We start from the raw sequence: 57,671 nt of genomic DNA, 5'->3' as shown, positions 1-57,671 counted from the left end.
AATATAGTGTAGTTAATAATATGGTATTTATAGTAGCTTAACTTATATTCCTGTATATAAAAATAACTATAAGTAACAAATATATAGTTTGAATAATTATAGTACTTATAGCAAACCCTATATTAGAAATAATAATTATAAGAGAGAAATATAGGGGTGTAAATTGAATGGAAGTTGTAAAGGTTAAAACAGAAGAAAAAGAGAGATATTATGTAGCAGATAATGATGGATTACCAATAGAACCTATATTGAAGTTTATTAGGTTTAAGGATAATACCAATTATGCAAGAAATACACTTAGAATGTATTGTCAGCACTTAAAGTTGTACTTTGAGTATTTAGAGCAAAGAGGATTAGATTTTCAAAAGGTAACTATTGATGACTTATCATTGTTTGTGAATTGGTTACAGAATCCATATAAGAGTTTAAAAGTAATACCTGCAACACCTGTAGATACTGCAAGAAGTCCAAGAACAGTAAACATTATAGTTGATACTGTATTGCTGTTCTATGACTACATTTTAAGACATGAAGAATACAGCAATGATGTTTCAGAAAGACTTAAAAAATTTGTTACAAGTTCAAGCAGAAACTTTAAAGGATTTTTGTATGAGATAGCTTATGATAAGAAAAAAGTAACAAGTAATATCCTTAAATTAAAAGTGCCTAAGAGCAAGCCAAAAACTCTTTCTAAAGATGAAATAGAAATGCTCGTTAGAGCTTGTAGCAATCTAAGAGATAAGTTTTTGTTATCGTTGCTTTATGAAACTGGAATGAGAATAGGCGAAACCTTGTCATTGTGGATCGAAGATATTGATATAAGCGATATGGTTATTGATTTAAAAGACAGAGGACAACTTGAAAATAATGCTGAGATTAAAACGGTATCAAGTCCTAGAAGAATAGATATATCACAAAATTTGGCTGACATGTTTATGGAATATATAGCTGAATACCATAATGAAGAAGTTGAAACTAATCATATTTTCATAAAGATAAGTGGTAATAACAAAAACAAAGCTATGCACTATGTTGATGTAGATAATTTATTTAGAAGTCTTAAAAAGAAAACAGGAATATATGTTACACCACATATGTTCAGACATAGCTCATTAACAGTACTTAGAATGGCAGGATGGCAACCAGAACTTCTTAGAGTGAGAGCAGGTCATAAAAATATTTATACCACTATGAACACTTATATTCACCCCTCAGATGAAGATATAACAAGGGAGTTTGAGAAAACTCAACCTAATTTGGACTTGGATATTTATAACGAGGGGGAAGAATAAAGTGGATAATTTACAACTGATAAAAAGTAATCAACAAAGCAAGTATGAAGAAATAATTGAGTATCTTAGTCAGGATAATGGATATTGGTTAGAGAATGATATATGGGATGCTATAGAAACATTCTTTATAGGAGAAAAAATATCTAATATGCGATATATAGATTTTTCAAATATTAAAAATGATAATTTAAAAAATGAAATTAAATATTTTTTTCTTTACAAACATAAAGAAAAATTACTGACTAACAAAGGTATTCTTAGATTAAATGTGTCGCTAAAACATTTCTCTGAATTTTATACTGGAAAGTCTTTATTAGAATTAGATAGAGAAAAGACATTTATAAAATGGAAAATATTTTTAATAGATAGAGGTATTAAATTTGATATAAATGAAAAAAGTTATTTTTGGTTTTCAAATTACTTGTTAGATTTTATTAAAGATTTATATGATGATAGAGAAGAAACTGAAAAAGATATATGGTATTCAAAGAATATTAAAGGTGCTAAAAAGAGTGCTACATCAGATAGATTAGCTACATCTATAAATTTTTCAGATATCCCTATTTATTATAAAGATATGGTTAAAAGATATTTTAAAACTATTATAACTAAAAAAAGTTGGGGGCATTGTTTTAATATACTAAAACATTTAAAAGTGTTTTTTAACTATTTTTATAATAACGGATATAAAGACGGTTTTATTGAAAATTTAAACAGAGAAGATATTGAAAATTATTTGTTTTTTATAGGTAATGAAAGAAAAGATAAAAACCTTACAGAAACAAGTAAATATATATCTTATGTAAGAACATTCTTAGAGTATATTCAAATAGCTCAATATGATAAAGCTCCTAAAAAGGAAGTGTCATTTTTAATTTTCCAAGATGATATTCCGAGAAGAGAATTTGTGCAAGACGAAATGAGAAGGGTTAAATTTGTTCCAGAGCCTATATTGAAACAATTAGATAACAATATTATGGATTTAGATAGACCACAGTATATACCTATCTATATTCTCCTAAGAGAAACAGGATGGCGTGGTACTGATATATTAAATCTTAGATATGATAATTGCCTAGATCAGATATGGAATAGTAAAGAGGAAAGATATAATTATTACCTTTGTGGTGAAATAACTAAGACTGGCATTGCAGAACTTAAAATCCCGATTAGGGATAAGGCTGCTGAAATGGTTCAGAAAGCTATTGATAAAGCTAAAGAGTTAAGTACAGAGGAAAACAACCCTAAAAAGTATTTATTTAATACTTATGAAGGTAAATTAAAAGGAAGACCATTGAATAAAGCATCTTTATTATATACAATTCAAAGACTTATTGAACAAAAAGATATTAGAGATGTTAATAGTGAGTTATATCATTTTAGGCTTCATTCACTAAGGCATACAAGAGCTAAAGAATATGTAGAACAAGGTATGGGTATTAGCATTATACAACAGATATTAGGTCATCAGAGCCTTCAAATGACAGTCCATTATGCAACAGTAACAGAAAACACTCTCTACGAGAAATGGAAGAATACTGAGGATTTAGACTTATTTAGAGTTAATACTGAAACCAATAAACTTGAACAAATAGATCTAAATTCTGATGATGGTGAAAATCTTATACGATACGAATATGTTAAAAAGAATTTAGATGCTGTAAGAGTACCTTTCGGTGTATGTTTTAAACCTTCAAAACTACCATGTAAGCAACAAATGAACCATTGTTTAACTTGTGCAAGTTTCTGTACTACAGTTGAAAATATTCCTGAATATGAAGATGAAATTGAACATACTAAAAAACAAATTGATATTGCTGAAAGATGTGGAAGAGAATTGTGGGCAGAGAAGAATAAAACATACTTAAAATTGCTGGAAGATACGCTCGAAAGAGTTAGGGAACAAAAGATACTACATAAAAATGGAGCTTCAAGGGAGGATATTCAATAATGGCTGGAAGTACAAAGGGATTAAAGAAATATGCAGAGGAAAAAACAAAGATTACTTTAGAAAAGGTTGATAAAGCTATTAGAGAACTTTCTCTTAGTGAAGAAAAGATTAATTTCAATAGCGTGGCGATAGCCAGTGGAGTATCTAAAACTTTTCTTTATAATAATGAAGAAGTTAAAAATAGAATTGAAGAATTAAGACAGCAACAAGTAAGTATGGAAATGAATCAAAGAGCCAAATATGATAAGACAGCTAAATCTAAAGATATTATCATAATGGCTAAAGATAAAAAGATTAAAGAATTAGAAGAAGAAAATAAGAAACTAAAAGAGCAATTAGAAATTTTAAGGGGTAAATTATATGAGAAATTATAATTAATTTATCCACAATGATAACAAATCATAGACTACATTAATTATATGTAGTCTATGTGTAAAGTGAGTAAAATTAATCAGTGTATAGAGATATACACTAGATATTGAAAGGATTTGTATAAATGGAAAAATAAACAAAACAAGTTTTTAAAAGTCTAATGTTAACAGAAGGGGTGAAGAAAATTGGAAAAAATGAAGCAGGTATGGTTTGCAGATGAAAATGAGGTAGAAGTCCGTAATGTGGAAATCCCAAAAGTAGCTGAGAATCAGGTAAAGGTCAAAATTGCATATGCTGCTCTTTGTGCAACAGATGTGCATATGGTAACCATGGGAGTATTAGGAGCAAAGCCACCAATGCGTCTTGGTCATGAAGCATCTGGTACCATTGAAGAGTTAGGCGAGGGAGCAGACAAGTTTGGATTTAAAATTGGTGATAAGGTTTCTCTTTTTCCGGTAACAAGTTGTGGAAATTGTCCAGCCTGTAAAAAGGGACAGCCACAATACTGTCATAATTCTCAAGACACAGGTGCTTTTGCAGAATATGTGGTGACTGATGTCAGTGCTGTTTTCAAGATTCCAGATGATGCTGATTTACAATGGTATAGTTTAGTAGAACCGGCAAATTGTACTGTCCGTGCTATGGATTTAGCGCAAATAAAGCATGGTGATACGGTCGCAATCTCAGGCGTAGGTGGTATTGGTTCTATTCTTTTAAATATGATTTTACTTGCAGGCGGTGTAAAGGTAACTGCTATTGATCCTGTAGAATCCAAACGTCAAATGGCACTTGATATGGGAGCGCAGTATGTGATCGACCCATTTAATGAAGATATAGAAAAGCGTGCAATGGAAATTACAGATGGTAATGGTTTTGATTATGTATTTGAGGCATCTGGTTCTCCTAAAGCATCAGAACCAGCACTGAAAATTATGGGCAAATGTGGTACAGTAGTTTACTTTGCAGTATTTCCGCCTAAATATGAAATGCCACTGAATCTGTATCAACTATATATGAAGGAAGGTAGAATTCAAACAGTATTTACTACAACTTCAATTATGCCTCGTACCATCAATCTTATTCCAAGATTACAGCTTGATAAGGTGATTGGCAAGGTAATGCCACTGAGTGATGCAGTGGAAGGGTTTGAACTGTTTAATAAATCAATTTATCCTAAGATATTGTTTGATTGCTCCAAATAATATAGAAATATGTGAAGAAAAGTATTTCAATAGAACAGGGGTATGCGCTTGCAGCTAGAATTGACAAAGACATACCCAATTATTTTGGAGCTCTGTCGGGAACTAAAATAAAAAGAGCGACAGTTATGATCAAGTCTAAAGATCCATAAGAAAAAGGGGGATTTTCAAAATGTCTGTTACTGGAACTGAAAAGATCAATTTAGAAAATACTAAACTTTCTAGGTTTCAAAAGATAGGTTATGCTTCAGGCGATTTTGCAAATAACTTTAGCTGGTCACTAGTTTCTGCCTATCTGATGTATTTCTGGACAGATGTTGCACTTATACCTGCTATACTTTGTGGTACTTTTATGCTGGTTTCTAAGCTATGTGATGCAGTGTTTGACCCTGTTCTAGGTGCAATAGCTGATAGAACTAAAACAAAATGGGGCCGATACAGACCATGGATTCTATTTGCATGTGTTCCTATGTTGTTGTTAAATATTATGTGCTTTACGGTATTACCCTCACAATCTGCAAATGCAAGAGCATTTTATTGTTTTGCGTGTTACTTACTGTTAGTACTTGTTTATTCATGTGTAAATATTCCTTATTCTGCAATGCCAGCAACCTTAACCCGAGATGGAGATACAAGATCTAGCCTTTCTAGTTATCGTATGACCGGTGCATTTATTGCAACATTGATTCTCTCACAACTTGTACTACGTGTGGTGCAGTGGGTTGGTGGAGGAAATGAAGGAAAAGGATTTTTCTGGGCAGCAATCATTTTCTCATGTGTAGCATTACCGTTGTATATCTTCTGTTTTAAAACAACTAAAGAGGTTGTAGAGGTGCCAATAGAAAAGGTAAATTACAAAGGCGTACTTAAGGTGTTAAAAGGCAATACCCCTGTAATGATTTTAGTGATTTCATTTATCTGTTGGGGTTTTTATGAGGCAGCAGGTGGAGCAGTAAGAATGTACTATTTTAAATATTATGTAGGCAATGATCAATTGTTTATCGTGAACTCTGGGCTAATGTTCTTGGGACGTGTTATAGGAACATTCTCACTATCATATCTAGTAACTAGAGTAACGAATAAGAGAACGCTTCCAATGATTAGCTTTATTATTTGCGGTATTCTCATGATTATTATGAATTATTTACCAATACACACTGCTATGGGACTTAATCTATATCATGGTTTTACCTTCCTAACAGGCATTGGGGGCGGCCTAGGGATTGCATCCCTATTTGGTATGGTGCCAGATACAACAGAATACACACAGTACAAGTATCATCAACATGCAGCTGGTTTCGTATCTGCATTTATCACCTTTGCATTTAAATTTGGCATGGCAATTTGTACAGCAATCATCGGTTGGGTGTTAGGATCTTTGGGATATATAGCGAATTATGGTCAGAACTTAAATGTTATGACTGCTATTAATGTTTGTATGAATTTAGTTTGCGGCATTGCGTTACTAGGATCAGGCGTTATATTGTATTTCTATACTATAGATAAGAAAACACATGTACACATGATTGAAGAAATAAATAAGATACAATAAAAAACTTCCTTTATTGCATATAATGATGTTCCTGTAAGGATTATTGGAGCAAACTCTGGTGTTACAGCAGGGGGGGACCTACTATAATGATATTGCAGACTTAGCTTCATACAGAGCTATTCCAAATCTTACAATCATTGTTCCTGCAGATGCAGGACAGTGTATAAAGGCTGTAAGAGCATCAATGACATATCTAAAAATACTTGTATAAAAATTAACAAATTGAAAGGAGATAGCAAAATGCCAAACTTTAACAAGTTTCCTCACATTTTTCAACCTTTAAAAGTAGGAAATATGACTATTAAAAATCGTATTGAATTTACTCCAATGGTTTCCTGCCATGCGAATTCTAGAACAGGAGAAGTAACACCTGAGCTAATTGAATTTTTGGGCGGACAGGCTAGAACTGGTGCAGCTATTGTAACAATTGGTGCAACAACAGTTGATGAAGAAACAGGTGCAGATTTCTACGGTGAGCTTTCTATTACAAGAGACAGTGATATCGCAGGCCTAAGCCTGTTAGCAGATGAGGTACATCGCTATGGAGCGAAAATATCTGTAGAAATACTCCATGCCGGAAGGGGCGTTGCTCCTTATTTACTAAAAGAAGGATGTAATGCAGTTGGTCCATCTTCTTTCCCAACACCTACTGGTGTACGTTATGTAGAAGAGTTAAAGCAGCCGCAAATAGATAAGATTATCTGGAGGTTTGCAGATTGTGCAGAACGTTTGATGAAATCTGGATTTGATATGGTTATGCTTCACGGAGCTCACGGAAACTTAATCGGCCAGTTCTTATCCCCACTTGTAAACAAAAGAACTGACTGGTATGGTGGAAGCTCAGAAAACAGAATGCGTTTTCCTTTGGAAATCATAAAAGCAATACGTGAAAGATGTGGTAGAAATATTAACATAGAATACCGTATCAGTGGTGATGAAATCATAGAGGGAGGTCAGCGTTTAGATGAGGTACTTGAATTCTTAAAAATAGCTCAAAAGGATATTGACCTTGCACATATTTCAGCAGGTCTAATAGTTGATACTAGATATCAACAATTTACGATTCCACCTTACTATATGCCACATTGCCATAATGTGCAATATGCAGAAGTAGCAAAAAAAGTTTTGGATATTCCTGTTACAACTGTTGGATCAATTACAACAATTGCTGAGGCTGAAGAGATTCTAGCAGCAGGAAAAGCAGATGTTGTTGGTATGGCACGCCCTTGCATGGCAGATAGTGATATTGTTACAAAAGCATATAGAGGTAAAGAAGATACTATTCGTCCATGCCTAAGATGTCTTGAAGGATGTGGTGAAATTTTCTTTGGAAGGCAGATTCGTTGTAGTGTAAATCCAGTAATTGGACGAGAGTCTCGCTACAAGAAAATACAGAAAGCAGATGTAAAGAAAAAAGTTATGGTAGTAGGCGGTGGTCCTGCAGGTATGATGGCAACTCAAACCCTAATCCAAAGAGGACATGATGTAGTATTATTCGAAAAGAGCGGACAACTTGGTGGACTTCTCCATGAAGCATCTGCCTTACCTTTTAAAGGCGATTTGAGAAGATATTTGGATTGGGATATTAGAACAACTATGAATTGTGGTGCAGACATCCGTTTGAATACAGAGGTTACACCTAAAGTTATAGAGGAAGTAAATCCAGATGCATTAGTAGTAGCTTTAGGTTCCAGTGTGTTAGTACCGAAGATTCCAGGAGTTGATGGAAGTAATGTTGTAACTGTTACAGATGTAGATACTAAGAAAGTGAAAACTGGTCAGAAGGTAGTTGTATGCGGTGGTGGACTTAGTGGTATGGAATGTGCATTAGGTCTTGCTATGGAAGGAAAAGATGTTACAGTTGTCGATATGGTATCAGAAGAAGAATTAGGTGGCAAAATGTTTTTTATCACAAAATCTCAATTAATGGATAAATGTAAAGAGAATAATGTTAAAACAGTTTGTAATGTAAAAGTAGAAAAAATTACAGAAAAGGGTGTGGAAGTAATCGACAGGCAGTGGAAACGTTTTGGGTTAGAATGCGATTCAGTTGTTATTGCTTTAGGTGTAAAACCTCATGTGGAAGAAGCACAGAAGTTAGTTTCTATGGTTCTAGAATCGTATTTGGCTGGTGATGTAAGTGGACATGGAATGACGATTCATACAGCAAATCATACAGCATTTGATATAGCTGTGGAGATCTAAACACACAAAAAATACTAATGATTCTACTTGGATTTGTAAAAGGGCTTATTTTTTATAAATTTAATAAGCTCTTTAAAAATATATAGATTCATTAATAAAAACACAAGTTGATTCTTCAGAAATTCATTTAGGGAAGGGAGTATCTTTATGAAAATAAAAGCGGCAGTAGTTCATGAAAAAGGACAAGATTTTAAAATTGAAGAGGTAGAATTAGCACCACCAAAGGCTGATGAAATACTTGTAAAAATAGTAGCAAGTGGTGTGTGTCATACTGATGAAGTCGCAAAAATGCAAGCAATTCCAGTACCGTTACCAGCAGTATTTGGACATGAAGGCTGCGGTATTGTAGAAGAGGTTGGTAGTGCTGTTACTGAGTTTAAGAAAGGTGATCCTGTTGGATTCTCATTTGGATATTGTGGACATTGTGAAAATTGTCTAAGCGCACACCAACATGGATGTGAAAATTTTAACGATATCAATTTTGGTGGTGTTATGAGTGATGGTACAAAACGTCTTTCTCAAAAAGGACAAGAAATATCTTCTTTCTTTGGTCAATCCTCATTTGCAACTTATGCGGTAGTAAATCAAAACAGTGCAGTAAAAGTTGAATATGATATAGAGCTTGCATTGGTAGGACCTTTAGGTTGTGGTATCCAAACAGGAGCTGGTGCTGTATTAAATAGATTAAGGCCAAGCTTTGGGTCCACTATTGCTGTATTTGGATGTGGAACTGTAGGAATGAGTGCTATTATGGCAGCTAAAATTGCGAGTTGTTCAAAAATTATTGCAGTAGGAGGAAATCCAACTAGCTTAGAACTTGCAAAGGAACTAGGAGCAACTCATACTATAAACAGAAAAGAAACTGACGATATAGTTGGTGAAATTAAAAAAATAACAAATGGTGGATGTCACTATGCAATTGACACTACTGGTGTTGGTGATTTTGTAAAGAAAGCCCTTGGTTGTGTTCGTTTTTTAGGTACTGTAGTAGTGTTAGGGGCAACTGGTGATATGACTATTAATGTACAAGAAGAACTAATGGGTGAAGCAAAATCCCTAATTGGTGTTGTAGAAGGGGATGCCGTTCCAAAGTTATTTATTCCTAAATTAATTCAGTATTATAAAGAAGGTAAATTCCCATTTGATAAATTAATTAAATTCTATGATTTTGAAGACATTAATAAAGCTTTTGAGGATTCTCACAATGGAAAGGTAATTAAAGCTGTACTAAAAATAAATTAAGATTTAAGAAATTACTTATCCAAAAGGATATAAAACAACTTGGCATACACACGATTGTTCTCATGTAATAGTTGGATAAATGGAAGTAAGTTAAGTTTTTGGAAAATATACCAAATTATCATAAGGGTTATATTTGTTATAGGATTGATGATAGATGCAGTAGGATATTTACCTTTAATCTATGGAAATAGTTTAATAATTTTTACTGTTGCATCAACTATTGTTGGAATAGGATTTGGATTTATAATGACAGCTATATTAGTTATGTATAAACTATGGTAAAAATTTAATCACCATGTAAACTGATTTGCTAAAGTATATATGATATTCTATTTTAAATAAAAATAGTTACTATTTTCTTGAATTATATTATATTAAAAAAATAAAGAAAACACTCCCACAGGATAGTAATAATATTAATTGTAGGAAGAGTAAATGTTAACACCCATCTCAATAAAGGATAAAATTATAGCCCTTGTGCAAATTTTATCCTTTTATATTATATAAAAAATTTAAAAGTAATGGTTGCTGCTGCTGGAGGATAGTAATAGGTGTAAATATATATGCAAAGAAAAGCGTATGATGTCTAAATTAATCTCCTGTGCTAGTTAATCATTAGTTTCCGCCTGTCAAACTCGAAGAGCACTTTTTAAAGTTATAGAGATTATTACAACAAACAATGATTGGGAATATAATTTCAATATCGTGCATCGTAATCATTCCTACAACCATAATAATAGATAAGTTTATGGAAAAAATTTAAAATAAAAATGTTGTTATGGCAGATATACAAAAGCCTAACATCTAAAACATTAGGAAAATCAGTACTTATAAAATTACGTAAGGGATTAAAAATAAAGTATTTTAGGAGGATAAAAAATGAAAATTGAAGCAGCAGTTGTTTTTGAAAAAGGACAACCATTTCAAATTAAAGAACTAGAATTAGATGCCCCAAAATTTAATGAAGTATTAGTTAAAGTAACAGCTTGCGGCGTTTGCCATACTGATGAAGTTGTACGTCAACAAATTATACCAGTACCTCTTCCAGCAGTATTTGGACATGAAGGTTGTGGCATTATTGAAGAAGTAGGTCCAGGCATTACTAATTTAAAAAAGGGAGATCCTGTTGGTTTTTCTTATGGATATTGTGGTACATGTGAAGCGTGTCGTTCTGGTCATCCTTATGGTTGCGAAGAAAATCGTAAATTAAATTTCTTTGGAACGCAATTTGATGGAACTAAACGTCTTCATTATAATGGTGAAAAAGTATCCTCATTCTTTGGACAAGGTGCATTTGCAACACATGCAGTTGTTCATAGTAATAACATAATTCCTGTACCAGATGGTGTGGATTTAGCTATGGTTGGTCCTATTGGATGTGGTATCCAAACTGGTGCAGGAGCGGTTTTAAATTATTTGAAACCAGATCCAGCAAGTTCTATTGTCGTTACAGGAATTGGTGCAGTAGGATTAAGTGCTATCATGGCAGCTAAAATTGCGGGATGTACAACTATTATTGCTGTGGGAGGCTCATCTAAAGCAAAATCATCTGATATTATCGATGCTAAATTAGAAATGGCTAAAGGGTTTGGTGCAACACATACAATCAATAGTAATAGAGTTGAAAGTGTAGTTGATGAAGTGAAAAAAATAACCCGTATTGGTGCAAATTATGCAATTGACTGTACAGGTAGTGGCGCATGTGTCCGACAATCCTTAAATTGTACCCGCTCTTTAGGTACATGTGTTGTACTAGGTGCGACACAAGGTCTTACAATTAATGTAGAAAATGAATTAATGGGAGCAGGAAAGAAATTGGTAGGAATTGTTGAAGGATGTTCTATTCCACAAATCTTTATTCCTGAATTATTAGAATACTATAAAAAAGGAATGTTCCCCTTTGATAAATTAATTACTTATTATAATTTCAAAGATATTAATCAAGCCTTTGAAGATGTGAATAAAGGTAAAGTTGTTAAAGCTATATTAAAAATGGAAAACTAGGAGGAGTAAAAATGAATCAATATTATCCAAATTTGGGTAGTACAATTAAGATTGCTGGATTAACATTAAAAAATCGTATGATAGGTTCTCCAATTTCAACTCCAGAAATTGGACCAGATGAAAATTTGACAAGAGATAACATTGCTTTTTATGGTTTAAGAGCAAAAGGTGGAGCAGCTGTTATCACAGTAAGTGAAGGAATTGTGCATAGTTCTACAGGAAAATCCCATACAAAACATATTCTGTTAGACAATCGTATGAGTTTGCCATCATTAACAGAACTAGCTAGTATGATTCATCGTCATAACTGTTTTGCTTCTATAGAATTATCACACGGTGGTAAATTTGCTGGTAAACGTAGTCAATCAAAGGGACAGGATAAACGTTTTGGTCCTATTGATGAAATTTGGCCAGATGGTACACATGTTTATGAAATGCCAGAAGAATTAATTCTTGAAATTGCTGATAGTTTTGGAAAAGCAGCAGCCATGGTTAAAGAAGCTGGTTTTGATATAGTATTAGTTCATGGCGGTCATGGATGGTTACTATGTCAATTTATGTCTCCTAACACTAATAAGAGAACTGATAAATGGGGCGGAAGCTTCGAAAACAGAATGCGTTTCCCATTGTTATGTGTTGAAAAAATTCGTGAAGCAGTTGGACCTAATTTCCCAATTGAATTCCGTATGAGTGGAGAAGAATATACTGAAGGTGGTTATGATATTAACTATGGTGTTGAAATTGCCAAGGCCTTAGATGGCAAAGTAGACATAATTCATGTATCTGCAGGTGTTCATGAAAATAGGGACGCATTTATTATCACACATCCATCCATTTTTATTGAACATGGATGTAACGTTCATTTAGCAGCAGAGATTAAGAAACATGTTAAGACTCCAGTTGCTACATTAGGTGGATTAAATGATCCTGATATGATGGAGGACATCATTTCTAGCGGTAAAGCAGACATTGTTGAAATGGGGCGTCAATTAATGGCAGATCCATTCTTCCCTGAAAAAGCTTTAACTGGAAGAAAAGATGATATCACTAAATGCTGCCGTTGTTTCAGCTGTTTTGGTGCTTATTTAACAACACGTACAACCGTCTGCGCATTAAACCCTATGATTGGTAGAGAAAGAGAACATGAAGCTGCTTTTGCGATATCAACACCTAAAAAAGTATTGATTGCGGGTGGTGGTCCTGCTGGCATGTCAGCTGCTTTACAAGCATCAGCTCGTGGACATGAAGTTATTTTATTTGAAAAAAATAGTCGTCTAGGTGGTGCATTACTTTGCGAAGAATATATTCCATTTAAACAAGACCTATACAACTATTCTCAATTATTAGCAAAAAGATTAGCTGAAACAAATGTAGAAGTACGTTTAAATACAGAATTAACTCCAGAATTAGGAAAAGAGCTAAATGCAGATATAATTATGTGTGCAGTAGGAACAGTACCTGTTGTACCACCAATCTCAGGAATTGATACTAGCGATAAAATTGTAGGATTAGATGCTATTCATCAGCCACGACCAGCTGTTGGAGATAAAGTTGTAATTTTAGGTGGAGGATTAATAGGTACAGAAACAGCTATCTATCTTGATAATCTAGGGAAAGATGTAACTGTTGTAGAAATGAGAAACGCATATGCTCCAGATACATCAGAAATGCATAAGATTGCTTTAGAAGTGACATTAAGGAAAGGTAATGTTGAAATGCATTTAAATACAAGAGCTAGAGAAGTTACTGATGAAGGCTTATTGTGTATAGATGAAAATGGAAATGAAGTATTATATCCTGCAGATACTATTTTGGTTGCTGCTGGTATGAAACCAAATTCAGCATCTGTTGAAGCGTTACGTTATGCAGCACCTAGGTTCTTCCAAATTGGAGATTGTGTTAAAGTGGGTAAAATATTAGAAGCAGTTCATGGTGGTTACTACGGCGCTTTAGATATTTAATATTTTTATAATGTTATTTATTAAATAGAAAGTATACTATTTACAATAGTAATTACAAAATTAGATGAGGTTTGTTTGAAATTTTTTATCTTTAGTAATTAAAGAGGATTACATGATGTTTAAATTAATAGCAAAATTTAAACATCATGTAAGGTGATTTACCAAAATATATATGATATGATATTTTTAAGTAAAAGATTTAACATTCTTAATTTTCTAATAAAAATTTCACGGTTTTATTGGAAAATTAAACATTAAGATATTAATAAATATCTAATTTTGTGGATATGTTTAAGGAGGGGTAAATATAATGTTAATTATTGGAGAACTAATAAATACAAGTAGAAAAGCAATACGTGAGGCTGTTCTGAAAAAAGATGGACAATATATACAGCAGATTGCAAAAGCACAAGAAGAAGCAGGAGCTACATATATTGATGTTAATTGTGGTACCTTTATGGAGACTGAAGTTGAAACTATGGAATGGTTGGTTGAAAATGTGCTTCAGGCAACAAGTTTGCCATTATGTATAGATAGCCCTAATCCACTAGCTTTAGAGGCGGGATTAAAAAAAGCGATTAATGGTAAATCAATGATTAATTCTATAACTGATGAAACACCAAGATGGAATGCCGTACTGCCTTTAGTAAAGGAATACAATACAAAAATTGTAGCATTATGCATTGATGATGGTGGAATGCCTAAGACAAATGAGGACAGAATTAGAATTGCTGATTCAATAATTACTAAGTTAACTGCAGAAGGAGTTAACTTAGATGATATATATATAGACCCTCTTATAAAGCCAATAAGTGCAGGAGAAAAAAATGGAATAGAGGTATTACAAGCAATACAACACATAATGGAAAGTCATCCAGGAGTACACACTACTTGCGGATTAAGTAATATATCTTATGCCTTACCTGCAAGAAAGGTATTAAACAGATTATTCATGGTACAAACAATGGCTCGTGGGATGGATTCCTATATAATGGATCCAACAAACAAAGAAATGAGGGCTGCTTTACTTGCATCTCAAACACTACTTGGACAAGATAGATTCTCAAGAAAATTCATTAAAGGATTCCGTGAAGGACTTTATGAGTAAGATGAACAGGGTAATTATAGCATGCCGAACTATTGCAGAGGAGTTAAATGCAGCTGTTAATGAAACCGGTTGTAAGTATCCTATACTATGGATAGAGTCAAGTCTTCATATAGAGCCTGAATCATTAAAAAAACGTATGCAGCAAGAGCTAGATCATATATCAAATGTAGATCAGGTACTCTTAGCCTTTGGATATTGTGGCAATGCAATATTAGGGCTAAAATCAGCAGACTATCAAATTATTTTTCCCCGAGTAGATGATTGTATTACTTTATTATTAGGTTCCTGTGAAAAACGGAAAAAGATATCAAGTGAAATGGGAACTTATTTTTTGACTAAAGGTTGGCTAGATTATGAAAAGAATATATGGGTTGAGTATCAGGATACAGTAAAACGATATGGAAAAGTTAAAGCTGATAGAATATATAAAATAATGCTTCAGCATTATAAAAGACTAGGTGTTATTGAAACGAATGCTTTTAATACAAAGGAATTTTTAGAAAAAACTGAAAAAATTGCAGAAGATTTAAAGTTAAAACAAGAAGTTCTTCCAGGAACTCTAACATATATTAAAAAATTGTTGACCGGTCCCTGGGATGAGGATTTTGTACTGATTAATCCAAATGAGACAATTACAGTGGAACATATTTATGGTAATGCGGCAGAGGAAGTTTGTAGTGATTGTAATTGTAACTTGGACTTTAACTCAAAGTAAAAGGAAGGTGTGATAAAATGAATTTGATTATTTTTGGGGGATTCCTTGGCTCAGGAAAAACAAGCGTGATACTCTCGTTAGCACATTTCCTTGTTGAAAGTGACGATTCGATAAAGTCAAATTTAGTAATCATTGAGAATGAGGTTGGAGAAATAGGAATCGATGATAAAGTACTTAAATCAGATGGCTACAGCGTAAGAGAATTATTTGCAGGATGCATTTGTTGTCAACTTACTTCTGATTTAATAACTACACTAAATGATATTAATGAGAAAATTAATCCTAAGTGGGTAATTATTGAAACTACTGGACTTGCTTATCCGAGTAAAATATTGGGTAATATAAATAAATATGGCAGGGGAATAGAAAGTATAAGAACTGTAACTGTAGTTGATGCAGAGCGATGGGAGGAACTTTCTACTATAACACCGGTACTTGTGGAAAACCAGGTATCACAAGGAGATACAATACTTATTAATAAAGTAGACTTGGTAACTGATACAGAGTTAAACCAGGTAGAAAATCGAGTAAAAGAACTTAATTCAAAAGCTAATATACACAAAGTATCTGCAAATATAGAAGTAAAGGATTGTATTTGGGAAGAGGTGACGAAAATCTGTGAATAAAATTCAGAAACCTTCAGTTAATAAAGTTAATAAAGTGCATAAACCTACTAAGTATAATAAGCATCAGCATAATTGTGGATGCAATCATGATCATTCCCATGAAGCTTTATATGGAGAGCTGAAGGAAGTTCCAGCGGTTTTCTCATACTCAACTTCCTTTGAACTTGATAAAGAAGTAACAGCAGATGAGTTGAAAAGCTGCCTAGTGGATTGGGTGGAAAGTCTTAAACTTTGGGTATCAGATAACAAGTATTTTATTGGACATATTAAAATTTTTGCTGAAAATGAAAAAGGTTTTAATCTTTGGCTTTCTACTACTGGTAAAAACATTAACATTAAATCCTCAGAGAAGTATCAGGACAATAATATAAAAAATATTACTATAAATATGACTGCAATAATTTTTGGAACTGATGAACAGACTTTGCGATCAATAACCTTAGAAAACTTGGATAGAAGGTTACCACATCGCAGTTAATATATAAAAGAATTATTTAGGAGGAGATATTATGAGTAAAAAATTAGTAGAAGCAATGGCAGATCTTGATGAGGATATAGTAATTTCAGAGGTAAAAGCATTAAAGGATCAGGGAGTAGATCCACTAGAAATTATAGAAAGTTTACAGGAAGGTATGGGGATTGTAGGAAAGAGATTTGAAGAAAAAGAATACTTCTTATCAGAGCTTATTATGTCAGCAGAAGTATTTAATGAGGCTTCACAATTACTTGGCGGAATGGAACAATCAGGATCATCTAAATATGGAGTTTTTGTTTTAGGGACAATCTATGACGATATCCATGATATAGGAAAAAATATCGTAACAACAGTAATGAGAAGTAATGGCTTTGAAGTAATCGATTTAGGTGTTGATGTACCTACAGCTAAATTTATTGAAGCTATAAAGCAGTACAAGCCAAAAGTAGTTGGTATTTCATGTCTTTTGACTACATGTTTTGATAATGTTAAGGAATGTATACAGGCAATAGAAGATGCAGGACTTAAAAATGATACAAAGGTTCTTATCGGAGGAGGCCCAGTTGATGAGGCTACAGGCAAATATGTAAAGGCAGATATTGTAGCTAAGAATGCACAAAACACTGTTGATTATTGCAAACAATTTGTGGAGGTGTAATAATATGAAAACAACAGAACAATTATATAATGAGCGTTTTACCAGATTTAAAAAGGCATTAAACTTAGAAAAACCTGATAGAACGCCTGTTGTTATGATGGGGGATTCCTTTTGTGCTGTACAACAAGGTGTAAAATTGTCGGAATTTTGCAAGAGTATTGAATATTCAAATAAAGTTATTGTGGATTCATTGAAATATTTTGAAGATTTTGATGGAGCAACTGCGACTTTTAATGTTGCTAGAATATTTCCTTTGATATTTATGTCAAGAATTAAACTTCCTGGTCGTGAACTTCCTGATAATATGCTTTGGCAATTAGACGAAAGGGAACTGATGACAGTAGAAGACTATGATACAATTATTAATAAAGGCTGGAATAGCTTTATGCCAGGCTTTGTAGAAGATAAATTAAAAGTTAATTTGGGTGCACTTACGGAAGAGATGGCTTATATTCCTCAAGCTATGAAAAATGTTGAAGACGCTGGATTTTTAGTATATAGTCCAGTTGTGACTACAACTGTTAATGAGTATTTAGGCGGCGGACGTTCAATGACAAAATTCATGAGAGACCTATTTAGGATGCCAGATAAAGTTGAGGCAGTATTAGAAGTTATTCAAAAAGAGAATCTTGAAAGCTTAAGACAACAAATCAGACAACTAAAACCTACAGTTGTTTTCGTTTCTCCAGCACGAGGGGCTAGTGAGTTCTATTCACCAAAGTTATGGGAACGTTTTGTATGGAAGTATATAAAGGAAACAGCAGACATGATTATAGAAGAGGGTGCCATATGCGATATTCATTGTGATTCAAATTGGGAACGTGATTTGGATTACTTTAAGGCTTTCCCTAAAGGAAAATGCGTATTTGAAACTGATGGAACAACAGACATTTATAAGATAAAAGAAAAACTTGGAGACCGTATGTGTATTAAAGGAGATGTTCCATCACAAAAGCTTGTTCTTGGCACTCCAGATGAAGTATATGATTACTGTACAAGAATTATTAAAGATGTTGGCCCAGGACTTATTCTTTCTAGCGGATGCTCAATACCTCCAAATGCTAAAGTTGAAAACATAAAAGCAATGCTTGCAGCGGCTACTGGTAAGTAAAAAAACTCCAAAATATATGAGGCGTAGTCAAATTAAGCAATATTTAATTCACAACTTGTAATTTGAACTACGCTTTTTATTGTGTTACAAATTTAAATATTAAAATAATAACTGTAAAAAAGGCATAATGTATAAATTTATACATAAATTTTAAGCATTATGTAAGATGTTTTGTTAAAACATGTATGATAATATATGTATATAGATAAATGTACAAAAATATATTTTTAGGAAAAGGTTTTATAACAATTAATAGAGTGTTTTAAGGAGGGAGATATTATAAGTAAAAAGTTGGTAGAAGCAATGGCTTTGAAGTAATCGATTTAGGGGTTGATGTACCAACAGCTAAATTTATTGAAGCTATAAAACAGTACAAGCCTAAAGTAGTTGGTATTTCATGTCTTCTTACTACATGTTTTGATAATGTTAAGAAATGTGTACAAGCTATAGAAGATGCAGGACTTGGAAATGATGTAAAGGTTTTGATTGGCGGAGGACCAGTTGATGAGGCTACTGGTAAGTATGTAAAAGCAGATGTAGTAGCTAAGAATGCACAGAGTACTGTAGATTATTGTAAAAAATTTGTGGAGGTGTAGCAGTATGAAAACAACACAAGAATTATACAATGAGCGTTTAGAGAGATTAAATAAGACTTTAGCATTAGAAAAAACTGATAGACCACCAGTTATATTACAAATGGACGGTTTCTGTGCTACTCATATGGGATATACATTAGCTGACATTTGCAAAGGTGTAAAAGAATCAAATAAAATTATATTAGAATCATTAAAAGATTTAGGAGATGTAGATGGAAGTGAATCAGCCTTTTCTGCAGGTCCTATATTCCCATTGACATTTTTGGCAAGAGTTAAACTCCCAGGACGTGACTTAGCTGATAATATGCTATGGCAGCTTGATGAAGCAGAAATGTTGTTTTCAGAAGATTACGATACAATTATAAGCAAAGGCTGGAGTAGTTTTGCACCAGGGTATTTGAGAGATAGATTAAAAATAAATGTTGATGAGATTATGGAAAGTTTAGCTTATGCACCACAAGCATCTAAAAACATCACTGATGCTGGATATGTGCTATATAAACAATCTACATGTTTAACAGTAAATGAATACTTAGGCGGCGGTCGCTCAATGGTTAAGTTTATGAGAGACTTATTTAAGATTCCTGATAAGGTTGAAGCAACACTAGAAGTTATGCAAAAAGAAGTAATTGAAGGAATTAGAAAACAAATCAGAGATACTAAAGCTTCAGTAGTATTCCTTTCACCAGCCCGTGGAGCTAGTGAATTCTTCTCACCTAAATTATGGGAGCGCTTTGTATGGAAATATATTAAGGAGACAGCAGATGCGGTTATAGAAGAAGGTGCTGTATGTAATATACACATTGATGGGAACTGGGAGCGTGACCTTAATTATTTTAAGGATTTCCCAAAAGGAAAAATTGTATTTGAAACAGATGGAGGAACAGATATCTATAAGATAAAAGAAATTCTTGGAAGTAATGCATGTATTAAAGGAGATGTTCCAGTAGCGAAACTTGCTCTTGGTACTCCTGATGAAGTATACAATTATTCCGCTCAACTTATAAAGGATATGGGAACAGGATTTATTCTATCAAGTGGATGTTCAATACCTCCGAATGCTAAGGTTGAAAATGTAAGAGCTATGATTTCAGCCGCAACTGGTAAATAACCTATATGAAGTGGAAACTTGAATCAGATAGGGTTTCAAACCCAACCTGACTCTTAGTTAAACTTACCTAACATTCAAAAGTCAATAAGTACTAGTCTTTATTTATGGAATATTATGATTAATATAATTAAATTATTATAAAATATTGGAGGGGATAGTATTATGGAGAAAAGTTTAAAAAAGTCCATTATTAATCTTTATGGATTACCATCCTTTGGATTTCAGTTATTTGTAAACATGGAGGTATTCTACTTTGCAGCATTCTTAACGGACTATGCTAAGATACCTGCAGCATTAGCAGGTACTGTATTGATGATTACAAGTATATTTGATATTGTGTGGGTTCCTACTGCAGGTATCATATTGGAAAAGAGTAACATGAAATGGGGTAAATATCGTTCATGGTTATTGGTAGGACCTCCTTTTGCAGTGCTATTTTTCATATTACAGTTTTCTAAGATAGGCTCTGCATCAACTAATGCGGTTATAATTTCAATAGGATTTATAGTCAGCCATTTAATCTGGAACATTTTTTACGCAGGACATATAGCAATGAACTCTTCAATGACACAGGTAAGGGAAGAGAGAATTGCTATGGCATCAAATAGAGGAATGTTTAATTCCTTAGGATCTATTGCTTTTTCTTTGATAGGTATGCCATTAATATTGGTTATTGGTAAAGCTAGTGGTAATCCTGCGATGGGATATACTTTAACTGTTATACTTTCAGGTATTTTCCTAACTATTTGTTATTATATATTATTCTTTATGACAAAAGATTATGCACATAGTGGAGAATCTACTCAAGCAGGTAAAGAAGAAAAAATGTCTGTAGGTGAGATGTTAAAACAAATAGTAGTAAATCCACCTCTTATAGGATTGATGTTAGGTGAACTTGGTAGATATCTAGGAAGATTTGTTATCTTTGGATTAGCATTTTATTATTTCAAATATGTTGTAAATAATCTAGCAGTAATCACCATATTTTTTACAGGTCTTAATGTAGTATGTTTCTTTGGAGCTGCGTTTACTAATCCAATTGCCAAAAAAATTGGAGAAAGAAACACTTACATTTTATCTATTTCAACATTTATAGTTGGATTGCTTGTTGTATGGGCACTTCCAATGAATTATGTTTCCTTTATGGTAGTAATGTTTGTAGCATATTTAGGATATGGAATTCCTGATGCATTAGGTGTTGCTATGTATTCCTCTACTGTAGAATATGGTGAATGGAAAACAGGAAAGAATGCGAGAGGTTTTATCATGTCATTAATAAGTTTTCCAATTAAAACTGCTATATTTTTAAGAAGTGTTATTATAACTGCTATTCTTGTAGGATCAGGATATGTCGCAAATATGAAGCCTACAGCACAATTGATAAGTGGTATAAAAAATGGAATAGCATTAATTCCAGCAGTTATTATGGTAGTAGGTTTAATTTTCATTGTATTGCTTTATAAAATTACACCTACTAGTCTTCAAAAGATGCAAAAAGAAATTGCAGTAAGAAAATCAGAGAGCACAAGTATATAGATAAACAAGAAAGTAGACTTATACTTCAGGAACATTTTCCGGAGTGTAAGTCTACTTTTGGTTGTATGCGCCTATAAGTGAAAACTTAGCTTAAAATTGCATTCCTTTTGCAAATTCTTTATTGAAGTGTTTTTGGGCAGCTAATTCAATGTATTTTACGGTAGTGGCAATGATATCAGAACGGTTGTATTCGCTGCGTGATATCAAAGCAAGCTTCGAACCAGTGCCTGCAGCATTTCCTACCATTCTTATTCTACTCTCAAGCTCTTTTGGTATTAGACCAATTATACAGGCGCTGTGTGGGTCCATATAATTTCCAAAAGCGCCAGCTAAGAGGACTTCTTTTATATCGTTAATGGTTATTTTGCATTCTTCAATAAGTATCTTAATACCTGCTGAGATAGCACCTTTAGCTAATTGTAGTGAGGTTATATCATTTTGGGTAATCATGATAGGCCTGCCGTGGGCTGTTTCAGATTCAGGTACCATTAAAAAAGCATTTGCATCTTTATAGTTAATAATATGTTTTTCAAAGGCTTTTGCAATAGGATTAGTAAACTGATCTGGAGAGAGTAGTTTACCTCTTTTATTAATGATCCCAAGCTCTACAAGTCCAGCAATTGTATCCAGCAGACCAGACCCACAAATTCCTTGAGGTTTTTCATTACCAATAACCGTATAAGTCATTGTTTCACTAAATTGTACATGATCGATAGCCCCTGCAGCACCTCTCATTCCGCTGCTTATTTGAGCTCCTTCAAAGGCAGGACCTGCTGCTGTGGAACAAGAAAAAAGTTTTTCAGAGGAACCTAGTACCATCTCACCATTTGTACCAATATCTATGGCCAATTTTATATCTTTACTCTTGTCCATTTCAGTAGCTAAAACTACTGCCACTGTGTCTGCGCCTACAAATCCAGCAATGTTTGGAAGCACGAAAACCCTACCTGCAGGATTAATGTGAAACTGAAAATCTGAAGCTTTTAAATCTAAAGGCTCGCTTACTACGGGAACATAAGGTACAGCTGCAATGTATTTAGGGCTTAAACCTAAGAAAAGATGGTGCATGCAGGTGTTTCCAACGACGGTTATGGCATAAACTTCATCTCTTGACATGCCTGACTTTTCTAAGGTGTCTCCAATTAATTTATCAAGTACTTTTAAAAGGGCAGACTGCATCATTTTTACACCATCTATATTCTGGTTGGCATAGGTAGTACGGGAGATTACGTCTGCACCAAATTTAACCTGTGGATTTAGTGAAGAAGCAACAGCTAGTTCCTTTCCAGTATGCAAATCTAATAGATATCCTACAATAGTTGTAGTACCAATATCAAAGGCAACACCTAGCATTATTCCAGTGGTATCATCTTTTTCTATCCCTAATATTTCATTTTCGTCAATAATTACAGTAACATGATGTTGTGCTTCACGAAGACTAAAAGGTAAGTCCTGTAGAACAGGAATACTTATTTTTAAATCTTCATAGTCATGATTTTGCAATGTGAGTGTTTCTTTTAAACGTTTTAAATCAGATTTTTGGTCATGTAAAGAAGGTAACTCTACCTCCGAATAATTCTTTTTTAGAAGAGGTTCAATAATAAAAGATCTTTCAACGGAAGATTGTAGTATATTATGCACCTGTTCTTTTCCTGTATTCAGTTGCACAGTTATATCATCAAAAACTTGTATTTCACAGGCAAGATGTATACCCTCTGAAAGTTCTTCTTCTTCCAGATATTTAATCTCTTTTTCTGTGGGACTTAAATGTTTTCCTAAAACTTTAATTCGGCATTTTCCACAGGTTCCTCTGCCCCCACAAGGAAAATCAAAATCTAAACCTGCTTTTGCAATTGATTCTTTTAGTGAACTTCCTTCAGGGACAACTATTTCCTCTCCAACTGGTTCAAAAGTAACTTTATAATTATTCATTGCTAGTGCCTCCATAAATATGTAGTTTTCTCTTGTTGTGGAGATTGTCCACGAATTTAGTACCATCAGCATACTCAAGTATTATGAAAGTTAGAATAAGTCTAAAGGTTGTAATGGCATCATTTAGATTGATATTCATAATACGTTGAATTTTTTCAATACGATGTGCTAAAGTGCTTCGACAAATGCTTAAAACTTCTGCTGTTTCTAACTGGCTTTTTTCATTTATCAGATAAGTATAAAGACACTTCATGTAATCTGTATTATTTTTTTTGTCATATTCCATTAAATCATATATTGAGGCATGGCAAAAGTTTTCTAAATCATTTTGCTTAGAACAAGTTTCTAAAAGATGGTATACTGCAAAGTCCTCGTATAAAAAAAGAAATTTATTTGTTTTCAAGGCTACTCCAAGTTCAATAGACTTTAAAGCCTGATGGTAATATTCTTGTATGTCAATGAGGCTGTGAAAACAACGACTTAATCCACCATGAATTTTATTTTTTTTCAAAAACTCTGTTAATTTTGCAAAGCTGTTTTCGTGAGTGGATATTTTATTATTACGACTTATTACTACAACTATAGTATCGTTATATATAATAGATTTACTATCCACAAGCATATAATCAATAGTATCTCTAATTCGATATAGAGAAACATTTCCAAAATTATTTTGGGATACTTTTACAGTAAGTACATAAATATTATTTTTAAAATGTAAGTCAAGAAAATTTAATCTTTCTTCAATGGTGCTTGTATCCATTTTTTCACCACACAGCAAATCAATGATAAAATTTTCATATCTTAAGCCTTTGGTATTCTGAAGAAACTTATTTTTTTGCATTTCTGAAGATAATACTTTACATAGGAGAAAAATTAATTCCAAATCATCTTCATTAAAGGATTTTTCACATTCCAATGCTACAACATATCCTACCACTTTGTTATTAACCTTAATATTTGATACTATACGAGGAATTCTAAATTTATCCTTGCTCATAAAAACTGGAGAATTGCTTGTATGAACTAGTTCAATAAACTTTTCTGCATTTGACATAGAGACAAAATCAAAGGAGCAATATCCCTTTGTGAGGAGTTCAATCCATATAGGATCATCTACTTGGATTTTTTTTGAAGCAGCTAGAAGCTTGAAGCTAAGATCTATGATGCATATAGGATTATTAAGAAGATCAGACCCTATGTTTACTATATGTTCAATACCTTTTTCGCTGACTAGGCAATCTAATAGCTTTGCTGAGTTAAGGGCAAGCTGTTGTTGCTTTGTCAACATATCTTGTACTTCGTTAAAAATTGTAATGATATCCATATTATTATTTAATGCTATTAAGTTTAGCATAGGGCTTTTTTTATACTTAGAAGGTAAATTGTTATTTGTAATACAAAGTATGTTTATATAATGGTCTTGTGGCAGCACTTTTGGAAGATTTGAAGTTTTTCCTATATACAAATAATTAGACTCAAATAGAGTTTGATCTTTATCAAGAAGTTTAACTGCTTTAATTAAAATGCCTTCTTTTTGCGAAATATATAATTCAGGATTGTAAGTCCTTATTTTATTTAAGAAATTACTTAGTTTCATTTCCATTTAACCACCCCTTATATAAAATAATATATCATCTTTTATTTAAATTAAAGAGTTAATTTGAAAATATGTTATAATGTAGAAAAATACATCTTTATAGTAAGATAATACAACATTAGGTAGGAAATTATATTAATCATAGTGTCTGTTTTTATACATTTAATTTATACATTATGTAAGATGTTTTAGAAGGTTATTTATGATAGTTTATATATAAGTATATAATTGCAGGAGGGCATTTTATGAGTAAGAAACTTGTAGAAGCAATGGCAGAACTTAATGAAGATCTTGTGATTGCAGAAGTAAAGAATCTTATAAGCAGGAATATACCTGTATTAAAAATTATTGGATATCTTCAAGAAGGTATTGGAATAGTGGGAAAAAGGTTTGAGGAAAAAAAATATTTCATGTCTGAACTCATTATATCCGGGGAAATATTTAAAGAAGCTTCAAAGATATTAGGGGAAACCATACCTTCTGGAACATCCAAGTACGGAATTTTTGTTATAGGAACTATTTATGGTGATATTCATGATGTTGGTAAAAATATTGTTAACACCTTTATGAGTAGTAATGATTTTGAGGTAGTGGACTTGGGAGTTGATGTACCACCAGAAAGATTTATTGAAGCTATAAAGCAATATAAGGCTAAAGTAGTGGGGATTTCATGTCTTCTTACAAATTGCTTTGATAATGTAAAGGAGTGTATACAGGCAATTGAAGATGCAGGTCTTAGAAAAGAGGTTAAGATATTGATTGGAGGAGGACCTGTTGATGAGGGTACTTGTAAGTATGTAGGAGCTGATGCTGTGTGCAAGACTGCTCAGCAAACTGTGGAATATTGCAAAGAATGTGCTTATTTAAGTATTAGTTTCATATAGATTAATTATGAAGTGAAAATTGAATCAGATGGAGTTTGTCTACGACCACGGGGCTTTGCCCGTTAAATGCCATTTAGGCATTTAACCTCCACCTGATTCTTAGTTGAACGAATCCAGGGACGTAGCCGCTCTTTACGCCCACTTTGGAGAAGATGGGAGTATTAGAGCGGATAGTCATCGGATAAAAGCTCTGTACAATCTAAGGACTTTAGCAAAATTGCTAAAGTCCTTAGATTATCTGTAAACCTCGACCTTTAAAAAGTTCGAGGTTTATTTTTTTAATATCTACTTTTACACCGGTATGATTATAGTAATATTTTCCTAAGTTGCTCATATAATTAGGGTAGAGATTTTACAATAAAATGAGGTGGGGGTTTGCAGGAAAAATTAGTATGCCCTTTAACAATGGAAAAAGAAATTACTTCAAAGGCACTTTTACAGCAGTGCGAAGAATTAATTAAAAATAGACATGTGAAAAAATTAAATGCTATATGCCTTGAGGTAACAGGTTGCTCTGGCAATATTATTTCTTTTTTAAATAGCGAGAATCCTGGATTAGACTATATATTAACGGAAGTAATAAACTTAAAATATAATAATACGCTAATGACTTCAGAGGGAGACTTTGCTTTTAAAGAGTTTTTAGATACTCTTAATACCGAATTTATATTATTAGTAGATGGTGCTGTTTCCACAAAAGAAAATGGTTTTTATAATATTATTGCTAATTATGAAGGTAAGCCTGTTACTGCCTTAGAGGCTATAAAAATGGCTGGTGAAAAAGCAAAATATGTTGTAGCTGTGGGAACTTGCGCATCCTATGGCGGGATCTCAGCAGCAAGACCTAATCCTTCGGGAAGTAAAAGTGTTGATAAGTTAATAAATTCTGAGGTTATAAAATTGCCAGGCTGTCCTTGTCATCCGGATTGGGTAGTGGGAACTTTAGCTCACTTAGTTTCTTTTGGAAAGCCTGAGCTAGATAACGAAGGAAGGCCTCTTCTTTTCTATGGAGTAACCATTCATGATACCTGCACAAGAAGAGGATTTTTTGATAAAGGTATTTTTGCTGGAAAATTTGGAGAAGAGGGTTGTATGTTTAAATTGGGCTGTAGAGGTCCAGTGACAAAAACAGATTGTCCAAGTAGAAAGTGGAATGGGTACGTTAACTGGCCAATTGGAGACAATACTAACTGTATTGGCTGTGCACAACCTAGGTTTCCTGATGGAATGGAACCGTTTGTAAGATATTAGGAGGGCGCTATGGGAAAAACTATAAAGATTGATCCTATCACAAGAATTAGCGGTTTTTTAGAAACTAAAGTAGAGGTAGAGGAGAATACTATTGTCAATGCAGAAACTAGTGGATTATTATTTAGAGGCTTCGAAAAAATGCTAAGAAACAGGAAACCTTTAGATGCCATATATTTCACGGAAAGGATATGTGGTATATGTTCTACAGCACATGCATTAGCTTCCACAGCAGCATTAGAGAATGCTTTAAAGGTGGAGATAAGTGTAAATGATTCATATATACGGGACTTGATGCATGGTTTTGAACTTATGCAAAATCATTTAAGACATTTTTATAATTTGACTATACCAAGTTATGTGAAAATGCCAGATATAGGGCCATTACATTCTGAACAATATAGTGATTATAGATTGCCAGAAGAAATAAATAAAAAAATAAGTGATCATTACATTAGAAGTATACAGTATAGTAGATTAGCACATGAAGGATTGTCTGTATTAGGAGGAAAGACTCCTCACGCTCATGGTATTTTTGTTGGTGGAGTTACTGTTAATATAGATGCATATAAATTATCAAAGGTTTCAGCAATTATCTACATTATAAAGCAGTTTATTAATGAATATATGATAGAAGATGTGTATACAATAGCTAAATATTATTCTGATTACTTTGAAAAAGGAAAGGCTTATGGTAACTTCATGAGTTATGGACTCTTTGATAAATATCTTGATCCACAAATAACTTATGTAAAACCTTCAGTGCTAATAAATGGACAGCAATCTAGCCTAGATAGTAACAGAATTACTGAGAATATAACTAATAGTTGGTATACAAATAATAAAGAAATAGAAAAGCCTACTGATGACACTGAGGAGTTTATCAATTTATCTAAGCAGGAAGCTTATAGTTTTATAAAATCCCCTCACTATGATGGATACTCTATGGAAGTAGGTCCTTTGGCTAGATTAATACTGGCTAGGGAATATAGCGGAGGCAGTTCCTGTATGGATAGAAATATTGCTAGGGTACTAGAAACTAAGAAAGTTATAGATATAATGGAAAAGTTAGTAGAACGTATTCAGTTAGTACCTAATAATCAAAAAATATATGATGTTCCAGACCAAGCTTTTGGCATAGGTTTAGTAGATACCACTCGAGGAGCCCTAGGACATTGGGTCAAAATAGAGAATAAACTTATAAAATACTACAACATCATTACTCCTACAGTTTGGAATATGGGATCTAAAGATGGTTCAGGTAGAGCTGGAGTAGGTGAAAAATCCTTAATAGGAACAAAAATAAATAATATAAAGGAACCGGTGGAGGTTGGAAGAATTATTAGATCTTTTGATCCTTGTGTTTCCTGTGCAACCCATCTAATAAGTGACAATTATGAGCCAATTGACATTGAAATTCTTATATGAAGATTAAAGCTATTGCTATAGGAAATACTTTGATGGAGGACGATGGTATTGCTATTATAGTGGTAGAAAAAATAAGAGAGAGACTTATAAATAATAATATTGAAGTTCTAATTGGAGAAACGGATTTTAAGTATTGTATAGCTTCGATAGAAGAAGGAGACATTTTGTTTATAATAGATGCTTCTTATTATGGTAAAAATCCTGGAGAAATAACAATTTCAAACTTAGAAGATTATAAACACAGGAAAAAGATCTATACTCAGCATAGTTGCAGTGTAATAGATTTAATAAAACTATACTATAAGTATGTAAAGGGATATATTGTTGCAATTGAAGTAAGTAACGTCAGCTTTAAATTAGGGCTGAGTAAAGAGTTAGAAAGGAAAGTTCCGATAATTTCAGAAGAGGTTTGTAGATATATTGAAGCAAAAGTTTTAGAAGTTAGATCTAAGTACTAGCATCTAGAGTAAGGAGTGAAAATAAGTTGGATTTTCATTTGATTCAAAAGCTTTACAGTATTAATCATAAAATAAGTTACTATAGTGAAAGAATGATGGCTAACATTTGTCCATATGCTAAAAACTATTATGGATATTTAATAAAAAAGAAAACAGAAGAAGCAAAAACATTAATAAATATACTATCCAAGGAAAAAGTGCGAAATAATATGGCAGTGGAAACACAAAAGATATTTACTATAGAGGAATTAGGGAAATATGATGGAGCCAATGGGAGACCCGCCTACGTAGCTATTTATAGCATAGTATATGATATAAGTTTATCACCACCTTGGGGTGGAGGAACACATTTTGGTCTATATGCGGGAAAGGATTTAACAAAGGGATTTAAGACATGCCATGACGGAAATGTAAAAATATTAGAAGATCTACCTAAAGTAGGACAACTAAAGGCTCAATGTAAAAATTTCCTGAGAAATATTTTAAGATCTGAAAATTAAATATAAGGGGGTATTAGCATATGCATGATACTATATTGTTAAATAAAATATCACAGGGATTAGAGGGATGCTGTAAGAGTAATAAAATTTTAAGGATAAATAGGCTGACTGTAATTGTAAATGAGAACAGCCATGTTAATTCAGATAATCTTCATGAGTATCTTAGAAGTTATAATGGAAATTTAGTAGGGGACTGGACGGAGATTAAGACTGAGATTGGGGATTTACCAGATCAAACTGCAATTATTAGAAATATAGAAGGAGATACAGCTGAAAAATAGTTATAGAATAGGAACTGCCTCAAAATTAGAAAGTTATTTCTAGAGTGAGGCAGTCTATTTAAATTATAAGTTTTTCTTTATAGAAGCGATTATTTCAGCATATTCTTCATCAGTTAACAATACTTTTCCAGGATTCATTTCAAAAGTACCGCCCCAAGTATGTCCATTTTCATACTTAGGAACTATGTGGAAATGAAGATGGGGAAGCTTATCTGAATATGCTCCATAGTTTATCTTATTAGGTGAAAAAGCTTTTTTTATTGCAGCTGCAACCTTTTTTGCATCTTTCATATATAATTCAAGATCTGCATCTTCTAATTCAAATAATTCGTTTACATGATCTTTGTAAGCAACAACACATCTTCCTTTGTAGCTTTGTTCTTTAAATAAATAAACAGTAGATGCGTTAAGCTGGCATACTTCAATCATTAAATCTTTTAGTCTCTGATCCTTTTCGCAGTAGAAACAAGTATTTTCCTTACTCATAATAAACTATCCTTAATTTATGCATATTTTAAGTAAATACACATGCATTAAAAAAATACATTTGCCAATGTATTTTTATAAAATGCTCTATCCGATGACTACCCGCTCTAATACTCCCATACGCACTCTGTGAATCGCTTTTCTTCAAAGTGAAAGTAAAGAGCGGGTACGTCCTTGGATTCGTTCAACTAAGAATCAGGTGGAGTTTGAAACTCCATCTGATTCAAGCTTTCACTTCATGTACACGTGTTCTGTAATTTTTATTATACTACTAAAACTAATACGTTTCAACTATGCACATGATAACAAAGTTGCAAGCGTTATAGAAGATTGGAAAATGGACATTTAATTCACATACTAGCATATGTTAAACTTAAAGTAAGGAACTTTAAATTCATGTAAATGTTTTGCTGAAAAATAGTAACTTATTCTATTATTATCGAGTAAAATTTGGTATTATAGTATATTAAATGATAGTATATTAATGGTATTACTATTTTATGTTATACTATGAAAACAAATATTTGATTGGAGATGTATTTAATGAAAAGACCAAGTAGAAATGATTTATGTTGGTGTGGCAGCGGTAAGAAATATAAAAAATGTCACATGGAAGAAGATAAAAAACTATATGTATATGAAGAGCAAGGATTTATAATTCCGAATCTAAATATTATAAAAACACCAGAGCAGATTGAAGGTATCAGAAAAAGTGGTAAAATTACTAATGAAATATTAGATATGGTAGGAGAGCGAATTAAAGTAGGAGTGACTACTAATGAGATAGATGATTGGGTTAGTGAGTATACTATTAAAAGCGGAGCAATTGCAGCCCCATTGAATTATGGTGGTTTTCCTAAAAGTGTGTGTACATCTATAAATGATGTTATATGTCACGGTATACCAGAAGATAGACCATTGAAAAATGGTGATATCATTAATGTAGATGTAAGCACAATATTAAATGGTTACTATTCTGATGCAAGTAGAATGTTTGTAGTAGGTGAAGCTAGTGAAAATGCAGTAAAACTTGTTGAAGCAGCTAAAGAAGCTTTATATATAGGAATTAATGAAGTAAAGCCTTATGGAGATCTTAATTCGGTAGGTATAGCTATCGAGAATTACTGTAATAAATTAGGATATTCTGTGGTAAGAGATTTAGGGGGACATGGAATTGGTTTAAAGTTCCACGAAGAACCACATGTAGACCATTTTGCTAGATCTGGTAAAGGTGTGCTTTTATTACCTGGTATGGTATTCACTATAGAACCTATGATAAATGAGGGCAGTTATAAGTGTGTTACCCTTGAGGATGATTGGACAGTTGTTACTAAGGATGGTTCATTATCAGCTCAATGGGAGCATACTATACTTGTTACAGAAAGCGGAGTAGAGATATTGGTATAATCCGATGGACTTGAAAAGTTCATATGGAACTTTGACAATGTGAGCAATAAACCTATATGGACAGTTGCTACTAATGGAGGGAATACTAATGATAAAATATACAAAAGAATTTTTAGCTAATGCTAAAAAACAGGGGATAGAAGATGTAATAATTAGCAAGTTTCCCAATTGTGTAGATGTAATGGAGCCTACTTTTGTGCAGTATATGTCCGATGAACTATTTGAGATACGATTCCCAGTGCTAGAATGGTATCTCAATCCTTTTAATGCAATGCAGGGCGGCTTTATTTCTGCAGCCTTTGATAACGCTTACGGGTTACTAAATAAAATGGCTACAAGAAAAGAAGCTGTTTCTTTAGACTTAAACACCAACTATCACAAACCTATATACAAGAATGACACTCTTACAGTTAAAGTTTATATGAAACATAAAGGCAATACTATAGTAAATATGTACGCCGAAGCCTTCAATAATGATAGTCAACTTATTGCAACATCAGATAGTAAAATGATGATTATGAAGTAAAATGTAAACTGCAATTTGTACTGGTTTATGCTAATATATAATTAAGAGATTTGTTATGCAAAAGGGGGGAGTTACTTTGGCAAATAGGATAGAAAAAGATCTAATAGGGAAAAAGTTGATTGAAGATTCAAGTTATATCGGGATAAATACAATAAGAGCATTGGAAAATTTTAATTTACATAGTAAAACAGTAAATCATAATTTAATTAAGGATATTGCATTAATCAAAAAGGCAGCTGCTATAGTAAACAAGAATTTAAATAATCTCCAAGCAGAAAAAGCAGAAGCGATAATTCAGGCTAGTAATGAAGTAATAGAGGGGAAACTTAATGATGAATTTACTATAAGTGCCTTTCAAGGAGGTGCAGGCACCTCCACTAACATGAATGTTAATGAAGTAATAGCAAACCGAGCCATAGAACTTCTTGATGAGAAAAAAGGAAACTATGATGTTATTCATCCTTTAAATGATGTTAATATGTCTCAGTCTACTAATGATGTATACCCTACTGGTTTAAGAATTGCGGCAATTCGTCTTATAAGAAAACTAAGCAACTCTTTAGCTGATCTTCAAGAAGCTTTGCAGGTAAAGGAAAATGAGTTTTCAGATGTAATAAAGTTAGGGAGAACACAGCTTATGGATGCTCTGCCTATGATGGTTGGACAGGGTTTCGGTGCCTATGCAAAGGCAATTGAAAGAGATAGGTGGAGAATATATAAGGTAGAAGAAAGATTGAGGCAAGTAAATCTTGGAGGCACTGCCATTGGAACTGGTTTAAATGCTACAAATAAATTCATATACATGATAACTGATGTTATTCAAGATTTAACAAAGCTTGGCATTGCCAGGTCTGATTTTCCTATGGATATAACTCAAAATTGTGATGTTTATGTGGAAGTTTCGGGTCTATTAAAATCTTGTAGCGTAAATTTGTTGAAAATTTCAAATGATTTTCGACTATTGAGTTCAGGACCAAAAGGAGGGCTTGGAGAACTAAAGCTACCTGAAGTTCAGGCTGGATCAACAATTATGCCTGGAAAGGTAAATCCTGTTATTCCAGAGATGGTAGCGCAGGTGAGCATGAGAGTAATTGCTAACGATAGTGCTATTACAATGGCAAGTTCTATGGGACAGCTTGAGCTAAACGCCTTTACTCCACTAATAGCTGAAAGTCTTTTAGAATCCCTTGAACTTTTAAACAATGCAGTTATTATATTTAGAGAGAGATGCATAGAAGAAATAAAAGTAGATGAAGAAAAATGTAGAGAAAATCTTGAAAAGTCAACTGCTATGGTAACAGCCCTTATTCATCATATTGGATATGATAAATCCAGTGAAATATCCAAGCAAGCTTTAAGGGAAGGAAAAACTATAAGGGAGATTCTTTATGAAGAAAATATACTTTCAAAGGATAAAATAGATCAAGTACTAAATCCCTTTGAGGTGACAAGACCAGGGATTCCAGGTAAATAATAGGGGGTATACAAATGAGTTTAAATGAAACACCACGTTCTGAAAGAGTACATATTGCACTTTTTGGTATGAGAAATGCAGGTAAATCCAGTATAATAAATGCAGTTACGGATCAGGAAATAGCTATTGTATCTGATGTTAAGGGTACAACAACAGACCCTGTTTATAAATCTATGGAGATACTACCTATTGGACCTTGTGTCATCATAGATACCGCAGGACTTGATGATATAGGAGAATTAGGGGAGCTCAGAAAGAAAAAAACCTTAGAAGTTTTAGACAAGACTGATATTGCATTAGTAGTAATTGATTCTTCTGTTGGCGTTAACGATTATGATAAATTTATAATAGATCAGATTAAAGAAAAGAAAATTCCTGTTGTTGCAGTGTTAAATAAGATTGATAAAACTGATGTAAAAGAGGAGCAATCGGATTTTCTAAAAAAGGAACTAAATATACCTGTAGTTCTTGTATCCGCAGCTACAAAGCAGGGAATAAAAGAATTGAAAAATAAGATTATTAGTATTCTTCCAGAGGATGAAGATAAGTTTAAAATTGTAGGGGATTTAATAAATCCAGGAGACTTTGTTGTATTAGTTACGCCAATAGATAAGGCAGCACCAAAAGGAAGACTTATACTGCCTCAGCAGCAAACAATAAGAGATATTTTAGAAAGTGATGCTATATCTATAGTAACAAAAGAATATGAACTTAAGGAAACCTTAGAAAACTTAGCTAAGAAGCCAAAGCTAGTAATTACAGATTCTCAGGTGTTCTTAAAGGTAGCAGCAGATACTCCTAAAGACATTCTAATGACATCCTTTTCAATATTATTTGCAAGATATAAGGGCGATTTAGTAGAACTTATAAAGGGTGTTAAAGAGATAAAAAAATTAAAGGATGGAGATAAAATACTTATTTCAGAAGGGTGTACTCATCATAGACAGGCTGATGATATAGGAAGAGTAAAAATTCCAAGATGGATAAGACAAATTACAGGTAAAAAAATTGACTTTGAATATACAGCTGGAGTCACTTTTACACAAGAAGTTAAGAGATATTCATTAATAGTTCACTGTGGTGGATGTATGTTGAATAGAGCTGCTATGATTAGTAGAATTGAAGACGCTAAAGAATTTAATATTCCAATTGTAAATTATGGGATATTAATAGCATATGTTCACGGCATCTTAGATAGAGCCTTAGAGCCATTTCCATTAGCTAAGATGATATGGGAAGAAGAATAGTAGAATACACATGCCCCCGTGTGTCAATATACAATATTTAAAGAATCTAGGGCGAAAACTAAAGTATTTGCTACGTATTTAAATATAATGATGCAAAATATAAAGCTAAATTATGTTTAAAAATGGTAACATATAATGTATCAGCAGTTGTTAAAAAGTAATTAAGGTTGATACATTAAGGATTAAAACATAGTAAGAGCACAATTCTTTATGTTTTATAATTATATGCAGGTGTGGCGGAATTGGCAGACGCACTAGACTTAGGATCTAGCGCCTTAGGCATGGGGGTTCGACTCCCTTCACCTGCACCAATTAAATAATATTCAGCTTGTCTATAATGCTGCTGGAATGAAACTCCTTAATGAATTGAGGAGGATTAAAACATAACAAAATCAATGAACTTCTTAGTAAAACTGAGAAGGACTAAAACATAGCAAAATCAGAGATTTTGATGTTTTATGTCTCTGCGGGTGTAACTCAATGGCAGAGTGCTAGCTTCCCAAGCTAGTTACGAGGGTTCGATTCCCTTCACCCGCTCCATAGTGAGATTGAAGACCGTGCTGGTTTAACTGGCATGGTCTTTAAGGTTAACTATTTTTACAAGGTATTATTATATCTTTCAAATTCATACTAATAATAATGATGAGAGGTGATTTTATTATGAAAAGTAAAATAGATATTAAAAATGAGCTTGATAATTTAGTTATTGATTCTAAGTTTCAGCCTATTGTGTCTGTTGTAAGGAAATCAGTAGTTGGATTAGACGGCATAAGCATGGGTGCTGATTTAAATGGCAAATTTATTCCTTTAAATAAGTTGTTTTATTATGCAGAAAGATCCAACTGTGAAATTGATTTAGATAGGTCAATAAGAGAAAAAATTGTTAAAGAATTTAATAAAATTTGTATCAATGACGATAAGCTTCTATTTATCACTATAAATATGGCTGTAATCTCAAAGTTTGTAGGCTCTGGAATTATTTTAGATCTTGTTAACAAATTTAATATTAATCCACAAAATGTAGTTCTTGAGATATATGAAAATAACATAGAGAATGTTGAAGTATTGCAGCAGTTTATTAATTCTTATAGAAGCAAGGGATTCCTTGTTTCAGTGACTATAGGATCAGGATCTGCGAACTTAGATAAAATATCTAATGTAGAACCAGACATAATTAAAATAAGTGAATCCATCACTAAAGATATAGAAATGGACTTTTATAAACAAGAAATATTTAAATCACTAGTTAATCTATCTAAAAAAATAAGTGCACTAATAGTTGCTGATGGCATTACTTTAGAAGGCCAGGCAATAGCTTCCATGGAGTTAGGCGCTGATATGCTTCAAGGAAATTATTTTGGACAGTATGAAGATATTAATTCTGATCTTTTAAGTTCAGTGGAAGAGAAAGTTCATTATATAGCTTCACAATATAAAAAATACAAAACTGAGCAGATAGAATTTGAAAAGTCAAATCATAAGAAGTATGAAGAATTGTTAAACAACATAATAGACCAACTCTCAACTATTAAAGAAAGTGAGTTTACAACAAAACTAAATGACGTTATTGCTAGGTATGATGTTTTTGAATGTGTATATGTTTTAGATGAATCAGGCATGCAGGTTAGCGATACTATTACTCGATTTAGGAACATGCTTTCTCAAAAGTCTTTGATATTCAAACCTGCCAAAAAAGGCACAGACCATTCCTTAAAGAAATATTATTATTTTTTAGAAAATATGGGTCTTAACAAATATGTAACTGATCCATATATATCATTAGCTAGTGGAAACTTATGTATTACTATTTCGGAAAAGTTTAAAGGAATTAATAATAAAAACTATATTTTATGTATAGATTTCAATCCAAATTATATTAACTTATAGTCCAGTAGCAAATACATACTTGCAACCATTTGAAAATGGGAGTATTAGAGCAGCAGTCATAGGATTAAGATAAAAAATCACTAATAAGAAAGTCTAGGCTTTATAAAAGCCATAGACTTTCTTATTAGTGATTTTTTTATTTTTTGGTAAATGTAATATTGTTTAAGCTAATAGAATTAAGATGTAAATAACACTTTAATAATAAATGATTAAAAAAATACATTTATATTGACAGTTTGATATAAAAAGATATATGATTTAATCAATATCGTAAAAAATTAATTATCTCAACTTATTTTATATATTAACGAGAGTTATATTCAACTTTTAAATATATAATTTTCCTGGAAACCAATTCGGATAATTTCTATTAAAATTAGAAATCTCTTAATTACTTTCACAAGGATTTTAAATAATTTAAAGGAAGGTGTATTAATCATGATTATTACTTGTAAAAGTATTCTTAAATTGCCTTTTACTGAAAAAATGAAAGTAGTGGCTGGTGAAGAGGGTTTGAATAATATTATAAGATGGGTTCACGTAATGGAGTATCCACAGTATACCAAATGGTTAAAAGGTGGAGAGTTAATCTTGATATCTGGCGTAGCTATGAAAGAGGATATAAATGATCTTATGGAACTTGTTCGGGATATATCTTCTAGAAATGTTGCCGGACTAGTATTAAATATTGGTCCCTATATTACAGAAACACCAAGAGAAGTTATAGAATTAGCAGATTCTCTGGGTTTTCCTATATTTGAACTACCTTTTGAGGTGAAATTTATAGATATAAGTCAAAGTATATGTAATGCTATTTTCATGAGTAAGATGGAACAAGATTCTATGGATAGTTTTATGAAAGATATCATCTTCAGAGATTTAGTTATTACTGAGGAGGTTTTAAATAAAGCAATTTACTATGGATATAATCCACAGAAAAGATATTCTTCTTTTGTTATTCATATAGATAACTATAATAGTTTTATAAAAGATGAACTTACTATCTGGGAGAAAGATATTTTACAGTTTAATCAATACATTGAGCAAATCATATTAGATGTGATGAATAAATGGAGCAAAAAAGTAATTTATGTAAATCAAAGCGACTCTATTATTATTATAATTCCCATAAGTGAAAATGATAATTTTAAGGCTATTGCGGAGGACTTAATGAAAAGTATTCAGTTTAAAGAACAAGGATTAAGTATAAGTATAGGTATTGGAAGTTATTTTAAGGAACTTAGTGAATTAAAAAAGAGTATTGATAACGCACAAAAGGCCTTGAAGTTTTTAAAAGTATGTAAAGAAAAAAATAGAGTGGCTAGCTATGGTGATATTGGGGTATATAGGTTATTATTCGAAATGGATAAGTATGAAGAAATTAAGGGGATTTATTATGAAACTTTAGGAAAATTAATAGACTATGATTTAAAAAATTCTAATAATCTTTTAAATACTTTAGAGGTCTATATAGATCAAAGCGGAAATTTAGTTAAAACTGCAGAATTACTTTTCGTTCACAAAAATACATTAATATATAGAATTCGGAGAATTGAAGAAATTTTAGATTGTGACCTTAAAAATATAAATGATTTATTAAATTTTAGTTTGGCTTTAAAAATAAGTAAATTCCTAAATTGTATCTAAATACCAAATCACACGTGGTATATTTGGTTGTATAAAATATATGTGTTCTGTTGATAATGTGGTAAATTATAAGTGTGATATTTAACAGGTTGTTAATATCGGATGAATTTGTAAAGCTTATACTAAATTAATATAAAAGAGAGAGGTTAAGTTAATGGAAAATGTAATAATAGAAGTTATAGAGTCTAAGTGTAGTCATTATAAAGCTGGAGACAAGATATATATAAAAGATGCATTAATAGATATGGACAAAACAGAAAATGTATGTATTATGGCTCTACAGTCGTTTTTTCCCTTTATTTTCGCAACAAGGAAAGGAGTTACTCCAGAACAAATGGGGTTTGGGGAAAGGTTACTAGTCCAATGTCCTGATTATTGTGCACCGGTTGTTTTTGAAATAAAAAAAATAATATGATTCTGTATTAAAATATATTTTAGTGTTAAAGAGGACAAGTCTTTTGGATGAGTCTTCTTTTAATTTTGTTCAGTATACTTCTCCAATAAGTAATTTTTCAATTGTACCTAACAACTAAATTTAATAGAACATATTTGGTTATATTGACTATATGAATATTATTAATAATGTGGTAAATTATTAATAACATAAATACCAAATTGTTAATTAGTTGTTTTTAAAATTAACAATTTATCAAAAATGTAATTAGGGGGATTGTGTATGAATGAAAAAAATCAAGCTCAAGAAGGGCAATTAAATAGAACGCTTAAAAGTCGTCATCTAACAATGATTGCAATCGGTGGTTCTATAGGTACAGGCTTATTCCTTGCAACAGGATATACTGTCAATCGTGGAGGTCCTGGGGGGACTATATTAGCATATTTAATTATTGCAGTAATGGTTTATTTTCTGATCATGAGCTTAGGAGAAATGGCAACTTGGTTACCGGTTTCTGGTTCTTTCCAAACCTATAGTTCAAAATTTGTTAGTCCTGCCTTTGGATTTGCAGTAGGTTGGAATTATTGGTTTAACTGGGCAGTGGTTATTGGTATTGAAATTGTAGCAGCATCTATAGTTATGAAATTTTGGTTTCCAAATGTATCCGCATTTGTTTGGAGTGGATTATTTTGTTTAATTATATTTAGCATTAATGTAATGTCTGCAAAAGCTTATGGTGAGATTGAATATTGGTTTGCAGGTATTAAGGTTATTACTGTTATAGCATTCCTAATTGTTGGTGTTGGCATGATGTTAGGTTTAGCAGGAAACGAAGGAGCTATTGGATTTACAAACTTCATTCATTCTGAAGGTGGACTTTTTCCTCATGGAATGATGGCAGTATTATCTGCTAGTATCACTGCAGCATTTTGCTTTCTAGGTACTGAATTGGTTGGTATTGCAGCCGGCGAAGGTGAAAATCCTGAGAAAACTATTCCTAAAGCTATAAAGACGGTATTTATAAGAATTGTTATTTTTTATATTGGCGCCACGTTCATAGTTGCCGCTTTAATTCCTTGGCAGCAAGGTAGTGTAGATGTAAGTCCTTTTACTATTGTTTTCGATAAAGCTGGAATTCCTTATGCTGCATCCATAATGAATTTTGTTGTTTTAACATCAACTTTATCTTGTGCTAATTCTGGTTTATATGCTTCTAGCAGAATGGTTTATGCAATGGCTAAAGAAGGTAAGGCACCAAAGATTTTTGCAAAAACCTCTCGTGGAGTGCCAGTATATGCGCTTCTGCTAACAGGATGCATGGGGTTGCTATCCTTATTAAGTAAGTTTATGGGGGCATCTCAAGTATACTTATTACTGGTTTCCGCCTCAGGTCTTGCAACATTGTTCTCTTGGCTAGGAATTGCAGTAAGTCACTATAAATTTCGACAATGGTTCCTGGCAGAAGGCCATAGTATTAGTGAATTAAAATTTAAAGCAGCTCTATATCCCTTTGGTCCATTTTTCGCAGCTGGACTTTGTATTCTTATTATAATATCACAGTTCTTTGATTCAACCACAAGACTTACAGCATGGACAGGTGTGCCTCTTTTCATGATTGTTTGGTTATATGGTAAGTATAAGCAAAGCAAAGGAGAACTTACTGTGCCTAATATAGAGGAATTAAGATTGCAAAGTAAAGATGTCGAAAATGATGACATAAAAGACTATGACATAAAAAATGATGACATAGAAGAGGCGGTTATATGATTATTTTAAAGGTTAGTAAAGTTTGAACACTAAATAATACATTTAGATAGTGTCCATTAAATTAATATAACAATATATAATTATTTGGGGGTTATAAAAATGACAGAGTTAAAAGAGATTAAACTTATTACAGAAATACCTGGACCTAAGTCGCAGGAGCTGTTAAAAACTAGAGAGAAGAATGTACCAAGTTCCATATCTGGACAATGTCCAGTATTTATAAAGAAAGGACAGGGTTCCTTATTTGAAGATGTAGATGGAAATGTATTTTTAGATTTTGCTGGTGGCATTGGTGTGTTAAACATAGGATATTGCCATCCTGAAGTAGTAGAAGCAGTTAAGGCTCAAGCAGAAAAATATTTTCATACAAGTATAAATGTTATACAGTATGAACAATACATTAAATTAGCAGAAAAAATAAACAACCTAATACCTGGTAAATTTGAAAAGAAAACTATGTTTGTAAATAGTGGTGCTGAAGCAGATGAAAATGCAGTAAAAATTGCTCGTAAATATACTAATAGAAGTGAAATTGTATGTTTTACAGGTGCTTTCCATGGAAGAACTTTACTTACAATGACAATGACTAGTAAGGTAAAACCATATAAATTAGGATTTGGCCCATTTGCACCTGGAGTACACAAAGTTCCATTCCCATATTGTTACAGATGTCCACATGGTTTGGAAAGAGAGACTTGTAATTTGCATTGTGCAAAACAATTGGATGCTTTCTTTTTAGAGCAGGTAGCACCAGAGGATGTAGCGGCATTTATAATTGAACCATTACAAGGAGAAGGCGGATTTGTTCTTCCACCGGATGAATATATAGTACAACTTAGAAAATTATGTGATAAACATGGAATTCTATTAATCTGTGATGAAGTTCAAAGTGGATTCTGTAGAACTGGTAAAATGTTTGCATCTAGTTACTGGGAAGAATTTGGGGTATATGCAGATATTGTAACAAGTGCAAAATCAATTGCAGCAGGACTGCCACTAAGTGCTGTAACAGCTAGAGCTGAAATAATGAATTCTGCACAAATAGGTGGAATTGGTGGAACTTATTCAGGAAATCCACTTGCTACTACTGCAGCATTAAAGGTTATTGAAATAATGGAAAGAGATAACTTTGTAGAAAAGGCCTGTCATATTGGAGAGTTAACTAGAACAAGATTAAATGAGATGAAAGAAAAGTATGAACTAATAGGGGATGTAAGAGGCCGTGGTGCAATGCTTGCATTGGAATTAGTAAAAGATAGAACTACAAAAGAGCCTGCAAAAGAAGAAACAAACAAGATTGTAGAGGAATGTTTTCAAAATGGCTTAGTGACATTAAGCTGTGGAATAAGAGGAAATGTAATAAGATTTTTGATGCCATTAGTAACTACAGATGAACAGTTACTAGCTGGTCTTGATATTCTTGAAAGAGCAATTGCTAAATACAATTAATGAAGTTAAGTTATTTGATACAGTGCTACAATTATAGAGTTTAATAATAAGTAGATGTATATTACCACTTTAATGATAGACATTTTGTCCATAAAAGTGGTAGTATACATTTATAAGTTATTTAATACATTAGGGGGAAGATGTACTATGATAGATTTCAATTATTACATGCCAACGAAACTTTTATTTGGACCTGGAAAGGTGTCAGGCATTGGAGAAATTACAAAACAATATGGGACAAGAGCTTTAATTGTTACTGGTAAAAATAGTACAAAAAAGACCGGCCTGTTAGATAGAGTTGTTTCATATTTAGAAAAAGAGGATATAGAATGCATTATATTTGACAAGGTACAGTCTAATCCATTGACAACAACTGCAGAAGAAGGAGCAATCTTTGCAAAGGAAAAGGGATGTGATGTAGTTGTTGCTTTAGGAGGAGGTAGTACTATTGATGCAGCTAAGGGAATAGCATTTATGGCTGTGAATGATGGTAGTGTAACTGATTACATATTTGGAAAAGCTCAAATTGGTGCTCTTCCAATTATAGCTGTAACTACAACTGCAGGTACAGGAAGTGAAGGAGACTGTATGGCTGTGCTAACTAATCCTGAGAATAATGATAAAAAATCTTTAAAGTCTCAGTTTATATACCCTAAAGTATCAATAATAGATTCGGAACTTATGACAACACTGCCAAAACATATTATAGCTCCTACAGGAATAGATGTTATGTGCCATGCAATGGAAGCATATGTTGCTAAAAATAGTAATCCGTTAAGTGAAATAATGGCACTAAAAGCGATTGAATTAGTTAGTAAGAATTTAGTTAGTGTATATAAAAATCCTAATGATTTAGAAGCATGGAGCAATATGGCATTTGCTAATACACTTGGAGGAATGGTTATAGATGCTTCAGGAGTAGCTCTTGCTCACGGACTTGAACATCCTGTAAGTGGTCTTTTAGATGTTACCCATGGAGAAGGATTAGCTGCACTTCTTATTACATGGATGGAGTACACTTATGAAAGCTCTTTAGAAAAATTTGCAAACATTGCTAAGGCTATAGGAGAAGATGTTGGTGGTTTGTCCATAGAAGATTCAGCAAAAAAGGGTATAGAAGGTATTAAAAAGCTTTTAGCTCGGTTAGATTTAACTAAGACATTATCTGATTTAGGTGTTAAAGAAGAACATATAGATTGGCTTTCCAGCAATGCTTTGAAAACTATGACATATGCTGTAAATAATAATCCAAAAGTGCCAAGCTTAGAGGAAATAAAGAAGTTATATACTGATTGTCTTTAATATTAGTAATATTTAAGGTATTAGTTTAAAAACTCATAAAGCTAAAATGAAAAAAAGAAGTCTCTGTGTTAAGATAGAGACTTCTTTTTTGATGCAGAAAATAAAGCACTATAGCATGCAGATAACATTGAATTTTCTGAAATATAAAATTAATTTGAATTTGTTATTGACAATTATCAGAGGGGTATGTATACTTAAGTCATAAGGTAACTTAGTAGACAAGTTAACAAGTATATAACATAACAAGGTTGTAAAGCTTTTAGTTATAAAATATTTAAAGAGGTGACAAGGATGAAAGATGTAAGTATCCAAGAATTAAAAGAAAAAGCTATTGAACTTAGAAAAACAGCAATTACTATGATCCACGAAGCAAAATCTGGACATCCAGGGGGAGCTTTATCTGCAGCAGATGTAGTAGCAGCACTTTACTTTAAGGAAATGAATATTGATCCTAAAAATCCTAAGTGGGAAGATCGTGACAGATTTGTTTTATCAAAAGGACATGTTTGTCCAATACAGTATTCTGCGTTAGCATTACAGGGATTTTTCCCATATGAGACTATACACACTTTAAGACAATATGGATCTATTCTTCAAGGACATCCTGATATGAAAAAGTGTCCAGGTATTGATATTTCCACTGGATCACTAGGACAAGGGTTTTCTTGTGGAGTTGGTATGGCGATAGCAGGGAAAAGAGATGAAAAAGATTACAGAGTTTTTGTTATGGTAGGAGATGGAGAGACACAAGAAGGACAGATATGGGAAGCAGCTCAAACTTCAGTTAAGTATAGACTCGATAATCTAGTTGTGTTTATTGATGATAATGGACTTCAATGTGATGGGGCTTGTGAAGACATCATGCCAAATCAAGATATTGAAAAGAAGTTTAATGCATTTGGATTTGAAACAAAGAGGATAAATGGGCATTCTATGGAAGAGATAGTTGAAACTTTAGATTATATGAGAGAAGCTAAAAATGGAAAGCCTAAATGTATTGTATTAAATACTGTAAAAGGTAAGGGCGTATCCTACATGGAAAATGTAGCAGGATGGCATGGTGTTGCTCCTAACGATGAAGAATACAAACAAGCAATGGAAGAAATAGCAGGGGGGTTAGAGTAATGGGTTTAATTAAAAAAGCAACAAGAGAAGCCTTTGGTGATGAAATATTAAAATTGGGAAAAAAGAATAAAAACATATACATTGTTGATATAGATATTGGTAAGTCCTGTAAGACTGGAGAATTTGCGAAGCAGCTGCCTAATCAACATATAAATGTTGGTATAGCTGAACAAAACGGCTGCGGAGTGGCTGCAGGTCTTGCTACAACTGGAAAAATACCATTTGTAAGCACATATGCTGTATTTGGTTCTTTAAGAATGGCTGAGCAGATAAGACAAGAACTTTGTTATCCAAATTTAAATGTTAAAATTGCTTGCTCTCATGGTGGACTTACTCCAGCTAATGATGGTGCTAGTCATCAAAGTATAGAAGATATGGGAGTTCTAAGAACTTTCCCAAATATGACTGTAATTATGGGTGCTGATTATTATTCTACTAGAAAATTAATAGAACAGGCAGCAGAGATTCATGGACCTGTATACCTTCGTTTTACAAGAGATGCTATTCCTGTAATATATGATGAAAATGAAGAATTCACAATAGGTAAAGCAAAGAAGGTAAAAGATGGAAAAGATATAGCTATTATTGCTAATGGTGATACTGTATTCCTAGCATTAGAAGCAGCTAAGGAATTAGAAAAGGAAGGAATATCCGTAAAACTATTAGATATGCATACAATCAAACCTCTAGATAGAGAAGCGGTAGTTGAATGTTTAAATGTTGGCAAGATAATTACTGTAGAAGACCATAATATTATAAATGGTCTTGGAAGTGCAGTATCTGAAGTAGTTGCTGAAGAAGGAAAAGGAAAGTTGAGAAGAATAGGTGTTCAGGATAAGTTTGGACAATCTGCACCTTATGAAAAGCTTTTAGAGCTTAATGGAATTACAATAGACAATATAGTAAATACAGCTAAAGAAATGCTTAAGTAATAATATTGACGAGAAATTATAAAACAAAAATTGGAGGGGTATAATATGTTTAATTTTAATGACAGAGTAGTTATAGTTACTGGTAGTGGTTCCCCAAAGGGCATAGGACGTACTATAGCATTAATATTTGCAAAACAGGGAGCAGCAGTTGTAGTTGCTGATATGAATTTAGAAGGGGTTAAGGATACAGTAAATGCAATTACTGAAGCTGGTGGAAAAGCTTTAGGTGTAGAATTAAATGTTACAAGTAAGGAATCAGTTGATGCAATGGTATCTAAAACACTTGAAGCCTTTGGTAGAATAGATGTTCTTGTAAATAATGCAGGAATCTCACAAAAAGTTACCGTTGAGGATATGACACTTGAGGATATTACAAGAATATTTAGCGTTAATATGTTTGGACTATTCCTATGTACTCAAGCAGTAGTTAAAGTTATGAAAAATCAAAAATATGGTAGAGTAGTAAATCTATCATCAGTTTCAGCAAAAAGAGGTGGAGGAGTATTTGGAGGAGCACACTATTCAGCATCTAAGGCTGCAGTGTTAGGATTCTCTAAGAACTTAGCTCGTGAAGTTGCTCTTGATGGAATAACAGTTAACTGTGTTGCTCCAGGGCTAGTTAACACTGAAATATGGAAGTCCCTTCCTGAAGATGCTGCAAAGAATGTTATTTCAGGAATACCTATGGGAAGACCTGGCGAAACTAAAGAGATTGCAGCAACAATTGCGTTTTTAGCCTCAGAAGAAGCATCATATATTACAGGTGAAGAAATAGATATAAATGGTGGATCACATATGGATTAGTATATTAAATTTCTTAATGTATAGGAATTTAGTTCTGGGTATATTTGTGGTAATGTTGTTTGAAATGTAAAGGATATGATCATGTACCACCCCTAGAGATGCTCTGTTTCTAAGCTTCTATAATATAGTTGCGAAGGTAAAATGGCTATTTGTATTGCCCTTTAATGGAGAAAAGTATATAATAAATTTCATGGGTAAATTTTAGCATGAAGCTTAAAAGGTTTAGTGAATTGCTATGATATAAAGAAGACTGAAAAGCTATATTTGATACTATTGAAAGGGGTGGTTTATATTAGTTTTAATCCAGTTTCCAATAAAAAATTATATCTACAAATTTATAACCAGATTCTTTCACAAATTCAATCCGGTTCATTTAAAATAGGTGATAAGTTACCTCCGGAAAGAGAATTATGTGCACAATTTGGTGTGAGTCGTGCACCTATTAGGCAAGCTCTTAGTGCTCTGGAGTTAAATGGTATTATTTATTCTAGGCAAGGTGAAGGCGTTTATGTCAAAGCTACTAACTTAGCAGCAGAAGGTTCTGAATCAACAATAATACTGGAATCGGTTTCTCCGGAAGATATAGTTGAAGCTAGAATGAGTATAGAGCCTATCATTGCTAAATTTGCAGCTGAAAGAGCAACGGATGAAGATATAGAAAATATTCGTTCAACTGTAATAAAGATGGAGGAAGAAACTAAGGCAGGTATATATGTTCCAGAAACAGATGAAAAATTACACAATGACATAGCTAAGGCTTCTCATAATGATTTATTTATTATATTCATGTCGGCTATTAGTAACGCAATGAAGCAGCAGGAGATGTGGCAATTTATTCGTGATAGGAGTGTTACTTGCCCGGAATATAGAGAAGTTAACTTTGATGAGCATAAATTAATAATTAAGGCTATTGAAGAGCATGACGAAAAAGAGGCAGAGAAAATCATGACTGCTCATATGCAAAATCTGTATGACAGGTATTGGAAAGACTACAATTATTAATACTTAAATATTAAAAAGTGAATAATTGCCTAAGAGGGAAGTTATACCTGAATATTTTTATGATTAAGTATTTATTTAACTTGAATCCAAGGTAGCTAAATTCTAAGGCTACCTTAACACATCTCTAAATTAAATCGATAATGACAAAATGATAAATATACTAAAAAACGATTTTAATAAACTTCTATCAAGTCAATTATATATAGAGTATTCTCTGTATATACCAAATCAAGATTAATTCTATAAAAATTCTACATCACAACCTTTTTATTAAGTAGTTAAAAAATATTGACAAGTATTAGAAAAGCTGAGTACAATTAGTATACTGGTTTGCTTTTAAACTTAGTATACAAGTATGTAGGATAATAATAATACAAGATTTTATTTATAAATTAAAAGCAGCAATTTTTTATAATTATCTCTTCCATAAAAACAGCATCAAATTTCTAATATTATCATTGAGTATGTAGTTTAATATTTAAGTAAACGTTTGCCAAGGAATATGACAATTATTATTTTTAAAAAAATCTATATTTTTCAACTCTGATGATTTCAAAGATAACACCTATTGATGACATAAAGAATGTAATCAATATTGTGGGTAGAAAAACAGAAAATGTTGTGAAGGTATTACTGAAATTTTAATATTGATTTAAATTAGTTAACAATAAATTTAAGGAGGAATTATTATTATGGATATAAACCAGTTAGAGAGTTCGACGGTGAGAAAAGTTACTTTAAGATTAATTCCCTTTCTATTCTTATGTTTCGCAATAGCAATATTAGATAGAGTAAACATTGGATTCGCTGCACTACAAATGAACAAAGCCCTAGGCTTTTCTAGTGCAGTTTACGGATTTGGTGCAGGAATATTTTTTATTGGGTACTTCCTTTTAGAAGTTCCAGGTAGTGCAGCTATGACTAAATGGGGAGCTAGAAGATGGATTTCAAGAATAATGATTTCCTGGTGTGTAATTGCAGTTTTAATGGCTTTTATAAAAACTCCACTACAATTCTATATAGTTAGGTTTTGTTTAGGGGTTGCTGAGGCTAGTTTCTACCCATGTATGGTATGGCATTTAAGTAATTTTTACCAAGCTAAACATCATGCAAGAGCTATAGCAGGATTCATGATTGCTATACCAGCTGCTAATGCAATAGGTGCACCAATATCAACTGCTTTACTAGGTATCTCTTGGTTGGGTTTCTCCGGATGGCAATGGCTATTCTTATTAGAAGGTATTCCATGTTTAATTTTAGGTATCATCTGTTTATTCTACCTTGATGATAAGCTTGAAGACGTAAAATGGTTGACTAAAGAAGAATTAAAATGGTTAATTGATGTTACAACTAAGGAAAAACTTCAAAAAGAAGAAGCAAAACACTTAACATTCCTTGAAGCATTAAAAGATCGTGATGTTTTGGTATTATCTTTAGGGTATCTTGCTTGGATGATTGGTTATTACGGAATAAATATGTTCCTACCAACTATTACCAAAGGATTATCTGCTACACTTGGTATTAGTACTCAAGGTTTAGGTTGGCTTATAGGGTTAATGTATCTTTGTGCAATGTTCACTATGATTATAGTTAGTAATCATTCTGATAAGACTAATGAAAGACGTTTCCACGTTGCAGGATGTTTAATAGTAGGTGCAATTGCAATGGTTGCTAGCACATTTGTTGCAAAGACTAGTATTATTGGAGCTTTCGTATTATTAACTATCGCACTTTGTGGAGCATTTGGTGCATACTCTCCATTCTGGTCTATTCCACCATCTTTCTTAACAGGAGCTGCAGCAGCTGCTGCAATAGCTATGATTAATAGTATAGGTAACCTTGGTGGATTCTTTGGTCCATACATTGTTGGATATATAAAAGATTTAACAGGATCTTTTAATGCCAGTATGATATTCTTAGGCTGCAGTATGGTTACAAGTGCATTTATAATAGCCTTTTCGGTAAAAGTATCAGGAAAAGTTGAAAGACATAAAGATAAAGACATACAGGTAAATTAAGATTAAATCATTTTCTACTGTTATATAAAGCAGTAGAAAATGATTTATTATAATATAAAAAGCAATGGTGGTGTAAATATGATTTCAATAGGTTGTGATCATGGTGGATATGAATTAAAAGAGATAATAAAAAATAATCTTGAAAAAAAGGCATTGAATATAAGGATTAGCTTTGCTAATAGTAGATGAATGGTTAAATACTAAGTTTGAAGGTGGAAGACACCAAACAAGAATTGATCTTGTAAGTAAAATTGAGAAAAAATATTGCAAATAATTACTTAAGAAGACTATATATACATCATATAAAATGGAGGTAATACTAATGAGATTAGGTGTCTTAACAAGTGGAGGAGATGCTCCAGGAATGAATGCTGCTATAAGAGCAGTAGTAAAAGCAGCAAATTATAATAATATTGAAGTAATAGGAATAAAACGAGGATATCAAGGATTAATAGATGGTGATATTCAAAGATTAACTTCTTTAGATGTAGAAGAAATATCAGATAAAGGCGGAACTATTTTAAAAACTGCAAGATGTTTGGAGTTTGTAGAGGAGTTAGGAAGAAGGAAAGCTTTAGAATTACTGAAAAAATTAGATATAGATGCTTTAGTTGTAATAGGTGGTGAAGGATCTTTCAGAGGAGCAGAGAAACTCCATGAATTAGGCATTAAAGTCATAGGTATACCAGGAACAATAGATAATGATTTGGCCTATACTGATTATTCTATAGGCTTTGATACTACTTTAAATACTGTGCTGGAGTGTATTGGTAAAATAAGAGATACTGATTATTCACATGACAAAACTACTATAGTGGAGGTTATGGGAAGATATTGTGGTGATTTAGCTTTATACTCGGCCTTAGCAGGTGGTGGCGAAATAATATCGACTCCAGAAAAAAAATTAGATTTTGATACTATATGCTCAAAATTAAGGTTAAGAATGAGTAATGGAAAAAAAGACAATATAGTTATAATAACAGAAAGAATGTACGATTTACAGGAACTTCAAAAATACATCGAAGAAAAATTAAAGATTAGTGTAAGAACTACTGTATTAGGCTTTATACAAAGAGGAGGGAATCCATCAGCCTTTGACAGGGTATTAGCAAGTAAAATGGGAATAAGAGCAGTAGATTTATTAATTAGTGGTTATTCAGGACGAGCTGTTGGAGTTAAAAATAATAAAATAATAGATGTAGAACTTGAAAATGTTAATACTGAAGTTAATGTTAAGCAGGACAACTACAATATACTAGATGTACTCTTACATTAATCAACCTAAAGTTTTAAATTAAAATTTAAGAAAAGGATAAATTAAAGTGGTATTTTTATACAAATACCACTTTAATAATATGAACATTTAAATTATTATTTTTTCTAATTATTAATTTGGATTTTTGTTGGTTTAAATCAATATAAGCAAAAAGGTAGAGAATATGAAAGCCTATTAAGCAATTTGGTAATATGTCAAGAACAAAATGAAAAGAAAATCAAATGATTTCTTTAAAAATGGGTAACCTTAATAAACATACAGTCCAATGAGAAAGTATGTTCGTATAATTTATATAGATTAATCTACTCTATTTGAAGAGTAGAGCTGATTTTTAGCCAGCAATCCAAAAATCATACGAATAAGTTTACGAGATGTTAGCGCGAGTGCTCGTTTGTGCTGATGTGTAGTTACTTCAGCAAATTTCTTCTGATAGAACTCTTGATATTCAGGAATATGGCAAACAACACTTCCTGCAGCTTCTATGAGATAATAGCGTAAATAACGGTTACCAGCTTTGTTCATAGGTGTATTTTCAGCTTTAAAACCTCCAGATTGATTTTCTTTCCACACGATGCCAGCGTATTTAGCAATAGCATCATTACTAGGAAATGCATGCACACTTCCTAATTCAGCAAGAATGCCACTGGAGTAAACAGGGCCAAAACCAGGAATAGACATTAATATTTTGTATTCCACAGGATTCATTCCCATAACAGCTTTTTCAATGGCTTTGTTAATACCTTTAAGTTCTTTATCAAAAGCCTGAATACAGTTGAAAGAACAAGCAATAGAGGTTGTTAATGGCTCATACAAACATTTATCAAGACGGTATGAATTACGTGCAGCTTGCTGCAAAATTTCAGCAGTCATCTGAGGATTAGAAATCCTTTTCCGACTTTTTCTATTGACGAAGTCAACAAGTTCTTCAATTGATGTATTTGCAATATCTTCGGAAGATAGAAATTCAGTAAGTATTGAAGATGCGGTAGCACCGTATTTATTAGAAAAAGGATGATCTTCTCCCTGTAATAATGCAAATTCGCTGAACTTAAGAAATACATTGGATAACATGTAAGTTTTTTCTCTAGTTAAGCATTCAACAATATGAAGTCTGTGCCTTGTAAGTCTTTGCAGAGCAAGATATTGAGAACCACGCCAAGGTTCAATATGAATTCTGCCAACTCTTGCAAAGTCAGCAATAACAAAAGAGTCAATGCCATCATTTTTATCAAGAGAATTAAAGGATTCTTTGTAGTTAGCAACTTCCTTAGGATTCAAGCAGTAAACATAAGGTTTGTAAGTCATAAGTTTTTCACTAGCAGATAAAAAATTGGCTATATGTACTCCATAAAAGGAAGTAGATTCTAAGCCGATTATAACAGCTTTAAAAGTATTGTTTTCTAAAACCTTAACAAGCATGGATTCAAGTTGCTCTGCACCAAATTGCGTATTAGGAACAGGTTTCATCTTAATCAAGAATTCCTGTTCAAAATTAATAGCAGAGACAACATTTTGTCTCGCACCAATATCGATACCAACAAATAGAGTTGATAAGTAATCTAATTTCTTCATGAAATCACCACCTTTCAAAAATAATGAGGAAATTAGAAAGGATTATCCTAATCCAAAGTACTAACTGCAACCTCGCGTAATTAGCATTCATCCAGACGCAAAACCTTGCTGGTGGCTGCGAAAGGAGATGCAACATTTGTGTAAGCAGAATATGATACTTTGGTCAGGCTGCAAGCTTTACAGGCAATAACACAATGTGTTTTGCAGGAGGAATACAGCAGTAACCTTCGCTAAAGTTCCGTTATGACTATTTTAGCATTAGAAAATCCTTTAATAAATAGTAGGTTAAAACAGTATAGATCGGAAAGTATAAGAATCAGCAATACTGAATTGGGAGAATCCCCACTAGAAAAATTGAGATGCTTTCTTAATCTATACAAAATATAAAAAATAAATAAGTTTATAGGCAGTAAATAACTGCTATAAACTTATTATACGAGGAGGAAGAAATTATGATTAAAATAGCCCCTTCAATATTATCTGCAGACTTTTCTAAACTAGGAGAAGATATTAAAAGTTTAGAAAAAAACGGAGCAGATTTAGTTCATATAGATGTAATGGATGGAATGTTTGTACCTAACATATCGTTTGGTATACCGATCATTAAAAGTATAAGGAACTTAACAAAGCTTCCCTTTGATGTACATTTAATGATAGAGGAACCATCAAGATATATAGAGGATTTTGTAAAGGCTGGAGCGGATATTATAACAGTACATTATGAAGCGGACAGACATATAGATAGAACTATAAATTATATTAAGAGTTTTGGAATAAAGGCTGCCGTAGCTTTAAACCCAGCTACACCAGTAGAAAGTATAAAATATCTAATACCTAATTTAGATATGGTACTTATAATGACTGTAAACCCAGGATTTGGGGGACAAAAATATATACATTACTGCTCAGAAAAAATTAAAGAACTAAAAGTTCTAGGTAATAAATTTAATAAGGAGCTTATGATTGAGGTTGATGGTGGCATAGGAAAGGATAACATTAAGGAAGTAGCAGAGTATGGAGCCAATGTATTTGTTGCAGGATCAGCGGTATTTAAAGATGGTATGATAGCACAAAACATAAAGGAGTTAAGAGGAGACCTTTAAGATAGCATCGGCGCAAAGTTTTGGCCAAATGTCAGCAAATTTAGAGAAACTAACTAACCAATTTAAAACTAATTAATAAGATTTAATTAAAAGCCAATGTTTGATGAAGTGAAAACTTGAATCAGATGGAGTTTCAAACTCCACCTGATTCCTAGTTGAACGAGGAACGTAGCCGCTCTTTACTTCCATTTTGAAGAAGATGGGAGTATTAGAGCGGGTAGTTATCGGATAAATTTAAGCATTGGCTTTTAAGTTGTTAATAACTCTTTTAATGATGGGCTAGGGGGCTAATTATAGAGATTTTGATGATATTTTCTATTGTGTATGTTATAATGCTTAATAAAATTACAGGAAGGATGTTGCAAGATATGAAAAGTCACGGATGCACTCTTGATTGTTTTGGTTGCTGTAAACTAAATGTATATGTTGAGAATAATGAGATAGTAAAAATAGAAGGGGATAAAAATCATCCTTATACAAAAGGTATAATGTGTGAAAAAGGAAGAAATCATCTAAAACGATTGAGTGATAAAGACAGATTATATTCTCCGATGAAAAAAGAAAATGGAAAGTGGACAAACATAAGCTTCGAAGAAGCTATAGATATAATTGCAAATAAACTAAAGTATTATAAAGAAAAGTATTCTTCAAATTCTGTAATGCATTATAGTGAATCAGGCTCAGGTTCTATACTAAAAGGAATAGAAGATATATTTTTCAATTTTTATGGTGGCATCACTAAAGCGGATGGAGGAACCTGTTGGAGTGCTGGCACTAAAGCTCAAAAATACGATTTTGGATATAATAAGTCCCATTTTATAGATGATGTTCTAAATGCAAAAAATATAATACTTTGGAGTAAAAATCCAGCAAATTCACATATACATTTGTTTCATAGAATTAAAAAAGCAAAAGAGAAGGGCGCTAAAATAATAGTAATAGACCCGATTATTACAGACACTGCTAACAGTGCGGATATTCATATAAGGATTAATCCATCTACAGATGCTGCTCTTGCTATGGCAATGACAAAAGTAATAATAGAGGAAAATTTGCAGGATATAGAGTTTATAAAGGAAAATGTTATAGGTTTTGAGGAGTATAAGGATTATTTAAATACTTTAGACCTAAACTATTTATGTGATGAATGTGGAGTGGATATAAATACAATAAGAGAACTTACTTATCTTTATGCTAAAGAAAAGTATAGTACTATATACATAGGGTATGGAGTGCAGAGATATAAAAACGGTGGCAATACAATAAGAGCCATAGACGCTTTAGCGTCTATAACAGGAAATATAGGAAAAAAGGGTGGAGGTGTAAATTACAATAATAAAGTATATCCTAGTGTATTAAATTTAGATCCATATAATAGTCATAAATATGCTTCTAAGGAAAGATACTTTGATTTGAATAAATTTGCCCAATATGCAAAAGACAATGTAAAGGCTATATTCATAAGTAAAGCCAATCCTCTTAATCAATGGCCTAATTTAAATGAATTTACAAAGACTTTTAAAAGTATAGAATTTAAAGTGTGCATAGATATGTTTTTAACAGATACAGCAAAACATTGTGATTTAATTATTCCGTGTACAAATACTTTTGAAAGTGAGGACTTGCTATATTCCTCAATGAGTAATCCATATATAATATATAACGAAAAATGTGTAGAACCTAAACATAAATTGATGGATGAATACTATTTCTTTAGAGAGCTTGCAAGAAAAATGGAAATTAAGGATTATCCCTATGTATCTAAGAAAGAGTATTTAGGTGAAATTATAAAACCCTTAGAAGAAAGAGGAGTTACTCTTGAAAAAATAAAAAATGAATACGTAACTATACAGGAAATTGATATTGCTTGGAAGGATTTAATATTTGATACACCATCTAAGAAAATAGAGATATACTCTGAAAGTGCAAAAAATGATAACTTAAGTCCAATTCCGGTTTATATTAATGAAAAAAAATCTAAACTTAGGCTTTTGACCACCCATCCTAAAAGATCTCTCATGTCTCAAGGTTTTAAGGATGTGGATGGAATTGCCGTAGCTTATGTAGGTAAAAATACTTCACAAAAGTATAATCTACATAATGAAGAGGTTGTTACTTTAAAGTCTGATTGTGGAGAAATAGATGTACGAATAAATATAACTGATAGAATTTTGGGTAATATAGTTCATATGGAGGTAGGTTGGTGGGAAAAAAATTCAAATCCAAACTTCTTAACTAAAAATGAAGTTTCTGATATGGGCAAACAGGTAGCTTATTATGATACTTTTGTAGAAATAAAGAAGAAAAATTAACTAAAGAAAGGTAGAATACTTATGATAAAGCTTATAGCTAGTGATATGGATGGTACATTATTAAACCAATATGATAAACTCAATGAAGAAACCTTTGATATAATAATGAAGCTAAAAGAAAAAGATATATTATTTGCTGTTGCTAGTGGAAGACAATATTTTAATATTAAAAATAAATTTGATAAAATCAAGGAGAATATAATATATGTAGCTGAAAACGGAAGTTATGTAATTCTTGAGGGAGAAGAACTTTATTCTAGTAAATTAGATAAAGATATGGTTGATTCTTTTTTAGAAACAGCAAAGCAAATTGAAGGCTGTGAAACAGTACTGTGTGGTAAAAAAGGTGCCTATATTGAAAAAAATTATGAAAAATTTATAAAGGAAGTTGAAAGGTATTATTTAAAGTATGAAGTTGTGAATAATTTCAATGAAGTAGAAGATGATATTCTAAAGTTTACAATATATGATTTCAAAGGGGCTGCTGAGAATTGTAGTAAAATATTTGAACCTCGTTTTGGAAATACTTTTCAAGTCACAGTATCAGGAGAAAATTGGTTAGACATTATCAATCATGATGTAAGTAAAGGTGTAGCTATAAAACATCTTCAAGAGAAATTTAACATAAAACCTGAGGAAACAATGTATTTGGTGATTACTTCAATGATTTGTCTATGTTTGACGAAGCGTATCATAGTTATGCAATGAAAATGCACCTGACAAAGTAAAGCAACATGCCAGATTTATGGCTAAGAGTAATAATGAAAATGGTGTTTTGGAAGTCATAAAAAGCCAAGTTCTATAGCTTAGTATAAAAAGCTTCATAATAAAAAGTATCTACTTGATTTCTAAATTTTGAAAGATGGTAGATATTTTTTATATAAGCAGGTTAATAATTAGACACATTAGTATAAATAATATATAATTAATACATTGGTGTTTGTTGGGAGATAAAGTAATAACTTTAGTAATATTTTTTCCTTTGGGAGGGATGAGCTTGTTTGGTAAAATTCTTTTAGTTGATAGAGATGTTTTTGAAATAGAAAAAGCTGTATCAGTTTTAAGAAATAATTATGATGTAATTACTGCTACTAATGTACAAGATGCCTTTAAATTAATGGAAAATGAAAATGTTAATATGATATTTGCTGATTTTAAAATGATTATGCCAGATGGAAAGGTCTTTTGTTAAAGATAAAGGAAAAGTTTCCCGATGTTATAAGAGTAATATTAGGTGGAAAAGAAGAGGAGTCAGTAATATTTAATGCAGTCCAAAAAAATATTGCTAAAACATGTATTTTAAAACCGTGGGATCAGAATATCATAGTACTAGCTAATAAGATTTTTGAAACAGAGGAAAGACTTAAAAAATCAAATCTTTTTTCTTATATTGTAAACTTAAATGAGCTTCCTACTATTCGTGCTAGCTATCAAAAATAATAGAGTTAATTGATAACGATAGTGAAATGCAGGATATTGCAGATGCTATTGGAAGTGACCCGTCAATGGCAGCAAAGCTGCTTCGAGTTGCAAATTCAACATATTATGGAGTGAAAACAAATTCTATAAAACAAGCAGTAACTTATTTAGGAATGAAAAACATTCGTGATTTGGTGCTGTCTACATCAATTTTTGATATGTTCAATACTAAAGATGTGCCTGAAAGAATATTTCAGCCTTTATGGCAGCAATCTTTTACCTGCAGCAAAATTGTAAGTGCAACCTACAAAATGTTAGGTAAAAGTGCTCCAGCTTATGCATCATTAGCTGGTCTTCTAATTAATATAGGAAGTATATTCTTGCTAAAAAGATTTGATAAAAGATATATGAACATAATTCAAGAAGTAAAACAGTTAAACCGTGAAAAAAGTGAAGTGACTATTGAAAATCTTGAAA

Annotated in this window: 51 protein-coding genes, 2 tRNA genes and 2 pseudogenes; 51 read left to right on the top strand and 4 right to left on the bottom strand. The window is 32.4% G+C overall.

Annotation, left to right across the window (positions count from 1 at the left end; genetic code table 11):
* The first annotated feature begins 167 nt into the window (after positions 1-167).
* The 20 genes and pseudogenes from CLMAG_RS25070 (at position 168) to CLMAG_RS24980 (ending at position 21,714) form a co-directional block, all read left to right on the top strand.
* Complete coding sequence (locus CLMAG_RS25070; protein ID WP_066622934.1) at positions 168-1,292, top strand: tyrosine-type recombinase/integrase; 1,125 nt, start codon at positions 168-170, stop codon at positions 1,290-1,292.
* Position 1,293: 1 nt separating this feature from the next.
* Positions 1,294-3,243: a tyrosine-type recombinase/integrase gene (locus tag CLMAG_RS25065; RefSeq protein ID WP_066622931.1), complete on the top strand. Its 1,950-nt coding sequence runs from the start codon at positions 1,294-1,296 to the stop codon at positions 3,241-3,243.
* Positions 3,243-3,617, top strand: coding sequence for a DUF6262 family protein (locus CLMAG_RS25060; RefSeq protein WP_066622928.1), 375 nt, complete (start codon positions 3,243-3,245; stop codon positions 3,615-3,617). The genes CLMAG_RS25065 and CLMAG_RS25060 overlap by 1 nt, the downstream gene beginning before the upstream one ends.
* 192 nt (positions 3,618-3,809) lie before the next feature.
* Positions 3,810-4,817, top strand: coding sequence for a zinc-dependent alcohol dehydrogenase (locus CLMAG_RS25055; RefSeq protein ID WP_242873135.1), 1,008 nt, complete (start codon positions 3,810-3,812; stop codon positions 4,815-4,817).
* 169 nt (positions 4,818-4,986) lie between these two features.
* A complete protein-coding gene (locus tag CLMAG_RS25050) occupies positions 4,987-6,366 on the top strand; it encodes an MFS transporter (protein WP_066629186.1) in 1,380 nt (459 codons plus the stop codon).
* 43 nt (positions 6,367-6,409) lie between these two features.
* Entirely contained in the window at positions 6,410-6,577 is a 168-nt protein-coding gene (locus CLMAG_RS32015) for a hypothetical protein (protein ID WP_207647059.1), read from the top strand.
* 29 nt (positions 6,578-6,606) lie between these two features.
* A complete protein-coding gene (locus CLMAG_RS25045) occupies positions 6,607-8,571 on the top strand; it encodes an oxidoreductase (protein WP_066629184.1) in 1,965 nt (654 codons plus the stop codon).
* A gap of 147 nt (positions 8,572-8,718) precedes the next feature.
* Positions 8,719-9,813 (top strand): NAD(P)-dependent alcohol dehydrogenase, encoded by a 1,095-nt coding sequence (locus CLMAG_RS25040; RefSeq protein WP_066629180.1) that lies wholly within the window; start codon positions 8,719-8,721, stop codon positions 9,811-9,813.
* A 39-nt stretch (positions 9,814-9,852) separates the two neighbouring features.
* The gene (locus CLMAG_RS25035) at positions 9,853-10,095 is read left to right on the top strand and encodes a hypothetical protein (RefSeq protein ID WP_066629177.1); all 243 of its coding nucleotides are present in this window, start codon (positions 9,853-9,855) and stop codon (positions 10,093-10,095) included.
* Positions 10,096-10,692: 597 nt separating this feature from the next.
* Complete coding sequence (locus CLMAG_RS25030) at positions 10,693-11,817, top strand: NAD(P)-dependent alcohol dehydrogenase (protein ID WP_066629176.1); 1,125 nt, start codon at positions 10,693-10,695, stop codon at positions 11,815-11,817.
* 11 nt (positions 11,818-11,828) lie between these two features.
* The gene (locus CLMAG_RS25025; protein ID WP_066629175.1) at positions 11,829-13,778 is read left to right on the top strand and encodes an oxidoreductase; all 1,950 of its coding nucleotides are present in this window, start codon (positions 11,829-11,831) and stop codon (positions 13,776-13,778) included.
* 310 nt (positions 13,779-14,088) lie between these two features.
* Positions 14,089-14,886, top strand: a complete 798-nt coding sequence (locus tag CLMAG_RS25020; RefSeq protein WP_066629174.1) for a methyltetrahydrofolate cobalamin methyltransferase — start codon at positions 14,089-14,091, stop codon at positions 14,884-14,886.
* Positions 14,879-15,601, top strand: a complete 723-nt coding sequence (locus CLMAG_RS25015) for a DUF1638 domain-containing protein (protein ID WP_341420933.1) — start codon at positions 14,879-14,881, stop codon at positions 15,599-15,601. The genes CLMAG_RS25020 and CLMAG_RS25015 overlap by 8 nt, the downstream gene beginning before the upstream one ends.
* 17 nt (positions 15,602-15,618) lie before the next feature.
* A complete protein-coding gene (locus CLMAG_RS25010) occupies positions 15,619-16,227 on the top strand; it encodes a CobW family GTP-binding protein (protein WP_066629166.1) in 609 nt (202 codons plus the stop codon).
* A complete protein-coding gene (locus CLMAG_RS25005; RefSeq protein ID WP_242873133.1) occupies positions 16,220-16,705 on the top strand; it encodes a hypothetical protein in 486 nt (161 codons plus the stop codon). The genes CLMAG_RS25010 and CLMAG_RS25005 overlap by 8 nt, the downstream gene beginning before the upstream one ends.
* A gap of 31 nt (positions 16,706-16,736) precedes the next feature.
* The gene (locus tag CLMAG_RS25000; protein WP_066629156.1) at positions 16,737-17,360 is read left to right on the top strand and encodes a cobalamin B12-binding domain-containing protein; all 624 of its coding nucleotides are present in this window, start codon (positions 16,737-16,739) and stop codon (positions 17,358-17,360) included.
* Positions 17,361-17,364: 4 nt separating this feature from the next.
* The gene (locus CLMAG_RS24995; RefSeq protein ID WP_066629154.1) at positions 17,365-18,471 is read left to right on the top strand and encodes a uroporphyrinogen decarboxylase family protein; all 1,107 of its coding nucleotides are present in this window, start codon (positions 17,365-17,367) and stop codon (positions 18,469-18,471) included.
* Between the two features lie 290 nt (positions 18,472-18,761).
* A pseudogene (locus tag CLMAG_RS24990) lies at positions 18,762-19,067 on the top strand (cobalamin B12-binding domain-containing protein); the annotation flags it as partial.
* Positions 19,068-19,071: 4 nt separating this feature from the next.
* A complete protein-coding gene (locus CLMAG_RS24985) occupies positions 19,072-20,178 on the top strand; it encodes a uroporphyrinogen decarboxylase family protein (RefSeq protein WP_066629151.1) in 1,107 nt (368 codons plus the stop codon).
* A gap of 162 nt (positions 20,179-20,340) precedes the next feature.
* Positions 20,341-21,714, top strand: a complete 1,374-nt coding sequence (locus CLMAG_RS24980; protein ID WP_066629145.1) for an MFS transporter — start codon at positions 20,341-20,343, stop codon at positions 21,712-21,714.
* A gap of 90 nt (positions 21,715-21,804) precedes the next feature.
* On the opposite strand, the gene CLMAG_RS24975 is transcribed toward CLMAG_RS24980, so the two are convergent.
* Together CLMAG_RS24975 and CLMAG_RS24970 are read right to left on the bottom strand one after the other, a co-directional pair.
* Positions 21,805-23,646 (bottom strand): ASKHA domain-containing protein, encoded by a 1,842-nt coding sequence (locus CLMAG_RS24975; protein ID WP_066629144.1) that lies wholly within the window; start codon positions 23,644-23,646, stop codon positions 21,805-21,807.
* A complete protein-coding gene (locus CLMAG_RS24970; protein ID WP_066629143.1) occupies positions 23,639-25,252 on the bottom strand; it encodes a PucR family transcriptional regulator in 1,614 nt (537 codons plus the stop codon). Before CLMAG_RS24970 ends, CLMAG_RS24975 begins: the two co-directional genes overlap by 8 nt.
* Positions 25,253-25,491: 239 nt before the next feature.
* Between CLMAG_RS24970 and CLMAG_RS24965 the strand changes: the two genes are divergently transcribed.
* From CLMAG_RS24965 to CLMAG_RS24940, 6 genes are all read left to right on the top strand, one after another.
* Positions 25,492-26,130: a cobalamin B12-binding domain-containing protein gene (locus CLMAG_RS24965; protein WP_066629141.1), complete on the top strand. Its 639-nt coding sequence runs from the start codon at positions 25,492-25,494 to the stop codon at positions 26,128-26,130.
* A 405-nt stretch (positions 26,131-26,535) separates the two neighbouring features.
* Entirely contained in the window at positions 26,536-27,381 is an 846-nt protein-coding gene (locus CLMAG_RS24960) for a hydrogenase small subunit (RefSeq protein ID WP_066629495.1), read from the top strand.
* A 9-nt stretch (positions 27,382-27,390) separates the two neighbouring features.
* The gene (locus CLMAG_RS24955) at positions 27,391-28,806 is read left to right on the top strand and encodes a nickel-dependent hydrogenase large subunit (protein WP_066629139.1); all 1,416 of its coding nucleotides are present in this window, start codon (positions 27,391-27,393) and stop codon (positions 28,804-28,806) included.
* Positions 28,803-29,264 (top strand): hydrogenase maturation protease, encoded by a 462-nt coding sequence (locus CLMAG_RS24950; RefSeq protein ID WP_073393401.1) that lies wholly within the window; start codon positions 28,803-28,805, stop codon positions 29,262-29,264. The genes CLMAG_RS24955 and CLMAG_RS24950 overlap by 4 nt, the downstream gene beginning before the upstream one ends.
* Before the next feature lie 26 nt (positions 29,265-29,290).
* Positions 29,291-29,764 carry a cytochrome b5 domain-containing protein gene (locus CLMAG_RS24945; RefSeq protein WP_066629137.1) on the top strand — a complete coding sequence of 158 codons (474 nt, stop codon included), beginning with the start codon at positions 29,291-29,293 and terminating at the stop codon, positions 29,762-29,764.
* 20 nt (positions 29,765-29,784) lie between these two features.
* Complete coding sequence (locus tag CLMAG_RS24940) at positions 29,785-30,045, top strand: hypothetical protein (protein WP_066629131.1); 261 nt, start codon at positions 29,785-29,787, stop codon at positions 30,043-30,045.
* Between the two features lie 63 nt (positions 30,046-30,108).
* Here the strand turns inward: CLMAG_RS24940 and CLMAG_RS24935 are convergent, their stop codons facing one another.
* A complete protein-coding gene (locus tag CLMAG_RS24935; RefSeq protein WP_066629128.1) occupies positions 30,109-30,531 on the bottom strand; it encodes an HIT family protein in 423 nt (140 codons plus the stop codon).
* A gap of 543 nt (positions 30,532-31,074) precedes the next feature.
* On the opposite strand from CLMAG_RS24935, the gene CLMAG_RS24930 reads away from it, so the two are divergent.
* The 19 genes from CLMAG_RS24930 to pfkA all read left to right on the top strand — a co-directional run bounded on the left by CLMAG_RS24930 (position 31,075) and on the right by pfkA (position 50,788).
* The gene (locus CLMAG_RS24930; protein ID WP_066629125.1) at positions 31,075-31,938 is read left to right on the top strand and encodes a methionyl aminopeptidase; all 864 of its coding nucleotides are present in this window, start codon (positions 31,075-31,077) and stop codon (positions 31,936-31,938) included.
* 88 nt (positions 31,939-32,026) lie between these two features.
* The gene (locus CLMAG_RS24925) at positions 32,027-32,464 is read left to right on the top strand and encodes a PaaI family thioesterase (protein ID WP_161487027.1); all 438 of its coding nucleotides are present in this window, start codon (positions 32,027-32,029) and stop codon (positions 32,462-32,464) included.
* 55 nt (positions 32,465-32,519) lie between these two features.
* Positions 32,520-33,938, top strand: coding sequence for an aspartate ammonia-lyase (locus tag CLMAG_RS24920; protein WP_066629122.1), 1,419 nt, complete (start codon positions 32,520-32,522; stop codon positions 33,936-33,938).
* Between the two features lie 14 nt (positions 33,939-33,952).
* On the top strand, positions 33,953-35,185 hold the full coding sequence (hydF, locus tag CLMAG_RS24915; protein ID WP_066629113.1) for a [FeFe] hydrogenase H-cluster maturation GTPase HydF: 1,233 nt from the start codon (positions 33,953-33,955) through the stop codon (positions 35,183-35,185).
* Between the two features lie 227 nt (positions 35,186-35,412).
* Positions 35,413-35,496: transfer RNA gene (locus CLMAG_RS24910), tRNA-Leu, on the top strand.
* 155 nt (positions 35,497-35,651) lie between these two features.
* A tRNA-Gly gene (locus CLMAG_RS24905) sits at positions 35,652-35,725 on the top strand.
* A gap of 120 nt (positions 35,726-35,845) precedes the next feature.
* Complete coding sequence (locus tag CLMAG_RS24900; protein ID WP_066629110.1) at positions 35,846-37,072, top strand: EAL domain-containing protein; 1,227 nt, start codon at positions 35,846-35,848, stop codon at positions 37,070-37,072.
* Positions 37,073-37,510: 438 nt separating this feature from the next.
* Positions 37,511-38,719, top strand: coding sequence for a PucR family transcriptional regulator (locus tag CLMAG_RS24895; protein WP_066629104.1), 1,209 nt, complete (start codon positions 37,511-37,513; stop codon positions 38,717-38,719).
* A gap of 154 nt (positions 38,720-38,873) precedes the next feature.
* Positions 38,874-39,134: a TIGR04076 family protein gene (locus CLMAG_RS24890; RefSeq protein ID WP_066629103.1), complete on the top strand. Its 261-nt coding sequence runs from the start codon at positions 38,874-38,876 to the stop codon at positions 39,132-39,134.
* Positions 39,135-39,395: 261 nt separating this feature from the next.
* Positions 39,396-40,880, top strand: coding sequence for an amino acid permease (locus tag CLMAG_RS24885; RefSeq protein ID WP_066629100.1), 1,485 nt, complete (start codon positions 39,396-39,398; stop codon positions 40,878-40,880).
* A gap of 99 nt (positions 40,881-40,979) precedes the next feature.
* Positions 40,980-42,329, top strand: a complete 1,350-nt coding sequence (gene gabT, locus CLMAG_RS24880) for a 4-aminobutyrate--2-oxoglutarate transaminase (protein ID WP_066629097.1) — start codon at positions 40,980-40,982, stop codon at positions 42,327-42,329.
* A 147-nt stretch (positions 42,330-42,476) separates the two neighbouring features.
* Entirely contained in the window at positions 42,477-43,631 is a 1,155-nt protein-coding gene (locus tag CLMAG_RS24875; protein WP_341420918.1) for an iron-containing alcohol dehydrogenase, read from the top strand.
* 291 nt (positions 43,632-43,922) lie between these two features.
* A complete protein-coding gene (locus tag CLMAG_RS24870; RefSeq protein WP_073393399.1) occupies positions 43,923-44,756 on the top strand; it encodes a transketolase in 834 nt (277 codons plus the stop codon).
* A complete protein-coding gene (locus CLMAG_RS24865) occupies positions 44,756-45,688 on the top strand; it encodes a transketolase family protein (protein ID WP_066629092.1) in 933 nt (310 codons plus the stop codon). The genes CLMAG_RS24870 and CLMAG_RS24865 overlap by 1 nt, the downstream gene beginning before the upstream one ends.
* A gap of 45 nt (positions 45,689-45,733) precedes the next feature.
* A complete protein-coding gene (locus CLMAG_RS24860) occupies positions 45,734-46,492 on the top strand; it encodes an SDR family NAD(P)-dependent oxidoreductase (protein ID WP_066629090.1) in 759 nt (252 codons plus the stop codon).
* A 225-nt stretch (positions 46,493-46,717) separates the two neighbouring features.
* Complete coding sequence (locus CLMAG_RS24855; protein WP_201787673.1) at positions 46,718-47,494, top strand: FadR/GntR family transcriptional regulator; 777 nt, start codon at positions 46,718-46,720, stop codon at positions 47,492-47,494.
* A gap of 692 nt (positions 47,495-48,186) precedes the next feature.
* Positions 48,187-49,512 (top strand): MFS transporter, encoded by a 1,326-nt coding sequence (locus tag CLMAG_RS24850; protein WP_066629088.1) that lies wholly within the window; start codon positions 48,187-48,189, stop codon positions 49,510-49,512.
* Positions 49,513-49,551: 39 nt separating this feature from the next.
* A complete protein-coding gene (locus CLMAG_RS33995; protein ID WP_242873132.1) occupies positions 49,552-49,701 on the top strand; it encodes an RpiB/LacA/LacB family sugar-phosphate isomerase in 150 nt (49 codons plus the stop codon).
* A gap of 133 nt (positions 49,702-49,834) precedes the next feature.
* A complete protein-coding gene (pfkA, locus tag CLMAG_RS24845) occupies positions 49,835-50,788 on the top strand; it encodes a 6-phosphofructokinase (protein WP_066629085.1) in 954 nt (317 codons plus the stop codon).
* A gap of 297 nt (positions 50,789-51,085) precedes the next feature.
* Here pfkA and CLMAG_RS24840 read toward each other — a convergent pair whose 3' ends face one another.
* The gene (locus CLMAG_RS24840) at positions 51,086-52,360 is read right to left on the bottom strand and encodes an IS110 family RNA-guided transposase (RefSeq protein WP_066616512.1); all 1,275 of its coding nucleotides are present in this window, start codon (positions 52,358-52,360) and stop codon (positions 51,086-51,088) included.
* Positions 52,361-52,812: 452 nt separating this feature from the next.
* Between CLMAG_RS24840 and rpe the strand changes: the two genes are divergently transcribed.
* The 6 genes and pseudogenes from rpe to CLMAG_RS24810 all read left to right on the top strand — a co-directional run.
* A complete protein-coding gene (gene rpe / locus CLMAG_RS24835) occupies positions 52,813-53,463 on the top strand; it encodes a ribulose-phosphate 3-epimerase (RefSeq protein WP_066629082.1) in 651 nt (216 codons plus the stop codon).
* Between the two features lie 332 nt (positions 53,464-53,795).
* Positions 53,796-55,775: a molybdopterin-dependent oxidoreductase gene (locus CLMAG_RS24830; RefSeq protein ID WP_423231097.1), complete on the top strand. Its 1,980-nt coding sequence runs from the start codon at positions 53,796-53,798 to the stop codon at positions 55,773-55,775.
* Between the two features lie 21 nt (positions 55,776-55,796).
* Positions 55,797-56,580 (top strand): annotated as a pseudogene (locus CLMAG_RS24825) (HAD family hydrolase).
* Positions 56,581-56,772: 192 nt separating this feature from the next.
* Positions 56,773-56,967, top strand: a complete 195-nt coding sequence (locus tag CLMAG_RS24820) for a response regulator (RefSeq protein WP_066629080.1) — start codon at positions 56,773-56,775, stop codon at positions 56,965-56,967.
* The gene (locus CLMAG_RS24815; RefSeq protein ID WP_066629077.1) at positions 56,961-57,215 is read left to right on the top strand and encodes a hypothetical protein; all 255 of its coding nucleotides are present in this window, start codon (positions 56,961-56,963) and stop codon (positions 57,213-57,215) included. The genes CLMAG_RS24820 and CLMAG_RS24815 overlap by 7 nt, the downstream gene beginning before the upstream one ends.
* Positions 57,216-57,241: 26 nt before the next feature.
* A partial coding sequence (locus CLMAG_RS24810) for an HDOD domain-containing protein (protein WP_153041006.1) occupies positions 57,242-57,671 on the top strand: 430 nt, incomplete at its 3' end.

This window comes from Clostridium magnum DSM 2767, from assembly GCF_001623875.1.
GTDB classification, from domain to species: Bacteria; Bacillota; Clostridia; order Clostridiales; family Clostridiaceae; genus Clostridium_AM; species Clostridium_AM magnum.
Note: the sequence above shows the minus strand (reverse complement) of the source record. Positions and strands in the feature narration are given on the sequence as shown.

Excerpts from the sequence above, each read along its gene's own strand:
- CLMAG_RS25000 (WP_066629156.1), top strand. The coding sequence starts at position 16,737 with ATGAGTAAAAAATTAGTAGAAGCAATGGCAGATCTTGATGAGGATATA.
- CLMAG_RS24925 (WP_161487027.1), top strand. The coding sequence starts at position 32,027 with ATGATAAAATATACAAAAGAATTTTTAGCTAATGCTAAAAAACAGGGG.
- CLMAG_RS24960 (WP_066629495.1), top strand. The coding sequence starts at position 26,536 with ATGGAAAAAGAAATTACTTCAAAGGCACTTTTACAGCAGTGCGAAGAA.
- CLMAG_RS24935 (WP_066629128.1), bottom strand. The coding sequence starts at position 30,531 with ATGAGTAAGGAAAATACTTGTTTCTACTGCGAAAAGGATCAGAGACTA.
- CLMAG_RS24985 (WP_066629151.1), top strand. The coding sequence starts at position 19,072 with ATGAAAACAACACAAGAATTATACAATGAGCGTTTAGAGAGATTAAAT.
- CLMAG_RS24885 (WP_066629100.1), top strand. The coding sequence starts at position 39,396 with ATGAATGAAAAAAATCAAGCTCAAGAAGGGCAATTAAATAGAACGCTT.
- CLMAG_RS24865 (WP_066629092.1), top strand. The coding sequence starts at position 44,756 with ATGGGTTTAATTAAAAAAGCAACAAGAGAAGCCTTTGGTGATGAAATA.
- CLMAG_RS25030 (WP_066629176.1), top strand. The coding sequence starts at position 10,693 with ATGAAAATTGAAGCAGCAGTTGTTTTTGAAAAAGGACAACCATTTCAA.
- CLMAG_RS25020 (WP_066629174.1), top strand. The coding sequence starts at position 14,089 with ATGTTAATTATTGGAGAACTAATAAATACAAGTAGAAAAGCAATACGT.
- CLMAG_RS25060 (WP_066622928.1), top strand. The coding sequence starts at position 3,243 with ATGGCTGGAAGTACAAAGGGATTAAAGAAATATGCAGAGGAAAAAACA.
- CLMAG_RS25045 (WP_066629184.1), top strand. The coding sequence starts at position 6,607 with ATGCCAAACTTTAACAAGTTTCCTCACATTTTTCAACCTTTAAAAGTA.
- CLMAG_RS24875 (WP_341420918.1), top strand. The coding sequence starts at position 42,477 with ATGATAGATTTCAATTATTACATGCCAACGAAACTTTTATTTGGACCT.
- CLMAG_RS25025 (WP_066629175.1), top strand. The coding sequence starts at position 11,829 with ATGAATCAATATTATCCAAATTTGGGTAGTACAATTAAGATTGCTGGA.
- CLMAG_RS24995 (WP_066629154.1), top strand. The coding sequence starts at position 17,365 with ATGAAAACAACAGAACAATTATATAATGAGCGTTTTACCAGATTTAAA.
- CLMAG_RS25070 (WP_066622934.1), top strand. The coding sequence starts at position 168 with ATGGAAGTTGTAAAGGTTAAAACAGAAGAAAAAGAGAGATATTATGTA.
- CLMAG_RS24840 (WP_066616512.1), bottom strand. The coding sequence starts at position 52,360 with ATGAAGAAATTAGATTACTTATCAACTCTATTTGTTGGTATCGATATT.
- CLMAG_RS25050 (WP_066629186.1), top strand. The coding sequence starts at position 4,987 with ATGTCTGTTACTGGAACTGAAAAGATCAATTTAGAAAATACTAAACTT.
- CLMAG_RS24975 (WP_066629144.1), bottom strand. The coding sequence starts at position 23,646 with ATGAATAATTATAAAGTTACTTTTGAACCAGTTGGAGAGGAAATAGTT.
- CLMAG_RS24900 (WP_066629110.1), top strand. The coding sequence starts at position 35,846 with ATGAAAAGTAAAATAGATATTAAAAATGAGCTTGATAATTTAGTTATT.
- CLMAG_RS33995 (WP_242873132.1), top strand. The coding sequence starts at position 49,552 with ATGATTTATTATAATATAAAAAGCAATGGTGGTGTAAATATGATTTCA.
- CLMAG_RS24950 (WP_073393401.1), top strand. The coding sequence starts at position 28,803 with ATGAAGATTAAAGCTATTGCTATAGGAAATACTTTGATGGAGGACGAT.
- CLMAG_RS25055 (WP_242873135.1), top strand. The coding sequence starts at position 3,810 with ATGAAGCAGGTATGGTTTGCAGATGAAAATGAGGTAGAAGTCCGTAAT.
- CLMAG_RS24970 (WP_066629143.1), bottom strand. The coding sequence starts at position 25,252 with ATGGAAATGAAACTAAGTAATTTCTTAAATAAAATAAGGACTTACAAT.
- CLMAG_RS24940 (WP_066629131.1), top strand. The coding sequence starts at position 29,785 with ATGCATGATACTATATTGTTAAATAAAATATCACAGGGATTAGAGGGA.
- CLMAG_RS24955 (WP_066629139.1), top strand. The coding sequence starts at position 27,391 with ATGGGAAAAACTATAAAGATTGATCCTATCACAAGAATTAGCGGTTTT.
- CLMAG_RS24895 (WP_066629104.1), top strand. The coding sequence starts at position 37,511 with ATGATTATTACTTGTAAAAGTATTCTTAAATTGCCTTTTACTGAAAAA.
- CLMAG_RS24890 (WP_066629103.1), top strand. The coding sequence starts at position 38,874 with ATGGAAAATGTAATAATAGAAGTTATAGAGTCTAAGTGTAGTCATTAT.
- pfkA (WP_066629085.1), top strand. The coding sequence starts at position 49,835 with ATGAGATTAGGTGTCTTAACAAGTGGAGGAGATGCTCCAGGAATGAAT.
- CLMAG_RS24980 (WP_066629145.1), top strand. The coding sequence starts at position 20,341 with ATGGAGAAAAGTTTAAAAAAGTCCATTATTAATCTTTATGGATTACCA.
- CLMAG_RS24830 (WP_423231097.1), top strand. The coding sequence starts at position 53,796 with ATGCTTAATAAAATTACAGGAAGGATGTTGCAAGATATGAAAAGTCAC.
- CLMAG_RS25040 (WP_066629180.1), top strand. The coding sequence starts at position 8,719 with ATGAAAATAAAAGCGGCAGTAGTTCATGAAAAAGGACAAGATTTTAAA.
- CLMAG_RS25015 (WP_341420933.1), top strand. The coding sequence starts at position 14,879 with ATGAGTAAGATGAACAGGGTAATTATAGCATGCCGAACTATTGCAGAG.
- hydF (WP_066629113.1), top strand. The coding sequence starts at position 33,953 with ATGAGTTTAAATGAAACACCACGTTCTGAAAGAGTACATATTGCACTT.
- gabT (WP_066629097.1), top strand. The coding sequence starts at position 40,980 with ATGACAGAGTTAAAAGAGATTAAACTTATTACAGAAATACCTGGACCT.
- CLMAG_RS25010 (WP_066629166.1), top strand. The coding sequence starts at position 15,619 with ATGAATTTGATTATTTTTGGGGGATTCCTTGGCTCAGGAAAAACAAGC.
- CLMAG_RS24965 (WP_066629141.1), top strand. The coding sequence starts at position 25,492 with ATGAGTAAGAAACTTGTAGAAGCAATGGCAGAACTTAATGAAGATCTT.
- CLMAG_RS24930 (WP_066629125.1), top strand. The coding sequence starts at position 31,075 with ATGAAAAGACCAAGTAGAAATGATTTATGTTGGTGTGGCAGCGGTAAG.
- CLMAG_RS24870 (WP_073393399.1), top strand. The coding sequence starts at position 43,923 with ATGAAAGATGTAAGTATCCAAGAATTAAAAGAAAAAGCTATTGAACTT.
- CLMAG_RS24920 (WP_066629122.1), top strand. The coding sequence starts at position 32,520 with ATGCAAAAGGGGGGAGTTACTTTGGCAAATAGGATAGAAAAAGATCTA.
- CLMAG_RS24850 (WP_066629088.1), top strand. The coding sequence starts at position 48,187 with ATGGATATAAACCAGTTAGAGAGTTCGACGGTGAGAAAAGTTACTTTA.
- CLMAG_RS24860 (WP_066629090.1), top strand. The coding sequence starts at position 45,734 with ATGTTTAATTTTAATGACAGAGTAGTTATAGTTACTGGTAGTGGTTCC.
- rpe (WP_066629082.1), top strand. The coding sequence starts at position 52,813 with ATGATTAAAATAGCCCCTTCAATATTATCTGCAGACTTTTCTAAACTA.